Origin of the sequence: Pseudomonas sp. NBRC 111133 (genome assembly GCF_001320605.1) — a bacterium.
GTDB lineage: Bacteria > Pseudomonadota > Gammaproteobacteria > Pseudomonadales > Pseudomonadaceae > Aquipseudomonas > Aquipseudomonas monteilii.
Genome location: NZ_BCBJ01000009.1, coordinates 1 through 46,895 on the forward strand (window position 1 = coordinate 1; position 46,895 = coordinate 46,895).

Annotated in this window: 48 protein-coding genes; 12 read left to right on the forward strand and 36 right to left on the reverse strand. The window is 63.6% G+C overall.

Annotated elements, in window-relative coordinates:
• Nucleotides 1-51: 51 nt before the first annotated feature.
• The 3 genes from APH36_RS02705 to APH36_RS02715 all read right to left on the reverse strand — a co-directional run bounded on the left by APH36_RS02705 (nucleotide 52) and on the right by APH36_RS02715 (nucleotide 3,857).
• Nucleotides 52-1,158 carry an NADH:flavin oxidoreductase/NADH oxidase gene (locus APH36_RS02705; RefSeq protein ID WP_060497383.1) on the reverse strand — a complete coding sequence of 369 codons (1,107 nt, stop codon included), beginning with the start codon at nucleotides 1,156-1,158 and terminating at the stop codon, nucleotides 52-54.
• Between the two features lie 438 nt (nucleotides 1,159-1,596).
• Nucleotides 1,597-3,306 carry a single-stranded-DNA-specific exonuclease RecJ gene (gene recJ / locus APH36_RS02710; protein ID WP_060497384.1) on the reverse strand — a complete coding sequence of 570 codons (1,710 nt, stop codon included), beginning with the start codon at nucleotides 3,304-3,306 and terminating at the stop codon, nucleotides 1,597-1,599.
• An 8-nt stretch (nucleotides 3,307-3,314) separates the two neighbouring features.
• Nucleotides 3,315-3,857, reverse strand: coding sequence for a YaeQ family protein (locus tag APH36_RS02715; RefSeq protein ID WP_003252169.1), 543 nt, complete (start codon nucleotides 3,855-3,857; stop codon nucleotides 3,315-3,317).
• Between the two features lie 131 nt (nucleotides 3,858-3,988).
• Here APH36_RS02715 and APH36_RS02720 point away from each other — a divergent pair, with 131 nt between their 5' ends.
• Together APH36_RS02720 and APH36_RS02725 are read left to right on the forward strand one after the other, a co-directional pair.
• Nucleotides 3,989-5,188: a CaiB/BaiF CoA-transferase family protein gene (locus APH36_RS02720; RefSeq protein WP_060497385.1), complete on the forward strand. Its 1,200-nt coding sequence runs from the start codon at nucleotides 3,989-3,991 to the stop codon at nucleotides 5,186-5,188.
• 21 nt (nucleotides 5,189-5,209) lie between these two features.
• Entirely contained in the window at nucleotides 5,210-6,085 is an 876-nt protein-coding gene (locus APH36_RS02725) for a TIGR02285 family protein (RefSeq protein WP_060497386.1), read from the forward strand.
• 138 nt (nucleotides 6,086-6,223) lie between these two features.
• On the opposite strand, the gene APH36_RS02730 is transcribed toward APH36_RS02725, so the two are convergent.
• The 6 genes from APH36_RS02730 to xerD form a co-directional block, all read right to left on the reverse strand.
• The gene (locus APH36_RS02730) at nucleotides 6,224-6,505 is read right to left on the reverse strand and encodes a DUF3509 domain-containing protein (protein WP_060497387.1); all 282 of its coding nucleotides are present in this window, start codon (nucleotides 6,503-6,505) and stop codon (nucleotides 6,224-6,226) included.
• Between the two features lie 79 nt (nucleotides 6,506-6,584).
• Nucleotides 6,585-7,004: a response regulator gene (locus tag APH36_RS02735; RefSeq protein WP_060497388.1), complete on the reverse strand. Its 420-nt coding sequence runs from the start codon at nucleotides 7,002-7,004 to the stop codon at nucleotides 6,585-6,587.
• Nucleotides 7,005-7,224: 220 nt separating this feature from the next.
• Complete coding sequence (gene thrC, locus APH36_RS02740; protein ID WP_060497389.1) at nucleotides 7,225-8,634, reverse strand: threonine synthase; 1,410 nt, start codon at nucleotides 8,632-8,634, stop codon at nucleotides 7,225-7,227.
• Nucleotides 8,635-8,689: 55 nt separating this feature from the next.
• Nucleotides 8,690-9,994 (reverse strand): homoserine dehydrogenase, encoded by a 1,305-nt coding sequence (locus tag APH36_RS02745; protein ID WP_016712995.1) that lies wholly within the window; start codon nucleotides 9,992-9,994, stop codon nucleotides 8,690-8,692.
• Between the two features lie 83 nt (nucleotides 9,995-10,077).
• Nucleotides 10,078-10,821, reverse strand: coding sequence for a thioredoxin fold domain-containing protein (locus APH36_RS02750; RefSeq protein ID WP_060497390.1), 744 nt, complete (start codon nucleotides 10,819-10,821; stop codon nucleotides 10,078-10,080).
• A gap of 153 nt (nucleotides 10,822-10,974) precedes the next feature.
• A complete protein-coding gene (gene xerD / locus APH36_RS02755; protein ID WP_060497391.1) occupies nucleotides 10,975-11,871 on the reverse strand; it encodes a site-specific tyrosine recombinase XerD in 897 nt (298 codons plus the stop codon).
• 68 nt (nucleotides 11,872-11,939) lie between these two features.
• Here xerD and APH36_RS02760 point away from each other — a divergent pair, with 68 nt between their 5' ends.
• Nucleotides 11,940-13,745 (forward strand): sodium:proton antiporter, encoded by a 1,806-nt coding sequence (locus tag APH36_RS02760; protein ID WP_060497392.1) that lies wholly within the window; start codon nucleotides 11,940-11,942, stop codon nucleotides 13,743-13,745.
• Nucleotides 13,746-13,748: 3 nt separating this feature from the next.
• Here APH36_RS02760 and APH36_RS02765 read toward each other — a convergent pair whose 3' ends face one another.
• From APH36_RS02765 to ffh, 6 genes are all read right to left on the reverse strand, one after another.
• Nucleotides 13,749-14,156 carry an acyl-CoA thioesterase gene (locus APH36_RS02765; protein ID WP_010952562.1) on the reverse strand — a complete coding sequence of 136 codons (408 nt, stop codon included), beginning with the start codon at nucleotides 14,154-14,156 and terminating at the stop codon, nucleotides 13,749-13,751.
• A 95-nt stretch (nucleotides 14,157-14,251) separates the two neighbouring features.
• Nucleotides 14,252-14,602, reverse strand: coding sequence for a 50S ribosomal protein L19 (gene rplS, locus APH36_RS02770; protein WP_003252148.1), 351 nt, complete (start codon nucleotides 14,600-14,602; stop codon nucleotides 14,252-14,254).
• A gap of 42 nt (nucleotides 14,603-14,644) precedes the next feature.
• Entirely contained in the window at nucleotides 14,645-15,397 is a 753-nt protein-coding gene (trmD, locus tag APH36_RS02775; RefSeq protein WP_008094486.1) for a tRNA (guanosine(37)-N1)-methyltransferase TrmD, read from the reverse strand.
• Between the two features lie 3 nt (nucleotides 15,398-15,400).
• A complete protein-coding gene (gene rimM, locus APH36_RS02780; RefSeq protein ID WP_060497393.1) occupies nucleotides 15,401-15,937 on the reverse strand; it encodes a ribosome maturation factor RimM in 537 nt (178 codons plus the stop codon).
• 5 nt (nucleotides 15,938-15,942) lie between these two features.
• The gene (gene rpsP / locus APH36_RS02785; RefSeq protein ID WP_008094480.1) at nucleotides 15,943-16,194 is read right to left on the reverse strand and encodes a 30S ribosomal protein S16; all 252 of its coding nucleotides are present in this window, start codon (nucleotides 16,192-16,194) and stop codon (nucleotides 15,943-15,945) included.
• Between the two features lie 247 nt (nucleotides 16,195-16,441).
• On the reverse strand, nucleotides 16,442-17,818 hold the full coding sequence (gene ffh / locus APH36_RS02790; protein WP_060497394.1) for a signal recognition particle protein: 1,377 nt from the start codon (nucleotides 17,816-17,818) through the stop codon (nucleotides 16,442-16,444).
• A gap of 313 nt (nucleotides 17,819-18,131) precedes the next feature.
• Here ffh and APH36_RS02795 point away from each other — a divergent pair, with 313 nt between their 5' ends.
• The 3 genes from APH36_RS02795 (at nucleotide 18,132) to APH36_RS02805 (ending at nucleotide 21,733) form a co-directional block, all read left to right on the forward strand.
• A complete protein-coding gene (locus tag APH36_RS02795) occupies nucleotides 18,132-18,941 on the forward strand; it encodes an inner membrane protein YpjD (RefSeq protein WP_060497395.1) in 810 nt (269 codons plus the stop codon).
• Between the two features lie 9 nt (nucleotides 18,942-18,950).
• Nucleotides 18,951-20,156 carry a transporter associated domain-containing protein gene (locus APH36_RS02800; protein ID WP_060497396.1) on the forward strand — a complete coding sequence of 402 codons (1,206 nt, stop codon included), beginning with the start codon at nucleotides 18,951-18,953 and terminating at the stop codon, nucleotides 20,154-20,156.
• A gap of 275 nt (nucleotides 20,157-20,431) precedes the next feature.
• The gene (locus tag APH36_RS02805) at nucleotides 20,432-21,733 is read left to right on the forward strand and encodes an MFS transporter (protein WP_060497397.1); all 1,302 of its coding nucleotides are present in this window, start codon (nucleotides 20,432-20,434) and stop codon (nucleotides 21,731-21,733) included.
• Nucleotides 21,734-21,772: 39 nt separating this feature from the next.
• On the opposite strand, the gene purT is transcribed toward APH36_RS02805, so the two are convergent.
• From purT to APH36_RS02830, 5 genes are all read right to left on the reverse strand, one after another.
• Complete coding sequence (gene purT, locus APH36_RS02810; RefSeq protein WP_060497398.1) at nucleotides 21,773-22,954, reverse strand: formate-dependent phosphoribosylglycinamide formyltransferase; 1,182 nt, start codon at nucleotides 22,952-22,954, stop codon at nucleotides 21,773-21,775.
• Between the two features lie 76 nt (nucleotides 22,955-23,030).
• On the reverse strand, nucleotides 23,031-23,498 hold the full coding sequence (locus APH36_RS02815) for a VUT family protein (protein WP_060497399.1): 468 nt from the start codon (nucleotides 23,496-23,498) through the stop codon (nucleotides 23,031-23,033).
• Between the two features lie 97 nt (nucleotides 23,499-23,595).
• Nucleotides 23,596-23,793, reverse strand: coding sequence for a DUF1289 domain-containing protein (locus APH36_RS02820; protein WP_060497400.1), 198 nt, complete (start codon nucleotides 23,791-23,793; stop codon nucleotides 23,596-23,598).
• Entirely contained in the window at nucleotides 23,783-24,307 is a 525-nt protein-coding gene (locus tag APH36_RS02825) for a gamma carbonic anhydrase family protein (RefSeq protein WP_060497401.1), read from the reverse strand. Before APH36_RS02825 ends, APH36_RS02820 begins: the two co-directional genes overlap by 11 nt.
• 44 nt (nucleotides 24,308-24,351) lie before the next feature.
• On the reverse strand, nucleotides 24,352-24,951 hold the full coding sequence (locus tag APH36_RS02830; protein ID WP_060497402.1) for a CoA pyrophosphatase: 600 nt from the start codon (nucleotides 24,949-24,951) through the stop codon (nucleotides 24,352-24,354).
• Nucleotides 24,952-25,074: 123 nt separating this feature from the next.
• On the opposite strand from APH36_RS02830, the gene APH36_RS02835 reads away from it, so the two are divergent.
• Nucleotides 25,075-25,632 (forward strand): NUDIX hydrolase, encoded by a 558-nt coding sequence (locus APH36_RS02835; protein ID WP_060497403.1) that lies wholly within the window; start codon nucleotides 25,075-25,077, stop codon nucleotides 25,630-25,632.
• A gap of 24 nt (nucleotides 25,633-25,656) precedes the next feature.
• The gene (locus tag APH36_RS02840) at nucleotides 25,657-26,211 is read left to right on the forward strand and encodes a murein L,D-transpeptidase family protein (RefSeq protein WP_060497404.1); all 555 of its coding nucleotides are present in this window, start codon (nucleotides 25,657-25,659) and stop codon (nucleotides 26,209-26,211) included.
• Nucleotides 26,212-26,241: 30 nt separating this feature from the next.
• Here the strand turns inward: APH36_RS02840 and APH36_RS02845 are convergent, their stop codons facing one another.
• From APH36_RS02845 to APH36_RS02900, 12 genes are read right to left on the reverse strand one after another with little or no spacing between them, the layout of a single operon-like run.
• Nucleotides 26,242-26,901, reverse strand: coding sequence for a hypothetical protein (locus APH36_RS02845; RefSeq protein ID WP_060497405.1), 660 nt, complete (start codon nucleotides 26,899-26,901; stop codon nucleotides 26,242-26,244).
• Complete coding sequence (gene gspM / locus APH36_RS02850; protein WP_060497406.1) at nucleotides 26,898-27,284, reverse strand: type II secretion system protein GspM; 387 nt, start codon at nucleotides 27,282-27,284, stop codon at nucleotides 26,898-26,900. The genes APH36_RS02845 and gspM overlap by 4 nt, the downstream gene beginning before the upstream one ends.
• The gene (locus tag APH36_RS02855) at nucleotides 27,281-28,357 is read right to left on the reverse strand and encodes a GspL/Epsl periplasmic domain-containing protein (protein ID WP_060497418.1); all 1,077 of its coding nucleotides are present in this window, start codon (nucleotides 28,355-28,357) and stop codon (nucleotides 27,281-27,283) included. Before APH36_RS02855 ends, gspM begins: the two co-directional genes overlap by 4 nt.
• A complete protein-coding gene (locus APH36_RS02860) occupies nucleotides 28,354-28,944 on the reverse strand; it encodes a prepilin-type N-terminal cleavage/methylation domain-containing protein (protein ID WP_060497407.1) in 591 nt (196 codons plus the stop codon). Before APH36_RS02860 ends, APH36_RS02855 begins: the two co-directional genes overlap by 4 nt.
• Nucleotides 28,941-29,309, reverse strand: coding sequence for a type II secretion system protein GspI (locus APH36_RS02865; protein WP_060497408.1), 369 nt, complete (start codon nucleotides 29,307-29,309; stop codon nucleotides 28,941-28,943). The genes APH36_RS02860 and APH36_RS02865 overlap by 4 nt, the downstream gene beginning before the upstream one ends.
• Nucleotides 29,306-29,737: a type II secretion system minor pseudopilin GspH gene (gene gspH / locus APH36_RS02870; RefSeq protein WP_060497409.1), complete on the reverse strand. Its 432-nt coding sequence runs from the start codon at nucleotides 29,735-29,737 to the stop codon at nucleotides 29,306-29,308. Before gspH ends, APH36_RS02865 begins: the two co-directional genes overlap by 4 nt.
• Nucleotides 29,738-29,739: 2 nt before the next feature.
• Entirely contained in the window at nucleotides 29,740-30,174 is a 435-nt protein-coding gene (gene gspG, locus APH36_RS02875; RefSeq protein ID WP_016713017.1) for a type II secretion system major pseudopilin GspG, read from the reverse strand.
• A gap of 17 nt (nucleotides 30,175-30,191) precedes the next feature.
• Complete coding sequence (gspF, locus tag APH36_RS02880; RefSeq protein ID WP_060497410.1) at nucleotides 30,192-31,394, reverse strand: type II secretion system inner membrane protein GspF; 1,203 nt, start codon at nucleotides 31,392-31,394, stop codon at nucleotides 30,192-30,194.
• Nucleotides 31,395-31,397: 3 nt separating this feature from the next.
• On the reverse strand, nucleotides 31,398-32,846 hold the full coding sequence (locus APH36_RS02885) for a GspE/PulE family protein (RefSeq protein WP_060497411.1): 1,449 nt from the start codon (nucleotides 32,844-32,846) through the stop codon (nucleotides 31,398-31,400).
• The gene (gene gspD, locus APH36_RS02890; RefSeq protein WP_156867974.1) at nucleotides 32,846-34,600 is read right to left on the reverse strand and encodes a type II secretion system secretin GspD; all 1,755 of its coding nucleotides are present in this window, start codon (nucleotides 34,598-34,600) and stop codon (nucleotides 32,846-32,848) included. The genes APH36_RS02885 and gspD overlap by 1 nt, the downstream gene beginning before the upstream one ends.
• Nucleotides 34,601-34,603: 3 nt before the next feature.
• Nucleotides 34,604-35,029 carry a pilus assembly protein PilZ gene (locus APH36_RS02895; protein WP_016713021.1) on the reverse strand — a complete coding sequence of 142 codons (426 nt, stop codon included), beginning with the start codon at nucleotides 35,027-35,029 and terminating at the stop codon, nucleotides 34,604-34,606.
• On the reverse strand, nucleotides 35,026-36,666 hold the full coding sequence (locus APH36_RS02900) for a hypothetical protein (RefSeq protein ID WP_060497413.1): 1,641 nt from the start codon (nucleotides 36,664-36,666) through the stop codon (nucleotides 35,026-35,028). Before APH36_RS02900 ends, APH36_RS02895 begins: the two co-directional genes overlap by 4 nt.
• Before the next feature lie 224 nt (nucleotides 36,667-36,890).
• On the opposite strand from APH36_RS02900, the gene APH36_RS02905 reads away from it, so the two are divergent.
• Nucleotides 36,891-38,966 (forward strand): PhoX family phosphatase, encoded by a 2,076-nt coding sequence (locus APH36_RS02905; protein ID WP_060497414.1) that lies wholly within the window; start codon nucleotides 36,891-36,893, stop codon nucleotides 38,964-38,966.
• A gap of 219 nt (nucleotides 38,967-39,185) precedes the next feature.
• Here APH36_RS02905 and APH36_RS33095 read toward each other — a convergent pair whose 3' ends face one another.
• Nucleotides 39,186-39,968, reverse strand: coding sequence for an RHS repeat-associated core domain-containing protein (locus tag APH36_RS33095; RefSeq protein WP_374754773.1), 783 nt, complete (start codon nucleotides 39,966-39,968; stop codon nucleotides 39,186-39,188).
• A gap of 187 nt (nucleotides 39,969-40,155) precedes the next feature.
• Nucleotides 40,156-41,121, reverse strand: a complete 966-nt coding sequence (gene gspK, locus APH36_RS02910) for a type II secretion system minor pseudopilin GspK (RefSeq protein WP_060497415.1) — start codon at nucleotides 41,119-41,121, stop codon at nucleotides 40,156-40,158.
• Between the two features lie 145 nt (nucleotides 41,122-41,266).
• Between gspK and tatA the strand changes: the two genes are divergently transcribed.
• Genes tatA through tatC form a run of 3 tightly spaced genes read left to right on the forward strand, consistent with a single transcriptional unit; the run spans nucleotide 41,267 to nucleotide 42,548 of the window.
• The gene (gene tatA / locus APH36_RS02915) at nucleotides 41,267-41,500 is read left to right on the forward strand and encodes a twin-arginine translocase TatA/TatE family subunit (protein WP_025753757.1); all 234 of its coding nucleotides are present in this window, start codon (nucleotides 41,267-41,269) and stop codon (nucleotides 41,498-41,500) included.
• On the forward strand, nucleotides 41,500-41,790 hold the full coding sequence (gene tatB / locus APH36_RS02920; protein ID WP_060497416.1) for a Sec-independent protein translocase protein TatB: 291 nt from the start codon (nucleotides 41,500-41,502) through the stop codon (nucleotides 41,788-41,790). The genes tatA and tatB overlap by 1 nt, the downstream gene beginning before the upstream one ends.
• The gene (gene tatC, locus APH36_RS02925; protein WP_019098097.1) at nucleotides 41,787-42,548 is read left to right on the forward strand and encodes a twin-arginine translocase subunit TatC; all 762 of its coding nucleotides are present in this window, start codon (nucleotides 41,787-41,789) and stop codon (nucleotides 42,546-42,548) included. The genes tatB and tatC overlap by 4 nt, the downstream gene beginning before the upstream one ends.
• Before the next feature lie 41 nt (nucleotides 42,549-42,589).
• Here the strand turns inward: tatC and APH36_RS02930 are convergent, their stop codons facing one another.
• Both APH36_RS02930 and purL read right to left on the reverse strand, forming a co-directional pair.
• Entirely contained in the window at nucleotides 42,590-42,901 is a 312-nt protein-coding gene (locus APH36_RS02930; RefSeq protein WP_019098096.1) for an NIF3 1, read from the reverse strand.
• 3 nt (nucleotides 42,902-42,904) lie between these two features.
• Nucleotides 42,905-46,804 carry a phosphoribosylformylglycinamidine synthase gene (gene purL, locus APH36_RS02935; RefSeq protein WP_060497417.1) on the reverse strand — a complete coding sequence of 1,300 codons (3,900 nt, stop codon included), beginning with the start codon at nucleotides 46,802-46,804 and terminating at the stop codon, nucleotides 42,905-42,907.
• Nucleotides 46,805-46,895 lie beyond the last annotated feature (91 nt).

A 46,895-nucleotide genomic window follows, 5' to 3' on the forward strand; every position in this document is an offset into this window, starting at 1 on the left:
GATTTCAGCCCTACACAAAAATTTTTGCCAACCACCCGCAAGCCGACAATGCTAGTCGCGCAGATCCGACTCGTGAATCGGGTTGGCCCGGCTGGTCGCACGTTGGTACTGCGCGGGCCAGGTAGCTTTGTTACCGCCCAGGTCATCATCGGCATGCAGCGGCCAGTACGGGTCGCGCAGCAGTTCGCGGGCGAGGAAGATGATGTCGGCCTGGCCGGTCCGCAAAATGTGCTCGGCCTGAGCCGGTTCGGTGATCATGCCCACGGTGCCGGTGGCGATTTCCGATTCCTTGCGCACGCGTTCGGCGAAGCGGGTCTGATAGCCGGGGCCGGTAGGGATCTCGGCGTTTACCGAAGTGCCGCCGGAAGATACGTCGATCAGGTCGACACCCAAACCGCGCAGTCGGCGGGCCAGTTCGACGGTTTCATCGGGGTTCCAGCCGTCTTCGACCCAATCGGTTGCCGATACCCGCACCAACAGCGGCAATTCGGCCGGCCAGATCTTGCGCACGGCCTCGACCACTTGCAGGGTCAGGCGGATGCGGTTCTCGAAGCAGCTGCCGTACTCGTCGCGGCGCTGGTTACTCAACGGGGACAGGAACTGATGCAACAGGTAGCCATGGGCCGCATGGATTTCGACCACCTTGAAACCGGCCTTCAAGGCGCGCTCGGTCGAGGCGACGAAGGCAGCGATCACACCCTGGATCTCGTCGTGGTTCAATTCACGTGGCGGCGTGTGTTGTGGGTCGAACGCAATCTTTGATGGCCCTACTGGCTGCCAGCCACCGTCTTCGAGCTTCACACTGCCCTGCTTGCCCAGCCATGGGCGATAGGTACTGGCCTTGCGCCCGGCGTGGGCCAGCTGGATACCAGGCACGGCACCTTGTGCGGTGATGAAGCGGGTAATACGTTGCAGCGGGGCGATCTGAGCGTCGTCCCACAGGCCAAGGTCTTCGGCGGTGATGCGGCCATCCGCGGTGACCGCCACGGCTTCAGTGATAACCAGGCCTGCACCACCCACGGCGCGGCTGCCCAAATGAACAAGGTGCCAATCGTTGGCCAGGCCATCGACGGCGGAATACTGGCACATCGGTGACACAGCGATGCGGTTGGGCAGGGTCAGCTGACGCAGGGTGTAAGGCTCGAGCAGCAGGCTCATGAGGGCACCTCCCAAGGACTCCAATGGTGATCCGGCCCGGACACTCAATTGCACGCCCCTGGCCCAGGTCCGGTCATAACTTCAGACTAGACCAGAATGGGTGGGGGGTAGGTTCCATGGGATTTTGGGTGGGGTGCTGGATGGTGGTTGGCTCGAAAGTGATGTCGCCTGTGAGATCGAGCGCCGCCCGCGCGGCGCATCGCGAGCTGCGCTCGCTCCTACGTTTGTTTCGGGTCAGTCATGCCTGTGAAAAACGCGCGCGACCGCCTTGTTGGTACGACACGATATCGAGCCATGCGCAAAAGCGTTCGCGCGCAAATCCCACAGGAATTATTGGCCCGAAACAAACGTAGGAGCGAGCGCAGCTCACGATGCGCCGCGCGGGCGGCGCTCTATCTCCGTCACACCACAAAAATCAAAGCGAACCCCGCGAGACCCTCAGCGTGGCTCCATGTGGGCAATCATCAACTGCACACTTTCATTCCCACGAAACTCGTTCACATCCAGCTTGTAGGCCAGCTCGACCCAGCGCACGGTCGGGTTCGGCCACACTTCGCGGTCGATGCCGAAGGCAATACCGTCCAGCCGCACCGAACCGCACTCGCTCTTGAGCACCACCTTCAGATGCCGTTCGCCCACCACACGCTGCTCCACCAGCTGGAACACGCCATGGAACAGCGGCTCTGGGAAGTGCTGGCCCCAAGGGCCGGCGTGGCGCAAGGCTTTGGCCAGGTCGAGGTGGAACTCTTCCACGGCCAGGCTGCCATCGGACAGCAACCGGCCGGTGAGGTCTTCTTCACGCAACTGGCGCCGCACTTCTTCGTCGAATGCTTCGGCAAATGCGGGGAAATTGCCCTCGGGCAACGACAGCCCCGCTGCCATGGCGTGGCCGCCGAACTTGCTGATCAGCTCGGGGTGGCGGGCCGCTACGGCATCCAGCGCGTCACGGATGTGGAACCCCGGCACCGAACGCGCCGAACCTTTGAGCATGCCCTCGCCGGCATCGGCAAAAGCGATAGTCGGCCGGTGATAACGTTCTTTCAGGCGCGAAGCCAGAATACCGATCACGCCTTGGTGCCAATCTGCATCGAACAGGCACAGGCCATAAGGCATGGACTCGACCGGCAGGTCCTTGAGCTGGGCCAGGGCTTCGCGCTGCATGCCCTGCTCGATGGACTTGCGGTCCTGGTTCAGGTCGTCCAGCTGCTGAGCCATGTCCTGGGCCAGGGCCGCGTCTTCGCACAGCAGGCACTCGATGCCCAGGCTCATGTCGTCCAGGCGCCCGGCAGCGTTCAACCGAGGGCCAAGGATGAAACCCAGGTCGGTCGAGGTGATGCGCCGGTGGTCACGGCGGGCCACTTCCAGAATGGCTTTCAGCCCTGGCCGGGCACGGCCGGCGCGAATACGCTCGAGGCCCTGGTGCACCAGAATGCGGTTGTTGGCATCCAGCGGTACCACATCGGCGACGCTGCCCAGCGCGACCAGGTCGAGCAGTTCGCCGATGTTCGGCTGCGGTTGCGTCTCGTAGCGTCCCAAGCTGCGCAAGCGCGCGCGCAGGGCCATCAGCACATAGAAGATCACCCCGACCCCGGCCAGCGCCTTGCTCGGGAACGTACAGCCCGGCTGGTTGGGGTTGATGATGGCGTCGGCGTCAGGCAGTTGCTGACCCGGCAGATGATGGTCGGTGACCAGTACCTTGAGCCCGGCAGCCTTAGCAGCGGCCACACCCTCAACACTGGAAATGCCGTTGTCCACAGTAATCAGCAATTGCGGCTGACGCTGCAGCGCCACCTCGACGATTTCCGGGGTCAGGCCGTAGCCGTACTCGAACCGGTTGGGCACCAGGTAATCGACATGGGCCGCGCCCAGCAGGCGCAGGCCCAGCACCCCGACAGTGCTGGCGGTGGCACCATCGGCATCGAAGTCACCCACAATCAGGATACGTTGGCGCTGGTCGAGGGCCTCGACCAGCAGGTTAACACCGGCCTCGATGCCCTTGAGCTGCTGATACGGCAGCAGACGCGCCAGGCTTTTGTCCAGCTCGGCCTCGCTTTGCACGCCACGGGCGGCGTACAGGCGGGTCAGCAAGGGAGGCAGGTTACCCAGGAATGGCAGGGTCGGCGGCAGGGGGCGAGGTTCGATACGCATGGGTTGCTTCAGCCACGCTCACCGAGCAGCCACTGCAGTTGCACTTCATGCTGGCCACGGTCGTCAGTCACGAACACCGTGCCTTCGCTGATCATCACGTCCCACTTGATGCTGCGCGGCATGTCGGTGGCCAGGGTTTCCAGCACTTCCTGTGGCACGGCAGCAATGCTCAGGTTCTTCAGGTTCTTGACCGCGCTCACCACTTTGCCTTCCCACACGCGCAGGCTGCCGTAGGCCAGCAGGCTGGTGCGCTCGGTACGGCGCGAGCACCAGGTCAGGCGGTCGGCATCGGGTTGGCCGACTTCGATCCAGTGCAGCACGCGGTCGTCCAGGCTCTTTTCCCACAGCGCCGGCTCATCGACATCCGACAGGCCACGGCCAAACGACAAGTTCTCGTTGTACCAAAGCGCGTACGCCAACAAACGAACTGCCATACGCTCTTCGGTTTCCGACGGGTGACGAGCGATGGTTTGCTTGACGCTTTCGTAGACGTTGCGATCGAGGTCGGTGAGATTCAATTCGAACTTGTAGGTGGTGGACGGCTGGGCCATGGTCGAGGGGCTTCGTGCAAAAGAAAAGTGGCACAGTCTAACCCATCCGCACCGTCCATGCGCCGCAGCAGTACCCGGCGAAACCGACGTGTGATAAAACCACGGCTCTGCCCAGCTGCCACGGATGCCCCATGTCGACGCCCAGCAAACCCCTCGCCGGCCTTAAAGTTGTGGAACTCGGCACGCTGATTGCCGGGCCGTTCGCCTCACGCATCTGTGCCGAATTCGGTGCAGAAGTGATCAAGGTCGAGTCTCCGGATGGCGGCGACCCGCTGCGCAAGTGGCGCAAGCTGTATGAGGGCACTTCGCTGTGGTGGTTCGTGCAGGCGCGCAACAAGCAGTCGCTCACGCTTAACCTCAAGCACCCCGAAGGCCGCGAGGTGCTGAAAAAACTGCTGGCCCAAGCCGACATTCTGATCGAAAACTTCCGCCCGGGCGTGCTCGAAAAGCTCGGCCTGGGCTGGGATGTGCTGCATGCCCTTAACCCGCGTCTGGTCATGGTACGCCTGTCGGGCTTTGGCCAGACCGGGCCGATGAAAGACCAGCCCGGCTTCGGCGCGGTGGGCGAGTCGATGGGTGGTCTGCGCTACATTACCGGCTTCGACGACCGCCCGCCGGTGCGCACGGGCATTTCCATCGGTGACTCAATTGCTGCCCTGTGGGGGGTGATTGGCGCGTTAATGGCGCTGCGCCACCATGAGGTCAATGGCGGCCAGGGCCAGGTTGTGGACGTGGCGCTGTATGAGGCGATCTTCGCCATGATGGAAAGCATGGTGCCGGAATTCGATGTGTTCGGGTTTATCCGCGAGCGCACCGGCAACATCATGCCGGGCATCACACCCTCCTCCATCCACACCAGCGCCGACGGCAAGCATGTGCAAATTGGCGCCAACGGCGATGCCATCTTCAAACGTTTCATGCTGGCGATTGGCCGCACCGACCTGGCGGATGACCCTACCCTGGCCACCAATGATGGCCGCGACCTGCGCCGTGACGAACTCTACGGAGTGATTGACCGCTGGGCCAACAGCCTGCCGCTGGACCAACTGATGCAGGTGCTGACCACGGCAGAGGTGCCTGCCAGCCGCATCTACTCGGCCGAGGACATGTTCAATGACCCGCAATACCTGGCACGAGAGATGTTCCTGCAGGCCAAGTTGCCGGATGGCAAGCCGTTCCGCACGCCGGGCATCGTGCCCAAGCTGTCGGATACACCTGGCTCCACCGAGTGGGTCGGCCCGGCGCTGGGCGAACACACCGAGGCACTGCTCACCCGCCTGGGCTATGACGCAGCGGCCATTGCCGGCCTGCGCCAGGCCGGCGCGGTCTGAAGCCTGCCGCTGCCCTTGCCGATGCGCGCTGCCTGCTGGCTACGCCACCTGATCCTGCTGTGCGGGCTACTGCCCGCATTGCTCATGCAATCTGCCAGCGCCAAGGAGCGCATCTTCTGGCTGGTGCGCGACCTGCCACCCTTCACCATTTTCGAAGGCCCGCAAAAAGGCCAAGGGGTGATCGACCAGCTATTGCCGCTGCTGACCAGGCAGATGGCCGAGTACGACCACACCATCGTGCGGGTGAACCGTGCACGCGGCATCCAGATGCTGCAAGACCGCAACACATTCACCTGCGACCCGACCCTGCTATGGACCCCGGAACGAGCCAGATACGCGCTTTTTTCCATGCCAACGCTGGGTGTGCTCAGCGGTGGCCTGGTGCTGCGCAAAGAAAACCAGGCACTGGTAGCGCCCTACCTCGAAAGCCAGGAAGTGGACCTGCATGGCCTGCTGAGCAAGGCGCCGGTGAAACTGGGCATTGTTGCCGAACGTAGCTATGGCACGCAGATCGACGCCATTCTGCAGCAGCTACCTGATACTGCGCTTAGCCGGCACTATGGCAACGACGCCACAGCTAACTTGCTGCAAATGCAAAAACTGGGGCGCCTACGCTTGGTGCTCGGCTACTGGCACGAAGTTCGTTACTTGCTTCAGCAGCAAGGCGGCTCCCTGGCCGACTATCAGTTTCATCCTGTCCAGGGGGGGGAGCGCTATCAGTTTCTCCATGTCGCCTGTTCTGACAATCCGTCGGGCCGCAAAGCGGTAGCGCATATCAACCGGCTATTGCCTGCTTTGCGCCGGGACGTGCTGCCTGGCTTGTATGCGCACTGGCTGGACCCGTCGTTGCAGGAAGACTACCTGGAAGACAGCAAACGCTTCTTCGAAGCCCCTTGATCACCTGAAAAAAGAAACCCCGGACGCTGGGGAAGACGCCCGGGGCCAAGCGAAAGTCCTTGGGGACTTCCCGTGACAGCCTTGCCAGCGCCGGAGCAAAGCACTGGCTGGCTGCCCCTACAGTGTCTGATAAACCACTCAGGCAAAGGTTCCCTGCGGTTGTTGACGCTGCTGCAATGCCGCGATCACGCAGGGCTGCAAGCGCCCTTCGGCGATCTGCAGGTCACGGTGCAGGCCATCCACCAGATCGATCAACAGGCGTTGCTCCTTCAACTGGCGCTCGCTGACCGTGCGCCGCAGGGTGATGCCGGCGAGGCGGTCGTAAACGGTCAGTTGACGATTGCCATTGGCATCGGTGATGCCGAGGTGAGTCTGGTAGGGGGTCAGGGCGTCGTTGAGCAGGCTGCAGATTCTTTCCATCCGGATCACTCGCTGCGTGGTGGGATCTAAAGGAACTGACCAGCAGGCGCCGCAGAAAGTTCGTCAAACCGCGCCCGCTTCAGTGAGCATGCGGGGCTGAGATGACAGTTTGAATACGCTGCCTCGGGCGGGCCTGCAGTGTTTGCAGGGCATGCTGCAGGCCCGGCATCGACAGCGGCCAGGGCAGCTCGGCGAGCACCCATAGCCCTTGGTTTCTTGCCTCCTGAGCTAGGTTCTGATGCTTCGGTGGGGCTTTGCCGACGAACAGCAACGCGCGTGACCGATGCTGCCGGGCGAGCAAGGCAAGGCCTGCGCGAGTTGGCATGGCATGGTCGAGAATCAGCAGGTCGGGGCGACGCTCAGCGTTCAGGCAGGCGTCCAGGTCGGTGGCGTTCGCGCTGATGCGCACATTGAACAGGCCTTGAGCGTTGAGGGCCTGGTGCAGGAGGATCTGGTGGGATGGGCGAGCCTGGTGAATCAACACATAGGGCTGGTGCATGAGCCGCTCCTGGTGGGAGGACCGGCTAAGTTAGCGTTGCGCTTGGCATGGAAGAATGAGATTTTTCCTGCGCCGCCCAAGAAAAATCCGAGATTTTGGGGCTGCTTTGCAGCCCATCGCCGGCAAGCCAGCTCCCACATGTATTGCACATGACCTTGGATTTACGCGATCGAGGTGGGCGCTGGCTTGCCGGCGATGGGCCGCAACGCGGCCCCGGCTGTTACAGCGGTTTGCCGCGGTTGCCGTGCTGGCTGACAAAGCTCTGAACAGCTTTCAGGTCATTGGCCAGTACCGTGCAACGCTCTTCACGGCTGAACAGATCGCTGAGGTGTGCCGGCAGCTCCAGCGCCTTGCCAACACCTGCCTTCTCCACCGCTTCCGGGAACTTGACCGGGTGGGCGGTACCCAGCACCACCATCGGCGTGGCCAGGCTGCGACGGCACTCGCGCGCGGCTTTGACGCCGATTGCGGTATGCGGGTCGAGCACTTCACCCGTGGCGGCGAACACCTCGGCAATGGTCTCGCAGGTTTGCTCGTCGCTGACGGCCAGCGAGTCGAACAGCTTGCGCGCTTCGGTCCAGCGGTCTTGCTCGACGCTGAAACCACCGCCCTGCTTGAAGTTGGCCATCAGTTCGGCGATGGCGCCACCGTTGCGGCCGTGCAGGTCGAACAACAGGCGTTCGAAGTTGGACGAAACCATGATGTCCATCGACGGCGACAGGGTCGCGTGCAGGGTTTCCTTCACATACTGGTTGCCGCTCATGAAGCGGTGCAGGATGTCGTTGCGGTTGGTGGCGACGATCAGCTGGCTGACCGGCAGGCCCATGTTGCGCGCCAGGTAACCGGCGAAGATGTCGCCAAAGTTGCCGGTAGGGACCGAGAACGCGATCGAACGCGCCGGGCCACCCAACTGCAGGGCTGCATGGAAGTAGTAGACGATCTGGGCCATGATCCGCGCCCAGTTGATCGAGTTGACCGCTACCAGGCGGGTGCCCTTGAGGAACGACTGGTCAGCGAAGCTGGCCTTGACCATTTCCTGGCAGTCGTCGAAGTTACCTTCGATGGCGATGTTGTGGATGTTGTCGCCGAAGAGGGTGGTCATCTGGCGGCGCTGCACTTCCGACACGCGCTGGTGCGGGTGCAGGATGAAGATGTCGACGTTGTCGCAACGGCGGCAGCCTTCGATGGCGGCGGAACCGGTGTCACCGCTGGTGGCGCCGATGATCACCACGCGCTCGTTGCGCTTGGCCAGCACGTGGTCGAGCAGGCGGCCGAGCAGCTGCAGGGCGAAGTCCTTAAACGCCAGGGTCGGGCCGTGGAACAGCTCCAGCACCCACTCGTTGCTGTTCAGCTGACGCAGCGGGGCGACTGCGGCGTGGGCGAACTCGCCGTAGGTTTCTTCAAGAATCTTCTTGAAATCGGCGTCGGCGATGCTGCCTTCGACGAACGGACGCATCACACGGAAGGCCAGTTCGTGGTACGGCAGGCCGGCCCACGAGGCGATTTCTTCCTGGGTGAAGCGTGGCAGGTTCTCGGGTACGTACAGGCCGCCGTCACTGGCAAGGCCAGCCAGCAGCACGTCTTCGAAATTCAGGGCCGGTGCCTGGCCGCGGGTACTGATATAGCGCATGGGTGCAAACCTTCGATGCTAAGGCCCGGGCCGCGCCAGCAGCCCGAGAACACAATTAATTGAGCTGTTCGACGCGGATGCGCACGACCTTGCCGACCACGTCCTGCAGGGCTTCCAGGGCGACGATGGCATCGTTGATACGCTGCTCGACCACGCCGTGGGTCAGCAGGATCATCGGTACCAGGCCGTCCTGCTCTTCGGCTTCCTTCTGCATGATCGACTCGATGTTGATGCCACGCTCCGACAGGATACTGGCCACCTGGGCCAGTACGCCCGGGTGATCCTTGGCCTGGATGCGCAGGTAGTAGGCGCTTTCGCAGGCTTCGATCGGCAGGATCGGGTGGGCCGACAGCGCGTCTGGCTGGAAGGCCAGGTGCGGCACGCGGTTTTCCGGGTCGGAGGTCATGGCACGCACCACATCCACCAGGTCACCGACCACCGACGAAGCGGTAGGCTCCATGCCGGCGCCCGCGCCGTAGTACAGGGTGGAACCGGCGGCGTCACCGTTGACCATCACGGCGTTCATCACGCCGTTGACGTTGGCGATCAGGCGGTCAGCCGGGATCAGCGTGGGGTGTACGCGCAGCTCGATGCCTTCTGCAGTCCGACGCGCCACACCCAGGTGCTTGATGCGGTAGCCCAGGGCCTCGGCATAGTTCACGTCAGCGGTGGTCAGCTGGGTGATGCCTTCGGTGTAGGCCTTGTCGAACTGCAACGGGATGCCGAAGGCGATGGACGCCAGGATGGTCAGCTTGTGCGCGGCGTCGATACCCTCGACGTCGAAGGTCGGGTCGGCTTCGGCGTAACCCAGCGCCTGGGCTTCGGCCAGCACGTCCGGGAAGGCGCGGCCCTTCTCGCGCATTTCGGTGAGGATGAAGTTGCCGGTGCCGTTGATGATACCGGCCAGCCAGTTGATGCGGTTGGCCGACAGGCCCTCGCGGATGGCCTTGATCACCGGGATGCCGCCAGCCACGGCCGCTTCGAAGGCGACGATGACGCCCTTCTCGCGGGCCTTGGCGAAGATTTCGTTGCCGTGCACGGCAATCAGCGCCTTGTTGGCGGTGACCACGTGCTTGCCGTTTTCAATGGCCTTGAGTACCAGGTCGCGGGCGATGGTGTAGCCACCGATCAGCTCGATGACAATGTCGATCTCCGGGTTGCTCGCAACTTCGAACACGTCAGCGGTAATGGGGGTACCGGTAATCTGGCAGTTCGGGTTCTGCGAGCGCATGGCGATCTGTGCCACTTCAATACCGCGCCCGGCACGGCGGGCAATCTCCTCGGCGTTGCGCTGAAGTACATTGAAGGTTCCGCCACCGACGGTCCCCAACCCACAGATGCCTACTTTGACCGGTTTCACTGTGAACTCCCCATTGAACGGCCAGCACGTTTGCCGACCGTGAAACATGCCGTCACCCCATGACGACGGCGTACTGAATTGGATTACTTGGCCAGTGCCAGCTTGGCGACCTGCGGTGCCGGCTGGTAGCCCGGAATGACCTGGCCGCTTTCAAGCACGATGGCCGGCGTGCCGTTGACGCCGATCGACTGGCCCAGCTGGAACTGCTTGCTGACCGGGTTGGTGCACTTGGCAGCCTTGATTTCTTCGCCTTCGACCATCTTGTCCATCGCCCCACGGCGGTCGCTGGAGCACCACACCGCCTGCAACTGCTGGTCACCCGGCGAGCCGAGGCCCTGACGCGGGAAGGCGACGTAGCGCACTTCGATACCGCGACGGTTCAGCTCGGGCACTTCGGCGTGCAGCTTGTGGCAGTACGGGCAGGTGGTGTCCGTGAATACGGTAATGTGCGACTTGGTCTCACCCTTGGCAGGATAAACCACCATCTCGGCGGCTGGAATGCCGTTGATGAGCTTGGCGATGCCTTGGCGCTCGGTTTTTTCGGTGAGGTTGACCGGCTTGCCGTCCTGGATCTGGAACAGGTAGCCCTGCATCACGAACTGGCCGTCGGCGCTGGCGTACAACACGCGGCCGCCCTGCAGCTTCACTTCATAAAGGCCGTTGAGCGGGCTGCTGGCCACGCTTTCCACGGGCACTTCCAGCTCAAGGTTCTGCAACGATTTACGGATGGCCTGCTCGGCAACGGCATTGCTATCGGTTGCCGCAGCTACGGCAAACGTACTGGCCAGCGCCAACGCGGCGGCGGCGAAAAACTGGGTCACGCGCATGGGAACTCCTGAAGGCGGACAGGGACCGGAGGGCGCCACCTGCGGAAAAAACGCGGTGGCCGTGCGGCCCTTGGTGCAAACCGCCCAAGCCTACCACATCACACCGTCGGTGAAGGGCCTTGCAAGGACCAGTCGGCGGAACATGAAAAACATTCATCCACGCGGGTGGTGCTGGGCGTGCAACTGCTGCAGACGGGCCTTGGCGACGTGGGTGTAGATCTGCGTGGTGGACAGGTCGCTGTGGCCAAGCAGCATCTGCACCACGCGCAAGTCGGCGCCATGGTTGAGCAGGTGGGTGGCGAAGGCGTGACGCAGGGTATGCGGCGACAGCGGCTTGTCGATGCCGGCAACACGGGCGTGATGCTTGATGCGGTGCCAGAAGGTCTGCCGGGTCATCTGCTCGCCACGCAGGCTGGGGAACAGCACGTCGCTGGGGCGGCCATTGAGCAGTTCGGCGCGACCGTCACGTTGATAGCGCTCCAGCCACACGACCGCTTCTTCCCCCATCGGCACCAGGCGTTCCTTGCTGCCCTTGCCCATCACACGCAGTACACCCTGGCGCAGATTGACCTGATCGAGGGTCAGGCTGACCAGTTCGGTCACGCGCAGGCCGCAGGCATACAGCACTTCAAGCATGGCGCGGTCGCGCTGGCCAATGGCTTCGCCCAGGTCCGGAGCTTGCAGCAAAGCCTCGACGTCGGCTTCGGAGAGCGACTTGGGCAGCGGCTTGCCCAGCTGCGGCATCTCGACCTGCAGGGTCGGGTCGATGGCCACCAGTTTTTCCCGCAGCAGGTAGCGGAAGAAGCCGCGCAGGCCGGAAAGGAAGCGTGCCGTGGAGCGTGGTTTGTAGCCCTGGTCGAGGCGCCAGGCCAGGTGGTCGAGGATCAGGTCACGGCCGGCATCAGGCAAGGAAACCGAGTGCGCCTGCAGCCAGCCGTTGAACAGGGCCAGGTCGCTGCGGTAGGACACGCGGGTATTGTCGGACAGGCCTTTTTCGAGCCACAGGGCGTCAAGAAACTGGTCGATCAGGGGATGGTCGAGGGCGGACATGAAAACTCGGTGGCAAACGGCGGATTGATGCTTAGTCTTTCATAACAGCGCAAGCATAGGGAGCCCACATGAGCGAAGAGCAGATACTACTTAGCGTCGGCGGCATCGGCGCCGCTGCACTGGCCTGCCAGTGGCTGGCCTGGCGCCTGAAGCTACCGGCGATTCTGTTTCTGCTGCTGACCGGGATCATTGCCGGCCCGGCACTGGGCTGGCTCGACCCCGAGGCGTTGTTCGGCCGACTGCTGATGCCGCTGGTGTCGCTGGCAGTGGCGCTGATCCTGTTCGAAGGCAGCCTCACCCTGCACCTGTCGCAGTGGCGTGAAATCGGCAGCGTGGTGCATCGCCTGGTCACCGTGGGCGCGCTGGTCACCTGGCTGGTCATCGCCCTGGCGACCCACTGGCTGCTGGGGTTCGACTGGCCGCTGGCGATTCTGTTCGGCACCTTGACCCTTGTGACTGGCCCCACTGTGATCGTGCCGATGCTGCGCGTGGTGCGGCCAAAGTCGACCATCGCCAACATCCTGCGCTGGGAAGGGATCATGATCGACCCCATCGGTGCGCTGCTGGCCGTGGTGGTGTACAGCTTCATCATCGCCAGTGCAGACGGCAATGGCCTGTTCCAGAGCCTCACTACCTTTGCGGGGGTCATTTTCTGCGGTACCGCCCTGGGTGCAGCCGGGGGTTGGCTGCTGGGGCAAATCATGCGCGAGCAATGGCTGCCGGAATACCTGCACAACCTCGCATCCCTGGCGGCGGTGCTGGGTATTTTCATCGCCGCCAACCAGATCGTGCACGAGTCCGGGTTACTGGCAGTGACCGTGATGGGCATGTGGCTGGCCAACATGCGCGGGGTGGATGTGCGGCAGATCCTGCACTTCAAGGAGAACCTCAGCGTACTGCTGATTTCCGGCCTGTTCATCCTGCTGGCTGCGCGCCTTGACCTGCATGCCCTGCTGGGCCTCGGCCCGGCGGTACTGGCGTTGTTGCTGGTGATCCAGCTGCTGGCACGCCCGCTGAACGTGTGGCTGGCCACACTGGGCTCGCCGCTCAGTTGGCGGGAACGGGCGCTGCTGGCCTGGATTGCCCCACGCGGCATCGTTGCCGCCGCCGTTTCAGCGATTTTCGCCATCCGCCTTCATCAGGCCGGGCACCCGGACGCCTTGCTGCTGGTGCCGCTGACCTTCGCCGTGATCATCGGCACGGTGGTACTGCAAAGCGCCACGGCCAGGCCGCTGGCACGCCTGCTCAAGGTCGCCGAACCGGCGCCCAGTGGTTTTCTGGTGGTCGGTGCCAGCGAGCCGGCCCGGGCCATCGCCAAAGCCCTGCAGCAATTGGGCTGTCGGGTTTTGCTGACAGACTCCAGCTGGGAAAACATTCGCGCCGCGCGCATGGACGGGCTACCGACCTACTTTGGCAACCCCGCCTCGCAACATGCCGACGCGCACCTGGATCTGGTCGGCCTCGGGCACTTGCTGGGGCTGTCGCCCGCTGGCGAAATCAACGCCCTGGCCTGCGCAAGGTTCCGCCATGACTTCGGTAACGGCCGGCTGTTCGTGCTGGCCAGCGGCCTGGAGAAGCAACGCAGCGACAAGCACCAAGCTGCCGAAGAGCATCGGGGGCAGCTCCTGGGGGCCAGCCCGATGACCTATCTGCAACTGGCCACCCGCCTGCATCAGGGCGCCGAACTGTACAGTACCAACCTGACCGAAGGCTTTGACTGGGATGCCTACCAGGCTCTGCATGGCGAGCGTGCACACTTGCTGTTCGCGCGCGACGGGCAGGGCTGGGTGCATGTCGCCAGCCCCGACAACCCGCTACAGCCACAACCGGGCTGGACCCTGGTGGCGTTGATCGAGCCTGCCCCGGAGCCCTGACACTCAAGCGCCCGGGAGCACCGGCACCGGGCGCTTGTCCTCGTCAATGGCGACAAAGCTGAACACACCGTGAATGGCCCGTTCGCGGCCGTCCAGGTACATGTTCTCGACAAACACGTCCACCTGCACCTGCAAGCTGGTATTACCCACTTTGATCACCGTGCCCACCAGTTCGACGATCGAGCCCGCCGGAATCGGGTGCTTGAAGTCGATGCGATCGGTGGACACGGTCACCAGCGGCAGGCGGCAAAAGCGCGTGGCGGCGATGAACGACACTTCGTCCATCCAGGCCAGGGCGGTGCCGCCGAACAGGGTGTTGTGGTGGTTGGTGGTGTTGGGGAACACCGCCTTGGTCACGCGAGTCACCGACAGCTCGGTACGGCGCTGGATTTCCTGGTCTCGGGTAGTCATGGCATTCACATCTTTGAACGGTTCAAAACGCAAAAAAGCAGCCCGAAGGCTGCTTTTTTCTCGCTAGGCGGCCTCGGCCACCGGGCAAACTGCACTCAGGACAGTTTTTCCTTGATGCGAGCGGCTTTGCCGGACAGGTCGCGCAGGTAGTACAGCTTGGCTTTACGCACGTCACCACGACGTTTCACGGCCAGGCTGTCGATTTGCGGGCTGTAGGTCTGGAAGGTACGCTCTACGCCAACGCCGCTGGAGATCTTGCGCACGGTGAAGGCGCTGTTCAGACCGCGGTTACGCTTGGCGATAACAACGCCTTCGAACGCCTGCAGACGGGAACGCTCACCTTCCTTCACTTTAACCTGAACGACAACGGTGTCGCCTGGTGCGAAGGTCGGGATTTCCTTGCTCATCTGCTCGGCTTCGAGCTGCTGGATGATCTTGTTGGTCATGCTGTGCTCCTAAGATGGATACGCGATCCACCATCGATACGTTTAACTATCGTCCCGCTCGCGGAGGTATTCCTCGAGCAGCTTCTTCTCTTCTCCAGAAAGCGAGCGACTTTCCAGAAGATCGGCGCGTCGTTCGAAGGTCCTACCAAGGGACTGCTTCATCCTCCAACGCCGGATATGTGCATGGTTGCCACTTAGCAACACGTCGGGAACACGCTGATCCGCATACACCTCAGGTCGGGTGTAGTGCGGGCAATCCAGCAGACCGTCGGTGAAGGAATCTTCTTCCGCCGAGTCCACATGCCCTAAAGCTCCGGGCAGCAGCCGTGTAACCGCATCGATCAGTACCATGGCCGGCAGCTCGCCACCGGAAAGCACATAGTCCCCAATCGACCACTCCTCATCGACATGAGCCTCGATAAAGCGCTCGTCGATGCCTTCATAACGACCGGCGATCAGGATCAACGATTCCTGTTCGGCCAGGCCTTTGACCGCCTGCTGAGTCAGCTTGCGGCCTTGTGGCGAAAGGTAGATCACCTTTGCCGATGCTCCAGTCGCTTGCCTGGCGCTAACCAGGGCGTCTTCCAGAGGCTTGATTTTCATCACCATGCCCGGACCACCGCCAAACGGCCGATCATCTACCGTATGGTGACGATCTGTGGTGTAGTCCCGCGGGTTCCAGCAAGTCACCTGAAGCAACCCCTGTTTCACCGCGCGGCTGGTAATGCCGTACTCCGTGATGGCCGAGAACATCTCGGGGAACAACGTGATGACGTCTACGCGAAGGTTACCCATCGTTTAGAAGTCCGCGTCCCATTCAACCCGCATCACGCCTGCTTCCAGGTCGATGTTGAGCACGCATTGCGCCGTATAGGGCAACAGACGCTCGCGATCATCCAGGCTGCCTGCGCAGGGCTTGACCACCATTACATCGTTCGCACCGGTCTCCAACAGGTGATCGACCTTGCCGAACAGCTGTTCGTCCTGGTTGATGACCTTCAGGCCTTCCAACTGGTACCAGTAGTACTCGTCGGCCGCCAGGTTGGGCAAAAGGCTCCGCGAAATGCAGATTTCATAACCGCTCAGAAGACGGGCTTCATCGCGATCGTCGAGGCCTTTAAGCTTCACGACCAGGCCCTTTTGGGAGCCACGACCGTTGACCAGCTCGACCTGCTTTACCTTGCCTTCGTGCCGAAGCGTCCAGCGCGGATAATCCAACAGGTTTTCAATCGGATCGGTAAAGGAATACACCTTCACCTCGCCGCGAACGCCGTGAACCGAAAAAATCTTGCCGACGACGATGAGGTCATCAGCCTTTTCTGGCGTCGCGTTCATACTGTTCAGGCAGCGGCCTTGGCAGCGTCCTTCAGCAGCTGAGCAACGCGCTCAGACGGCTGTGCGCCCTGGCTCAGCCAGTAGGTGACGCGCTCTTGGTTGACCGACAGCTTGACTTCGGCGCCCGATGCGATCGGGTTGAAGAAGCCAACGCGCTCAACGAAACGGCCGTCACGGGCGTTACGCGAGTTGGTCACGGTCAGGTGGTAGAATGGGCGCTTTTTCGAGCCGCCACGGGCCAGACGAATGGTTACCATGTGAACATCGTTCCTATAGTCGGTGTTGCAGTTTGTACTGCAAATCTGAATGCCAAATAGGCACACGGGTGCCCAAAAGGCCGCATATTCTCGGGGAATACACGGACATTTGCAAATGACTTTTTCGGCAAGGCTTTGCCCCACCGTCCAGATTTGCCGGTTGCGCCGCGAAATTCGCGGCCGTTGCCCCGCCGAGACGGGGGTTCTGGGCGCCTGCCCGATAAACGGCAGGCGCCCGGAATAGGTGTTACAGCTTCGGCATGCCGCCGCCAGGCAGCATACCGCCCAGGCCGCGCATCATCTTGGCCATGCCGCCTTTGGCAGAGAATTTCTTCATCATCTTCTGCATCTGCTTGTGCTGTTTGATCAGCCGGCCGATGTCCTGCACCTGGGTACCGGAACCCAGGGCGATACGGCGCTTGCGCGAACCGCTGATCAGGTCAGGGTCGCGGCGCTCGGCCGGGGTCATGGAGTTGATGATCGCTTCCATCTGCTTGAACTGCTTCTCGGCGGCGCCTTGTGCGTTACCCATCTGCGACAGGTTGACCCCACCGATGCTCGGCAGCTTGTCCATCAGACCGCCAAGGCCGCCCATGTTCTTCATTTGTTGCAGCTGGTCACGGAAGTCTTCGAGGTCGAAGCCTTTGCCTTTCTTCAGCTTCTTGGCCAGCTTGTCGGCCTTGGCCTTGTCGATGGTCTGCTCGGCCTGCTCGATCAGGCTGAGCACGTCGCCCATGCCGAGGATGCGCGAAGCGACGCGGTCGGGGTGGAACGGCTCGAGGGCCTCGGTCTTCTCGCCCATACCGATGAACTTGATCGGCTTGCCGGTAATGGCGCGCACCGACAGCGCAGCACCGCCACGGGCATCACCGTCGACCTTGGTCAGCACCACGCCGGTCAGTGGCAGCGCCTCGCCAAACGCCTTGGCGGTGTTGGCGGCGTCCTGGCCGGTCATGGCGTCAACCACGAACAGGGTCTCGATCGGCTTGACCGCAGCGTGCAGCGCCTTGATCTCATTCATCATGTCGGCGTCGATGTGCAGACGGCCGGCGGTGTCGACGATGACCACGTCGATGAATTTCAGCTTGGCTTCGCGGATAGCCGCTTCGGCAATGGCCACCGGCTTCTGGCTGATGTCGGACGGGAAGAAGGTGACGCCGATGTCGTTGGCCAGGGTTTCCAGCTGCTTGATCGCCGCCGGGCGGTAAACGTCGGCGGACACCACCATCACGCTCTTTTTCTTGCGCTCTTTAAGGAAGCGCGCCAGCTTGCCGGCGGTGGTGGTCTTACCGGCGCCCTGCAGGCCGGCCATGAGCACGACGGCTGGCGGGGCGGCGTTCAGCGCGAGGTCTTCGTTGGCCGCGCCCATCAGGCTTTCCAGCTCGGCCTGGACGATCTTCACGAACGCCTGGCCCGGGGTGAGGCTGCGCGACACTTCGGTGCCGACCGCACGCTCCTTGACGCTGTTGACGAAATCCTTGACCACCGGCAGGGCAACGTCGGCCTCGAGCAGGGCCATGCGCACTTCGCGCAGCGTGTCCTTGATGTTGTCTTCGGTCAGCTTGGCCTTGCCGGTGACATGGCGCAGCGTCTGTGACAGGCGGTCGGTCAGGTTTTCGAACATGGTGATCCTTTCAGGCCCAGTAAAAGCCGAGGTTTGTCAGGCGCCCTGGGGGAAATACACACCCGCCGGGCACAGCAAGGCGGCGATTATAGCGAAGTGCGGCGGCGGCGCACACCTTGGGAGATGGTCGGTGGCAATACAGGCCTCTTCGCGGGCTCGCCCGCTCCCACAGGATCTTCACCACTTTCGGAGCCTGTGCAGGAGCTGTGGGAGCGGGCGTGCCCGCGAATGCCCTGACACAAGCCATCAGTCTTCCTAGAGCAGCGGAATCTATGCCAAACTCCGTCTCTTTAAGGCTCGCCAACCAGGACTTATGGTCTCCTCACCCAGCCTCATCCCCAACCTGATCGCCGCCGGCCTCTATATAGCCGCAGCCATCTACCAGGGCACGCACCTTGCCCAGGGCCGCAAGGCCGACAAGCGTCTGCCTGGCCTGCTGGGTGCCTTCGCGGTGCTGGCCCAGGCCGGTGCACTGTTCTTCCAGCTGATCACCCCGCTGGGCCTGAGCCTGGACTTCTTCAGTGCCGCCAGCCTGATCGCCGTAGCCGTCATTGCCCTGACCCTGCTGGCCTGCCTGCGCATCCCGGTGGAAAACCTGCTGGTGCTGCTGTTCCCGCTGGGTGCGGTAACCGCGCTGCTGGCCCAGTTCGCGCCACCCGGCACGGTGCCGCTGATCAACGAAGAACCTGGCATCCTCGCGCACATCCTGCTGTCGATCCTGGCCTACGGGCTGTTCACCATCGCAGTGTTCCAGTCGCTGCTGTTGCTGCTGCAGGACCGCCAGCTGAAGAACAAGCACCCGTCCGGGCTGATCCGCAACTTCCCGCCCCTGCAAACCATGGAAAGCCTGCTGTTCGGCTTCCTCTGGGCCGGCTGGTGCCTGTTGTCGCTGTCGCTGATCTCTGGCTGGCTGTTCCTCGACAACCTGTTCGCCCAGCACCTGGTGCACAAGACCTTGCTGGCCTGTGTCGCCTGGGTGGTGTTCAGCGTACTGCTGTGGGGCCGCACCCGCCTCGGCTGGCGTGGCCACAAGGCTATCCGCTGGACGCTGGCCGGTTTCTGCCTGCTGATGCTGGCCTACTTCGGCAGCAAGCTGGTTCGCGAATTCATCCTGCATATCTGACGGCCGCCCATGGACACCCTGCCGTACGCACCGCTATTCGGCACCCTCGCACTGGCCCTGTTGTGGTCAGCACTGTTCACTGCCGTGGATGCCGCCCGCCTGCAGCTCAATGGCTCGCTGCGCACCCACGAAGACGGCACGCTCGCCCTGCCGGCCCAGGCCCTGGTGCTGTGCGCCAGCCTCGGCAAGCTGCTGGTACTAGGCCTGGCCTGCCTGCTGGGCCAGCGTCATAGCGGCGAGCACGGCTTCTGGCTGGCGGGGTTGGCCGCTACCTTCACCTTGCTGGTTTTTGCCGAGTACCTGCCACGGCGCCTGGCCCGGCGCAACCCACAGGCGTTCGTCAGCCTGGGGGCCAGCCTGCTGAAAGTGCCCCTCGCCCTGCTGCAGCCGCTGGCCTGCATGCTGGACGGCTTCGCCAAACTGCTGCTGCGCCCGTTCCGCGTGCAACCAACCGCTGTGGCCCTGCACCCGCAGGAAGCCGATGATTTCGACGAAGACGAAGAACACGAAACACCTCGCCACGGGCTGCTCGACGGCCTGCAATCGCTGGACAAGATCACCGTCAATGACATCCTGGTGCCGCGCAATGAAGTGGACGGCATCAACCTCGACGAGCCGATCGAGCGCATCATCGAGCAGCTGATCGTCAGCCGCCACACCCGCCTGCCGGTCTACCACAACGACATCAACCAGGTTGAGGCGATCCTCAACACCAAACTGATCAGCCACCTGCTACCCAAGGCCGAACTGACCCTTGAGGCGCTGCACAGCGCCTGCTACGAACCCTATTTCGTGCCGGAAAGCACGCCGCTGCAAATGCAGCTGCTGAACTTTCACAAGCAACAGCGCCGGCTGGGCGTGGTGGTGGATGAGTACGGCGAGGTGCTGGGCATTGTCACCCTGGAAGACATCCTCGAAGAGATCGTCGGCGAGTTCGAGGACGAGCAAAGCCTGGACAACCCCCATGTACACCCGCAGCCCGATGGCACGTTCGTCATCGATGGCACCGCTTCTCTACGCGAAATCAACCGAACCCTGGGCTGGCACCTGCCCTGCGACGGTGGGCCGAAAACCCTCAACGGGCTGGTGACCGAAGCGCTGGAGAGCATCCCGGAAAGCGCCGTTTGCCTGAAGATCGGCCGCTATCGCCTGGAAATCCTCGAAACAGAGGACAATTGTGCCAGCAAGGTACTGGTGTGGACCGTGACCCGATAGCTATACTCGGGTCACGCTTACCCAGCCCCGCCGTCCCGCCTGCTACCCGCACCCGGCGCTACACGGCCAGTCCGCTCCACTGACACGCCCTGCGGTCCTGCTTCAACACCCCGAACAGAGCCCGCCACGCCCCTATCCCCCTTGGGCTATCGTCAGTCGGGCGCACACAACAACAAAACGCTCCGGCGTCCGCGCATCTATGCCTGCCCTTTTGCATTGCACATCGTCGCGGGCAAAGCCCATGGAGCCGGACCAGACTGTTAGGGACCTACTTAATGACAACCAGCAGCACCTATGCCGAAGCGCCTGCCGCGCCGGTCAACTCGCCGGCACGGGTGGCCACTGCCAGCTTTATCGGCACTGCCATCGAGTTCTACGACTTTTACGTTTACGCCACCGCCGCTGCCCTGGTGATCGGCCCGGTGTTCTTCCCGTCGGGGTCGGGCACTGCGCAGATGCTGGCGGCGTTCCTCACCTTTGGTATTGCCTTCCTTGCCCGCCCATTGGGCTCGGCGCTGTTCGGGCATTTCGGCGACCGCATCGGCCGTAAATCAACCTTGGTCGCCTCGCTGCTGCTGATGGGTGTGTCCACCACGGCCATTGGCGTGCTGCCAGGCTATGACAGCATTGGCGTGTGGGCGCCGATCATCCTCTGCCTGCTGCGCTTTGGCCAAGGCCTGGGCCTGGGCGGTGAATGGGGTGGCGCGGCGCTGCTGGCCACCGAGAACGCCCCGGCAGGCAAACGTGCCTGGTTCGGCATGTTCCCGCAACTTGGGCCGTCGATCGGCTTTTTGGCTGCCAACGGCCTGTTCCTGACCCTGGCCCTGGTGCTCAGCGACGAGCAGTTCCGTGAGTGGGGCTGGCGTGTTCCGTTCCTGCTCAGCGCTGCGCTGGTGCTGGTGGGGCTCTATGTACGTCTGAAGCTTGAAGAAAGCCCGGTATTCGCCAAGGCCGTTGCCCGCCACGAGCGGGTGAAAATGCCGGTGGTCGACCTGTTTTCCAAGTACTGGGTGCCAACCCTGCTGGGCGCTGCGGCCATGGTGGTGTGCTACGCGCTGTTTTACATCTCTACAGTGTTCTCGCTGAGCTATGGCGTGACCACACTGGGCTACAGCCGCGAGACGTTCCTTGGCCTGCTGTGCTTCGCGGTGGTGTTCATGGCCTTGGCCACACCGCTGTCGGCCTGGCTCAGCGACCGTTACGGGCGCAAGCCGGTGCTGATCGTCGGTGGCCTGCTGGCGGTGGCTTCGGGCTTTACCATGGAACCGCTGCTGACCTCGGGCTCGACCACCGGTGTGGCGCTGTTCCTGGCCATCGAGCTGTTCCTGATGGGCGTGACCTTTGCGCCGATGGGGGCACTGCTGCCTGAACTGTTCCCGACCCACGTGCGTTATACCGGCGCTTCGGCGGCGTATAACCTGGGCGGGATCGTCGGGGCTTCGGCGGCACCGTTCTTTGCCCAGAAGCTGGTGAACATGGGTGGGTTGAGCTGGGTGGGAGGGTATGTGTCGGCGGCGGCGGTGATCAGCCTGATTGCTGTGCTGTGCCTGAAAGAGACCTGTAACACCGAACTTTGAGAAAGCTGGGGCTGCTTTGCAGCCCCACACGGTCTCAGATCAGAACTCGACCTTGACCGCTTGCGATGCACGGGTCGCCTTGGCGCGCGCCAATTCAACCGATTCATCACGCGCCAGGCACACGCCCATGCGGCGGGTACCGTTGATTTCCGGCTTGCCGAACAGGCGAATGGCGGTATCCGGCTCGCTCAGCGCTGCGCCCAGGTTGGCGAAGCTGGTCTGCTGCGACTGCCCTTCCGGCAGGATGACCGCCGAGGCCGACGGGCCAAACTGGCGCACCACCGGAATCGGCAGGCCGAGAATGGCACGGGCATGCAGGGCGAACTGCGACAGGTCCTGGGAAATCAGGGTGACCAGGCCGGTGTCATGCGGGCGCGGCGACACTTCGCTGAACCACACCTGGTCGCCCTTCACGAACAGTTCCACGCCAAACAGCCCGCGACCGCCCAGGGCATCGGTGACTGACTTGGCCACGCGCTGCGACTCGGCCAGCGCTTTCGGGCTCATGGCCTGTGGCTGCCACGACTCCTGATAGTCGCCCTTCTCCTGGCGGTGGCCAACCGGCTCCAGGAAGGTGGTACCACCGACGTGGCGTACCGTCAGCAGGGTGATTTCGTATTCAAAGTCGATGAAGCCCTCGACGATCACCCGGCCCTTGCCAGCGCGGCCGCCTTCCTGGGCGTAGTCCCACGCTTTCTGCAAGTCGGCATCGCTGCGCAGCAGGCTCTGGCCCTTGCCCGACGAGCTCATTACTGGCTTGACCACGCACGGGTAGCCGACATCGGCCACGCCCTTGGCGAAGTCTTCATAGGTGTCGGCAAAGTGGTACGGCGACGTCGGCAGGTCCAGCTCTTCAGCGGCCAGGCGGCGGATGCCTTCACGGTTCATGGTCAACTGCGTAGCACGGGCAGTAGGCACCACGTTGAAACCTTCGCTTTCCAGCTCGACCAGGGTGGCGGTGGCGATGGCTTCGATTTCAGGGACGATATAGTGCGGCTTCTCTGCCTCGATCACAGCGCGCAGGGCAACACCATCGAGCATGTTGACCACATGGCTGCGGTGCGCCACCTGCATGGCCGGGGCATCGGCGTAGCGGTCGACGGCGATCACTTCGACGCCCAGGCGCTGCAGCTCGATCACCACTTCCTTGCCCAACTCGCCACAGCCGCACAGCAGTACACGGGTCGCGGTTGGCGACAAAGGGGTTCCGATACGGGTCATTTCAGGTCCTCGAAGGCGTCCGGGGCCGCGCCAGCCTGTGCGCCGCCCGCTGAAAAAGGACCACTATTCTACACCATCAGCCCGCAACGGCGGCGCGCCGGGCGCGAAATGCCATGGCCAGCCACACGGCGGTGACACCGGCAAACTTCGAGGCCATGGCGGTACCGACTATCGCAGGCGTCAGGGCGCCGATCATGCCGAAGAAGATGAAGGTATCCACCGGAATGCTCAGTGCCGAGCTCAGCCACAGGCGGTCGCGCAGCGGCCGGCGGGTGATGCTGAACACCAGCCAGTCGATCAGCTCGGAAATGAAGAACGCGGTGGCGCTGGCCAAGGCGATGGCCGGCTCCGAGGTGACGTAGGACAGCACCAGGGCCACCAGCATGGCCACCAGGGCGCCGTGGCCGAAGCGGGTCTGCACCATGTCGCGCAGGATGAACACCAGACCGCCCCAGGCGGACCAGATGATGTCCAGGTGCGGGGCGCTAGAGAAGGCGTAGTTGATCAGCACTACGCTGCTGATGTAGGCAATCAGATAGAACATGGCGAGTCGTCTGTGGGCAAGCCCTACAGATTACCGCTGGCTTCATCGTGGGTAAACCCGCGAACACCGGCAAGGCCGGTGCTACCAACGCGGTGCATCAGAGAATCAGCCCGGCCTCTACTGCCCTTTCATGGCAAAGCTTGAGCACCGCCCGCCGCTCTTCATTGTCCATCCGCCCCCAGCGGCCAATCTCAGCCACGGTACGCTGGCACCCGGTGCAGATATCCTGCTCGTCCAGCGCACAAATGCTCACGCACGGCGAGGCTACCGGCCGCTCTGCAACATCACTCATCATCAACCACCAGTTCCTGCGCATAACGCCGGGCATTATGCACATAGTGCGCGGCGCTGGCTTCGAGCATGCGCTTCTGCTGCTCGGTCAACTCACGTACCACCTTGCCCGGAGAGCCCATCACCAGCGACCCATCGGGTATTTCCTTGCCCTCGGCGATCAGTGCATTTGCGCCGATGATGCAGTGTTTGCCGATGCGCGCGCCGTTGAGGATCACCGCATTGATACCGACCAGGCTGTAGTCGCCCACCGTGCAGCCATGCAGCATGGCGTTGTGGCCAACGGTCACACCCTTGCCCAAGGTCAGCGGCGAGCCCATGTCGGTGTGCATCACCGTGCCATCCTGCACGTTGCTGCCCTCGCCAATGTCGATCAGCTCGTTATCCCCGCGCAGTACCGCGCCAAACCATACGCTGGCATCGGCCTGCAGGCGCACGCTGCCAATCAGTGTGGCGTTGGGTGCGGCCCAACTGGTGGGGTGGCTCTCGACCCGCAGGTCGCCCAGGCGGTATTTCATGCTTGCTCCTCAGGCTGGAACGCAGACGGCGGGGTTGGCCCCGCTCAGTTTTCGATGTAACGCTCAGGGGGCTGGTGCAGGCTGATGCCGGCATCGAACAACACGTTGACCAGTTCCACGATCATGATCGCCGACAACCCCCAGATCTTGTAGTCGCCATAGCGGTAGCTGGGCACATACCAGCTGCGCCCCTGGTAATCGATACGGTGGGTATGGTCGCGTGGGTCCTGGCGGAAGAATTCCAGCGGCACGGTGAATACTGCCGCGATTTCGGCGTCGTTGGCGCGGTATTCGACGAAGTCGGGAATAACCCCGACGAATGGCGTCACTTTAAGGCCATGCAGCGAAATCAGCGGGCTGAGCGGGCCGATCACTTCCACCAGCCCCGGCGGCAGACCGATTTCTTCTTCGGCTTCACGGAGCGCGGTGAACACCAGGTCGGGGTCTTCCGGGTCGCGACGGCCACCAGGAAAGGCCACTTCGCCACCATGTGTGGACAGGCCCTTGGCGCGCAAGGTAAGGACCAGTTCGGGCGCTTCGCTGCGGGTAATGGGCAAAAGAACCGCCGCTTCAGGGAACCGCCGGTCGGTTTCCAATGATGCGGGTTGGTGGTTGCTCATTCGGCGAAGTAGCTCGTCCAGCATTGCGCACACTCGTATCCAAGGCCTGCCTTGCATGATGCACCAAAGCCGCGAAGCACCCAAGCCCCTGCGCTTGCGGCGGCCTTGCCGACACGCCAAGATAGCCCCAGGCAAAAGGACCTACACATGAAATTCTGCAGCGCGTGCGGCCAGCCAGTCATACAGCGGATCCCCGAAGGCGACAGCCGCCTGCGGTATATCTGCGAGTCTTGCCAGACCATCCACTACCAGAACCCCAACATCGTTGCTGGGGTGTTGCCCACCTGGGGCAGCCAGGTGCTGCTGTGCCGGCGCGCCATCGAGCCACGTCGGAGTTACTGGACGTTGCCCGCCGGCTTCATGGAGAACGGCGAAACCCTAGACCAGGCCGCCCGTCGCGAAACGGTCGAGGAAGCCTGCGCCCGGGTCGGGTCGATGAGCCTGTACCAACTGTTTGATTTGCCGCACATCAACCAGGTGCATGTGTTCTTCCGCGCCGAGCTGGCGGACCTTGCCTTTGATGTGGGTGTCGAAAGCCTGGAAGTGCGCTTGTTCGAAGAACATGAGATACCGTGGGGCGAGCTGGCTTTCCGCACCGTCACGCGCACACTAGAATGCTACTATCGCGACCGCATCGGGCATCACTACCCCATTGGCCATGAGTACCTGCCGCCGATGAACGTCTCGACCACGACCTCTACATAGAAAAGCCTTCAGGGATACCGTTACATGCGTTGGTTGCTTGCCCTTTTCTGCCTTTGCGTTACCTCGGTGTCCCAGGCGGCCTTCACCGAGACCATCATCCGCAAGCCCGTACCGGCAGCGCAAACGCCTTCGCTTTCGCAGCAGGCCATGCAACCGCTGATCGACAAGGTGCTGGTGATCAAGTCCGAGCGCCGCCTGCAGCTGATCAGCCGTGGCGAGCCGCTGAAAACCTACCGCATTTCCCTGGGCAAGCAGCCCAAGGGCGCCAAAGAGCGCGAAGGCGACAAAAAAACCCCCGAAGGCCTGTACTGGCTGGACTGGCGCAAGCAAAGCGACCGCTTCAACCTGGCCATGCACATCAATTACCCGAACGTCAGCGACGCCGCCCGTGCCACCCGCGAAGGGGTGAGTGCCGGCAGCATGATCATGATCCACGGCACGCCGATCAACGACGAATACCCGGAATGGTACTTCCATACCCTGGACTGGACCGATGGCTGCATTGCCATGCGTAACCGTGACATGCAGGAAGTGTGGGACCTGGTGCGGGATGGGACGTTGATCGAGATTCGGCCTTAGCCCTGCAAGCAAGTACCCGCTTCGACAGGTTTACCAGCGTAACTCCCGCTGCCCTGCCAACGCCTGCGGCCCCAGCCACTGCGCCCCCCGCAACAAGGGCGTCAACGCAGCCTCCGGTTGCAACTCGAATACCAGCTGCACCCGACGCCTTGGCAGGTCAGCATCCACGGCCAACTGATGTTGCCCCTGCTGCGCCAGTTGACCACGCAGGCGCCAGCCACTGCGGCAGTCCATTTCCAGCCAGCCCTGCCCCAGGCCCAGCGACCAGGGTTCGCTCAGTGACAGATCACTCACGGTTACGCGGCCCTCGCTGGACAGGCACTGGCGCCCTACCCCGTTCAGGTGCACTGCGCCCTGCCACTGCCCAGCCAGGCGGTAATCAGCCGCCACCGTAGCCTGGGGCCCCATGGCTGCTACCTCCAGCCGCCAACGCCAAGGCCAGCCTTCGGTACGCAGCTGCCAGGCTTGCCCTTGGAACCCCAGCTGCGCAGTGGCCTGCATGTGCCAAGGCTCCACCGACCAACGCAATGGCCCGACGGGCCCCAACTGTTGTGCGTGACCTTGCCACAGGCTGCCACGGGCATCCTGCATTGGCAGGCCGAGCCCGCGTGCCACCCAGCTGGCAGGTAGCTCCACCAGCAGTGTCAGGGCGAACACGAGCAGCACCCACGCCGCAGCTTTACGGCTCATGGCTGCACCACCAGATCGAAACGTAACACCTTGCCATCCTGCTCCAGCCCCCATTGCAGCGGCTGTGCGCCTTCGGTGCGCAGGGCCTGCAACCAGTCTTGCAACGCCCGCTCATCGGCCACCTGCCCGCGCAGGTGCCAGGTTTTGCCTTGCTCATCGACCTCGGCCAGCGCCACCCGCCGCGCCTCGGCCGACTGCTTCAGACGCTCCATGCTCAAGCCAGGGCCACCCTGCAAACTGGCGGCTTGTTCAGCCAGCCCCTGCCACTGGCTGAGTTCGCGCCATTGCGCCAAGCCACCGCGCAGGGCCAGGAAGGCCAGCAACACGGCAATCAGCAACCAGGCGAACGTCAACCGATAACGCTGCATCCAGTCGCGGTTCATACGGCTGCTCCCAAGTCGAAGATCACTTCGCCACTTAGCACCTGCACGGTTGCGCCAGCAGCGTTGGCCATGTCTTGCCAAGGTGGCACGGCCCCCTCGCCCGCCAACCGCACGCGCCAGCGCTGGCCATCGAAGCGCACGGCTTGCAGGCGCCAGCCGGGGTGATCCCGCAGCCACGCCTGCAACGTAGCCTGCAGGTCTTCGAGCTGGCGTGTGCGCACTTGCTGTTGCAACCCACTTTCACGCAGGCGCTTGAGGGCCTGAGCGGCATGCCGTGGGCTGGCCCGTTCACCTGTCACGGCAATGACCTGGGCGCGCCAGAGTTGCGCCTGGCGCCATTGCTGGCTCAACCACAGGCCGCCCCATACAGCCGCCAGTACCAGGCAAGCCGCCAACAGCCGTTGCTGCGGATGCGAAACAACAGGCAATGAAGGTGCCTTGCGGCCACGCTCGAACAAGCCAGGCAGCGAATCGAGGGGCGCCAGCGCGGTTGGCCAGTCGCCACTCAGTGGCACCTTTTTCAGGTGTGCCCACGGTTGCTGCGGCATTTCTCCCAGTCCATCCGGCCACGCCAGCCAGTGCTCCTGTTCGTCTTCGCCCAACCCTGTGTACAAGGACATGCCGGGTGGGCGCTGCCAGTGCCAAGCAGTGCCTGCTTCTACCGCAGGTAGCAACTGCGGCTCTGCCCAGCAACGCTCCACTTGCAGGCCCCATGCGGCACACTGCCCGCGCCAGCCCTCCAGTTTCTGGCGTGCCACCACCAGCAGACGAAGGTGCCCGGATTCTCGGGCCAGGCAGGCACAGTCCACTTCGTCCGGCGGTTGCAGCAAGCAGTCCTCAAGCAGCAACGACCACTCTTCACGCTTGAGCCCCGGTGGAGCCGGGACGCGGAAGCCGCTGCACGCCTCGGCAGGCAGAATCAGTGCAACCCGGGCTTGCAGGTTCGCCGGTGGCTCACCCTGCCCTTGGCGCTGCACGAGGCCGCTCTCGGTCAGTGCCCAGTGCCAGACAACGCCGGGGCGCAGCAACAACCACGGCTGAGCCGGCGTTCGTCGCCGCCATTCAAATTTCATGAGCGCCCCCACGGGAGGGCGAACGTGCAGACATAGGGGGCTCCATCACGCTGCAATTGCAGGCGCACACCACGGCCGGGATGCGCGGGCTGGTCGGAAGGCCAGGTCAGCCAGCGGCCGCCCTGGTAATAAAGAACGTTCATCCCGCTGACACGGTCGAGCTGTTCGCGTTGTATCCAGCGCGGGGCGGCGGCCGCGTACAGGTCGGCCGAGCTTTCCAGCAGCAGGCGTTGATCGCGGGCCTCAAAGCGCAAGCGTTGGCGCTGCAGGCGCGAGCCGCCCTCGGCCTCTGGCAGGCCGGTGGCGGCGACCCATTGCAATTGGTGGCTTGCCGGTTGCCAGTCCAGCCAGCGGCTGGCCAAGGGCAGGCGCTGGTCATAGACCCGGCGCAGCACCGGGCTGTCGAAGCGGCGCTCCAAGGCCAGGCAGAAGTCCAGCACCGAGGTTTGTTGGCTGGTGACCTGAAGGCGTTCGCGAACCTTGAGCCAGCCGTTGACCAAAGCGACGAGCATGATGCCGAGCAAGGCTGTCAGGGCCAGGGCGACCATCAGCTCGATCAGGGTCAAGCCAGCCTGGCGGCGCTTCATGGGCGCTCCAGAAACACGGTGTACTGGCCCAGCGGCAGGCGCTGGTCACGGTCGGCGAACAGTTGCAGCTCGCCCCGGCGCAGGTCACGCACGCCGGTGCGGCTCAGGTGCAGTTGCCAATGGCACGGCTGGCCGCCCTGGCTCAGCTCGCCGTTAGCCTGATTGGCGGCAGGCCAGAACTGCTCAACGGCGAAGCGGGTTTGCAGCTCACGCGCACACAGCAGGCCAAGGCGATGCTGCTGCAGGTTGTCCTGCACGGCCAAGCGCTGACGCAGGACCTGGCTGGTGATCACCGCCAACACAGCAGCGATCGCCAAGGCTACGGTCACCTCCAGCAAGGTGAAGCCACGCTGACATTGCTTCATGGCGCCACCTGCAAGCGACCATCGCGGCCCCAGGCCCATTGCTGGCTGCCATCGGCCCAGCGCCAGATCACGCTGCCTGACTGTGCCCAGCCATGCGGCGTGAACATCAGGCGCGGCTGCGGGCTGGCGGGCCAGTCCGGGTGCAGGCCCTTGGGCCAGTCGCCCATCGAAACGGCTTCGACGACCCAGGCATTCCCCTCGCGTCGCACAAACTCCGGATGCTGGCCATTCCAGCGCAGCCCGCGCAGTTGCCCGGCATGTCGGGCCAACACGGCCTGCGCTCGGGTTTCCGCCGCCAGGCGCTGCAACGCCTGGTCGACATTGGCTTGACCGCTGCCAAGCCCGGCCACCGCCAGGCCCGTCATCAGGCCGGCGATGGCCAGCACCACCAGCAATTCGATCAGGCTGAAGCCCCGCTGACGGCGCACCTTTACAGTTCCCAGTTACCCAGGTCGGCATCCTGGCCTTCACCGCCCGGCAGGCCGTCCGCACCCAGCGAGTAAACATCCACCCGACCATGCTCACCGGGCATGCGGTACTGGTACGGAGTGCCCCACGGGTCTTCTGGCAGGCGGCGCACATAACCGTCACTTCGCCAGGCCCGTGGCAGTGGTTCCTGGCTCGGCTTTTTCACCAGGGCGGCCAGACCCTGCTCGCTGCTGGGGAAGCGCAGGTTGTCCAGCCGGTACATGTCCAGCGCCTGCTCCAAGGTGGCCAGGTCGGCCATCACTTTCTGTTTCATGGCCTTGTCCTGGTTGCCCAGCACGCTGGGCGCGACCACGGCGATGAGCAGGCCGATGATGAAGATCACCACCATGATTTCCATGAGGGTGAAACCGCGCTGGCGGTTGCGTCGATGCAGCATGGCAAAGCTCCTTGTCGTCACAGTTGCAGGCCCTGGTTGAGTTGCATGATCGGCAACAGCACCGCCAGCACGATGAACAGCACCACGGCGCCCATCACCAGGATCATCAGGGGTTCGAACAGCGCCATGGCGGTATCCACCTGGCGGGCAAAGCCGCGCTCCTGGTCGTCGGCCACGCGTTCGAGCATGTCGGCCAGGGTGCCGCTGGCCTCGCCGCTGCCGACCATGTTCACCAGTAGCGGCGGGAATTGCTGGCTGGCATCCAGCGCTCGGTGCAGGCTGGTACCGCCCTGCACTTGCTGGCGCACCTGCTCCATGGCCAGCCGGATGCGCCGGTTGCCGACGGTTTCGGTGGCCACTTGCAAGGCTTCGAGCAAGGCCACGCCACTGCCACTGAGAATCGCCAGGCTTCGCGCCAGGCGGGCGCTTTCCAGCACCTGCAGCAGGCTGCCGATGCGCGGCAGGCGCAGCAGCAACTGGTCGCGGCGCAAGCACCAATGCGGCTTGCGCAGCAACCAGCCGCCGAGCACGCCAAGCACCAACGCCCCCCCCAACAACCACGGCCCGGCGTGTACCAGCCCCTGGCTCAGGCCGATCAGCAGCGAGGTGATCAGCGGCAGGCTTTGCCCTGCGTGGGCGAATTGTTCGGTGAGTTTGGGCACGACGAAGGTCATCAGGCCGACGACCACGGCAAGTGACACGCCCATCAATACGGTGGGGTAGATCAGCGCAGTACGGGCTTTATGTTGCTGGCGCTGTACCTGCTCCAGGTGGTCGGCCAACCGTGTAAGCACCTGTGCCAGGCGCCCGGAACGCTCGCCGGCCTCGACCAGTGCGCAATACAAACCCGTGAACGGCGCCCCCTGGCGCGCCAGGCTGCGGGCCAGGCCCAGGCCTTCGGCGAGCGACCCACGCAGGGCCACCAGCACACTGTGCAGGGCCGGCTGGCGCAGTTGGCGTTCAAGGGTAGCCAGCGCGTCGACCAAGGGGATGCCAGCCCCGATAAGGGTCGCCAGCTGGCGGGTCAGTTCACAGAGCTGGGCACGGCTTAAACGCTGGCGCCTGGCTTGCCGGGCTCCGGCTTCCTGGCGCTGCAACTGGCGGGCGAACAGACCCTTCTCGCGCAACAACTGGCGTGCATGGCGCTCGCTGTCGGCTTGCAGGCTGGCCTTGTGCGCTTTGCCGGCGAGGTCGACGGCCTGGTAGCGATACGTCGGCATGCCTTAGCCCTGCACCACACGCAGCACTTCGGCCAGGCTGGTCTCGCCACGCGCCAGGCAATCACTGGCCATCGCCACCAGGCTCTGGCGGCGCTCGGCCAGGTAATCCTGCATGGCCAGTTCACTGGCGCCGTCGTAGAGCAGACCGATCAAACCGGCATCCAGCTCGATGAATTCGTACAGGCCCAGGCGCCCGACATAACCGCTGCCCTGGCACTGTTCGCAGCCCACCGCGTGGTAGCTGCTGCCCAGTGCCGCCAGTTCTGGCCACAGCTCACGCTCGGCAGGTTGCAGCGGGTACGACACGGCGCAACGGCACAAGCGCCGTACCAGGCGCTGGGCCAGCACACCACGCAGGCAGGAGGCGATCAGGAACGGCTCGATGCCCATGTCACGCAGACGGGTTACCGCCCCCACGGCGCTGTTGGTGTGCAGGGTGGACAGCACCAGATGGCCGGTAAGGCTGGCCTGTACCGCGATCTGCGCGGTTTCCTGGTCGCGGATTTCACCGAGCATGATCACGTCCGGGTCCTGGCGCAGGATGGCGCGCAGGCCACTGGCAAACGTCAGCCCGGCACGCGGGTTGATGGCTGTCTGGCCAATGCCGGCGATGGCATATTCGACGGGGTCCTCGACCGTGAGGATATTGCGGCTGCCGTCGTTGAGGCTATTGAGGCTGGCGTACAGGGTGGTGGTCTTGCCCGAGCCGGTCGGGCCAGTGGACAGCACGATGCCGTTGGGGCGCGCCAGGCAACTGCGCAGGCCCTGTAACACGGCGGGCGGCATGCCCAGGTTATCCAGCGCCAGCAGGCTGGCCTGCTTGTCGAGCACGCGCAAGACTACCCGCTCGCCATGAATGCCGGGCAAGGTCGAAACCCGCACATCCACTTCACGGCCTGCTGCACGCAAGGTGATACGGCCGTCCTGGGGCTGGCGTTTTTCGGCGATGTCCAGACGCGCCATGACCTTGATCCGTGATACCAGCATGGCCGACAGCGCTCGCGGTGGGCGCAACACTTCGCGCAGGTGCCCATCGACCCGCAGGCGCACCACCAGGCTCTGCTCGAAGGTTTCGATATGGATGTCCGAGGCGCGCAGGCGCAGGGCCTGGCCGAACAGGCCATTGATAAGGCGGATGACCGGGGCTTCGTCATCGCTTTCCAGCAGGTCTTCGATGCGCGGCATCTCGCTCATCAGGCTGTCCAGGTCGACCTGGTCACCGATGCCTTCGATCAGCGCTTCAGTGGCGGCATCACCCACCTCATACAACTGGCCCAGGCGCTCGTCGAACACGGCGGGTTCCAGATATTCCAGCGCACTGGGCTGGCCATGTACACGCAGCAGCTCCTGCAACTGGGCGCTGTCGGCATCGCGCCGTAGCCACAGCTGCCAGCCCTCCGCCGCCGGGGCCATGGCCACCCCGCTTTGCCGTGCCTGGCGATACGGCAGCATCACCAGTCACCGCCTTCCAGGCGCGCCCGGCTGGCGGGGAATACCTGCAACAAAGGGGTGCCCTCGGCCAAGTCCGGCAGTTGCAGCGGCGTGGTCTGCTGCAAGGTGCGGTACTTGTCTTCGCTAAGCCCGGCCAGGCTCGGCCCGTCCCGCAAGATGCGCGGGCGGATGAACACCATCAGGTTCTGCTTGGTGTTCTTGGTGGCGTCGGAGCGAAACAGCCGGCCCAGGTAAGGGATGTCACCAAGCAGCGGCACGCGCTGGTTGCTGGTACTCAGTTCGTCGCTGATCAGGCCGCCGAGGATCACCAGGCCGTTGTCCTCGACCATGACCTTGGTCTTGATCTCGCGCTTGTTGGTGATCACATCGCTGGCCGCGCTGGACTCGGCGATCGATGACACCTCCTGGACAATGTCCAGGCGCACGCTGTTGTCGACGTTGATCTGCGGCTTGATGCGCAGCTTTACCCCGACCTCTTTACGTTCGATGGTCTGGTACGGGTTGGCGTTGTTCTGTGTGACCGAACCGGTGACAAAGGGCACCTCCTGGCCGACCAGGATGGAGGCCTCGGCGTTGTCCAGGGTGAGCAAAGTAGGTGTAGACAGCAGGTTGAAACCACTCTTGCCCTTTAGCGCATTGACCAGCATGGCGAAGTTGAAACCGCCGCCGAAATGGCCAATGCCCGCCGTGGCGCCGGTAGTGGCGGACAACAAGTCACCAAGCGCCTCGTTGTCGCCACTGGCAGCCGCCCCGGCGATGTTGGCGATGTTCACCCCGTTGCTGCCGAAGTTGACAATGCCGGCGCCGAACTTTTCGTCGGCAAACAGCCATTGCACGCCCAGCTCCTGGGCGCTGCTATCGGACACCTCTGCGATGATCGCCTCTACCACCACCTGGGCACGGCGAATGTCCAACTGCTCGACGATGGCGCGGTAGGCAGCCAGTTCGCTGTCGGGGCCGACCATCACCACAGCGTTGGTGCCTTCTTCGTATTCAAGGCGAATGCCCGGGCCACCACTGGTAGCCACCACGGGCCTGTCCTTGCCCTCACCTTCGCCCGCACCTTCTGCCGGCACCGCACCTTCCTGGCTGAGCCCGCGCAGTACCTTGACCACTTCACCGGCATTGGCATGGCGCAGGTAGATCACCTGGGTGCTGCCATTGCTTGGCGCCTCTTGCGGGCGGTCGAGCTGGCGCAGCAGGCTACCGATGCGGTCGAGGTTGCTGCGCCAGTCGGTAACCACCAACTGGTGCGCTGCCGGGTACGGGGTGATCACCCCAACGCGTGGGTCGATCAGGGGTTTGAGGATGCCCAGCACCTGTTCGTTGGCGGCGTTGCGCACATTGAATACGCGGGTAGCCACGCTGTCGCTACCTTCGCCTTGCTGCCCGCCCGCCTCCACCGGCACCGGTTCCAGGCGCGCGGCCTGGTCGGGGACGATCTTCACGCTGCCGTTGGGCAGGTCGACGGTGGCGTAGCCCTGGGCGCGCAACTGCGCGAGGAAGATGTCGTAGATGGCATCGGCGTCGTGCAGGTCGACGGTGCGCACAGTGACTTTGCCCTTTACCCGGGGGTCGACGATGAACGTGGTACCGGTAATGCGCGACACGCTGTCGATGAACTCGCCCAGTTCGGTGTCGACGAAGTTCACCTCGTACATTGGCGTACCGTTGTCATCGAACACCGGCTCTTCGGCGCAGGCCAGGGACAGCACCAGGCTCAGCGCAGCCGCCACGCAGTATCTAACAGGCATCGTTCATCCTTGCCGCTTGAAGCCGGTCACGGCGGGGCGTGGCGGCCAGGGCAGGCGTTCGCGCCGCCCCTGGTTGTTGAAAATCAGGCCATCACTGTCGATGTCCTGCAGCACGATCCCCGGCGCCAGGCGTTGGCCACGCGCCAGCGTGCGTACTTGCTCGCCGTAGCGCAGCACCACCACGCTGGAGGCCAGTGGCTCTGCCTTCAGGCCCCCGAGGTATTGCAGTGGCAGGCGGGTAATGGCGATTGCACCGTCGTCGATGGGCGCCTGCCAGTGACCGACCATCAGGCCAGGCAACGGACCGACAGCCACCGCAGGTGCTGTCGCCGGTTGTGGCTGGCGGCTCAGTTGCAGCACGCACTGGGCGGCCAGCCAGCCTGCCAAGGTCAGGCCTGCGCCCGAGAGCAGGCGCGAAGCGAACGTCACGAAGCCAACTGCCGTGGGTGCCAGCCCGGGTGCCCCTGCACATAGCGCACGTCTGGCCATTGCAACGGCACCAGTTGCCAGCCGGGTGCCTGACGGGCGAGCCAGGCTTCAACCCGCTGCCACAGGGGCTCACCCGCCTGGCTTTCAAACTGCAGGCCAAAGGTGCGGCACAGGCCCTGCACCGGCTCCAGCCCTGTGATGCGCTTGCCTTGCGGGCTGTAGCTGACCCCCCAGGCCTGGCTCTGCCAGCGTGGCAGGTCTTGGCTGTTGTCCAGCAGTAGCGGGTCGCCGAACAGTTGCTCTGCGGCGTTTTCCAGTACTTGCTCCACCTGCCGGGCCGGCGCTTCGACCACCGGGGCCGGGTAGCCACCGGTCAGGCTGATCAGGTGTTCGCGGGTGATGGGGGCCCCCGCGGGCAGCGGGTAGTCATAGCGCAGGCCCGGCAGCAGCACGGGCATGCTGCTGTCATCGGCCAACGCTTGATGCAGCAAGCGGTCCCAGCTGCCACCACGGGTGTCGCGGCGCCACAAAGCCTGTGGCGCAAGGGCCAGCGGTTGGTCGAGCCAGGCCGCATGGCCGGCGCGTTGCTGGCGCAAGGTAGCCTGCAGTTGCCCCACCCGCAGTTGCGCGGCGGGTGACAGTTGCTGTTCGAACGCCGGGAAGAAACGCCCATCGAATTGCCATGCGCCAGCCACTCGCAGACAACGCAGGCGGAAGGCACCGCTGCCCCGGCAACCGGCGAACAGCACCGGCACGCGCCGGCCACTGGCCTGGGTGACCTCGACCGGCGCCGGCCACAGGTCCTGGCCACGGGCGCACAACAACACGTCGATTTGCGGCACCCGCTCGGCCAGCCACAAGCCAGGGCCTGTGCCTATGTCGGCCATGGCCACCACCAGGTCGGCTTCGCGCCGGGCTTGCTCGAACACGGGTTGTAATGATTGGTACCACAGTTTCAGGGAGGCTTTCTGGTCCTGGGCGTAAGGGTCGGTCACGCCGACCACGGCAATGCGGGCACCGCCGCGCTCGAAGACGTGCAAGGCCTCCAGCCCCAGTGCCTGACGTTGCGCGTCCGCCAGCCCGGCGCCCAAGGTAATGGCGCTAGCCTGGCGATACAGCCCATGGCTACGCTGCGGCCACAGCACGCGTTCATCGCTGCTGACACGCACCTCACTGCCCAGCAGCTGGCTGCCTTGAACGCCGCTCTCACCTTGAGTCAGGTAGGCTAGGCCACTGCCATTCCAGCCTTGGCCGTTTTCCAGGGTCAGGCTATTACCTGCTCCGGCCTCCGCTCGCAGTTGCTCCAGCAACGCCGCCAGCACGGCAAAACCGCCCAGGTGGGCTGCACTTGCCTGGCTGGCATCAAGCAACGGCGCCAGTTGCGGGTAGGCCAGGCTGGCGCTGCTGCCGGTCATCCAAGGCGCGCGGCCCAGGTGGCTGACCGGCCCCAGGCGAGTCGCCGGCACCACCGCCTGGCCGGGTTGGCGGGCATCGAGGGTATCGGCCACGTACAGCAGGTCGAGGTGGGCGTTACCGCCCTGTTGTGCCGGGAAAGCAGAACAGGCGCCGAGCAGCGGGGCCATGGCCCCGACACCCATCCAGCTGATCACTTCGCGCCTGTGCATGCTGCTTGCCATCGAACCCGCCATCCTTATCCATGTTCATTCAGGGCTCCGGATGTTGCGGCGTTGGCATGACAGTTTGATGGCAGAATTCCGACAGTCATTCCAAATTGATCTGTCAGCGAATGTTCTAAGAGCGGACCGTTTTAAAACCCCGTTAACATTTCTGCCAATGAATCATCATATTTGCGCACTACAGTCGCGGTTTCCTCTAACTCAGCCAACATAAGGACACCCTGATGAGTCGAGATACCGGCGACAACCTGGACCGGAACCAAAGCGGCAACCTGCCGATGGCCAACGTCATGGACGCCTACCTCAGCCGCCGCAGCGTGATGCGCGGCAGCCTGGGCGCCGCCATCGCCATGATCGCCGGTACCGGCCTGACAGGCTGCTTCGACGGTGGTGGTTCCGATCACGATGATCCGGTCACCGAGCCACCGGTGACCGAGCCGCCTGTTACCGAACCAGAGGTACCGAAACTGGCGCTGGGCTTCCAGTCCATCCCGGGCTCGCGCACCGACGCCTGCGTGGTGGCCGCCGGCTACAGCGCCTATGTGCTGGCGCCGTGGGGTACGCCCATCAACAGCAACGGCAACCCGTGGAAGTCTGACGGCAGCAACACCTCGACCGACCAGGCCAATGCCATGGGCATGCACCATGACGGCATGCACTTCTTCCCCATCAACGGCAGCTCGGAAGATGGCTTGCTGGCGATCAACTTCGAATACATCGACACCGCCGCCCTGCACCCGGCCGGCCCCACCACCGATGTGAACGGCAAGCGTCCGGTCGAAGAAGTGCGTAAGGAAATCAACGCCCACGGGGCTGGCGTGGTGCGCCTGCAGAAAGTCAGCGGACGCTGGCAGGTGGTCGACAACGACCCGCTGAACCGCCGCTTCACCACCGCCTCGCGCATGGAAATCACCGGCCCGCTGCGCGGTACCGACCACGTCAAGACCAAGTATTCCACCGCCGGCACCCATTGCCGTGGCACCAACAATAACTGCGGCAACGGCTACACCCCGTGGGGCACCTACTTGACCTGTGAAGAGAACTGGCCAGGCATTTTCGTCAACAAGGGCACCCGCCCCGAAGACCAGCGCCGCATTGGCGTGGGCACCTCCAGCGGCCAGTACAAATGGGAAACCGCAGCTGGCGACAGCACTGAGGTGGCCGACGAATTTGCCCGCTTCGACGTCACCGTCAAAGGCGCCAGCGCCACCGACGACTACCGCAACGAAGCCAGCACCTACGGCTACATCGTCGAAATCGACCCATACAACAGCAGCACCCTGGCCACCAAGCGCACCGCACTGGGCCGCTTCCGCCACGAGGGCTGCGCCCCAGGCCTGCCGGTCGCCGGCAAGCCACTGGTGTGGTACATGGGTGACGACTCGAACAACGAGTACCTGTACAAGTGGGTGTCCACCGCCGTGTGGGACGCCGCCGACGCCACCCCGGCCGACCGCCTGGCCACCGGTGCCAAGTACCTTGACCAGGGCAAGCTCTACGTGGCCCGCTTCAATGCCGACGGCACCGGCGTATGGCTGCTGCTGGATGTGAACACCGCTACCACTAACGGCAGCACCCTGGGTGCGCTGTATGGTGACTTGCCAGGCATCATCCTCAACACCCGTGGCGCCGGCGATGCCGTGGGCGCAACGCCGATGGACCGCCCGGAATGGACCACGGTCAACCCGCTGAACGGCGATGTATACCTGACCCTGACCAACAACAGCGCGCGTACCCCGGAAAAGGTCGATGCGGCCAACCCGCGCGGCCCGAACCGCCATGGCCACATCATTCGCTGGCACGACAGCGACGACCAGTTGAGCTTCACTTGGGACATCTTCGTGTTCGGCGCCAACGCAGCCGGTACTGCCGATATCAACCGTTCCGGCCTGACCGAACTGAACCAGTTCGCCAGCCCCGACGGCATGAGCTTCGATAGCCGTGGCGTGCTGTGGTTCGAGACTGACAACGGTGAAAGCACCCTCACTGATTACACCAACGACCAGCTGCTGGCAGTGATCCCCACCGACCTGGTAGACGCCAGCGGCAAGCAGGTGCCGGTGAACGCGCAGAACCAGGTGGACCTGCGCCGCTTCTTCGTTGGGCCGAATGAATGTGAGGTGACCGGGATTACCTTTACGCCGGACAACAAGACGCTGTTCGTGAACATTCAGCACCCGGGGAACTGGCCATATACCGACAAGGCGACCGACGCTACGCCGGCTGGGACTACGGTACGGCCGCGGGCTTCGACGGTGGTGATTCAGCGTATTGATGGCGGGGAGATCGGGACTGCCTGATCGACCTGTGCACGGGGGCCGCTTTGCGGCCCTTTCGCGACACAAGGCCGCTCCTACAGGGGGTACGCGATCTCTTGTAGGAGCGGCCTTGTGCCGCGAATGGGCTGCACAGCAGCCCCGGCAACCTCAAGCCCTACCAAGCCATCGGCTCGCGGCTGCGCACCCGCACCTGCTGCGCCGGCACCCGGGAAACTGCCCAATCACCGACCAACCATTTCTTCAGAAGTGGAACCAGCTGAGTGCGTCAACACCAAGTCGACTGCGGATTTGGTCTGCGTGCGCTCTGATATTGGACATGTCTCGCTCATAACTCAGACGTAGTTCGGTGCCTTCTGCCAAATATGAAAGATTCTGACTAAAGTTTTGCTCGTGCCGATTCATGTCAATAAGTTGCTGATACAGAGACTCTGCCTGAGCGAGGTCAAGTGGCTGTAGTCCCGCAGCTTCATGGCGGGGCGGAGTTCGAGCCCCGTTGGCCAATGGCAGCTGTTGAGCTGTACTACCCGCTGGTGCAAGACGGTTAGCCAGATACACTGTACCCTGCTGAGCCATAGGGTTTCTCAGTGTTTGCCTAACAGGTTGTGTTGGCATATGGGCTTGTGTTTGTTGCCGCTGTTGTAGTCTGGCACGCAGTGCCTCCACACGCTGTTCTGCAGTCTGCCGCTGAGCCCTTTGTGCCCCTGCCCTTCGTGATTGCTGCAATAGCTTTTGCGGTACTTTACGCAGACCACTTAGATCCGCGTGACCACTTGGATCCAGCCCCATGACTGGATCTCCTGAGCAGTAGCTATAAGCATTTGGCCCGCCAGCACCAAAAGGACTCCAGCCATCAGGTGAAAGAAATCGCCTCAGGGCTGGGCTGTAAGCCCGATAACCATTGCCTAGCAGGTAGGTGCCGGAGCGGCAGTCTTCTCGCTCACCATTGTAGCCAAGCATGAATGCCGAGCTAGCTTGGTTTTGGTGGTGCCCGTAAGGGCAATAGGCACGCAGAGCTACTGACACAGGGTTTTGCCTCGCAAGACGGTGAGCTGAAGTTTTGGTCTTTCCGAGGCCAGGCGCAACTAGCAAGATTATCAGTACACGCTGCTGGTTTCAGCTCACGATCACAGGTTCTGAATACCGTGCAATTCCTGAATGTGACTGGCTTGCCAGCGAATGGGCTGCACAGCAGCCCCGGCAACCTCAAGCCCTACCAAGCCATCGGCTCGCGGCTGCGCACCCGCACCTGCTGCGCCGGCACCCGGGCATGCCATTGCACCACCCCCAACGCCTCCACCTGGAATTCGCTGCGTATCGCCCGCCCCTCTTCCTCGAACGACAACTGCAACAGGAAATACCCGCTGTTCAGCAGCAACCCTTCGCTCAGCCGTTCGAACGTTTCGTCATCCACCGCTCCCAACGCCTGACGCAAGGCACCTGCATCCACATACCCCGACGCCGGCCGCCCGCTGATGATGCGGCTGAGCAACGAGCGCGAATAGCGCCCTTCGTACAACGCCTCAAGCAGCGGCAAATGCTCCAGCCCAAGCGCATTGGCGTTCAGGCGCCAGCCGGTCACCTGCGGCAAGGCGCACAGCATCGGGTAGCGGCTCTGCCGGCTGGCGTCCGGCTCCAGCAGCAGGTTCAGTTCGCTGGTGTCGAGCATCGGCTGGTTGGCCGCCAGGCGCGGTGGTTGCTGGCGCAGGTACTGGGTACTTTCGGCGCCTTGCAGACGGGTGTCGCTGTCAGCGTCGAGCCAGTCGGCCAGCGCATCGACCAGACGCTCTGCCGCCATGTCGTCGCCTAGCAAATAGCGCAACTGACGCTCGGCTCGCTCGCCATCAGCACCTAGCAACGCATTGACGTTAAAACAGGTGTGCTGATCACGCACCCGCAACTGCGCCTGCCCGGCGCCAAAGTCATAGTTCAACGGCTGCCCACGCAGGGCCTGCCAGAACAACGGGCTGAGCCGCCAGGTGGGGTCGCGCAGGGCTTGCTTGGCGTAGGCCAGGCCGGCCTGCTCCATGGCCCGCGCCTGTACCCGCTGATGCAGCAGGCGCACCTCATCCACTTGGCGCCGGCCGTCTTCCACCAGCCAGGCCATACCCGCCGCCAACATTGCCAGCACCACCATCACCATCAACAGGGCCGCCCCCTGCTGTTGCCTGCCACCCATCCGTGCGTGCCTCGCTCGCAGAATAAAGACGCCAGTCAACACGCGGCGTGTTGCAGGTAGATGGCAATGCCCGTCCGTCATGTGTACGTCATCTACACGAGGCAGGATTAGCCTTCCTTTTCATGACCTTACAGGAGTGGTCGCAATGGGTGGCATTGGAATCTGGCAACTGGTGATCGTACTGCTGATCGTATTCCTGCTGTTTGGCACCAAGCGCCTCAAGGGCCTGGGCAGCGATGTGGGTGAGGCGATCCAGGGGTTTCGCAAATCCATGGGCGGTGACAACGATGTCAATGCCGCTGGCCAGGCACAAGTACAGCAGCAGGCGCCGCTGAACGGCCAGGCCACTCAGCAGCCTCAAGCGGATCGTCAGGCCTGATGTTCGAGGTAGGCTTCAGCGAGGTGCTGTTGGTCGGCATTGTCGCGTTGCTGGTGCTGGGCCCGGAACGCCTGCCGGTAGCGGCGCGTACCCTGGGGCGCGGGCTGGGCCAGGCGCGCCGGGCCATGCACGCCTTACGCACGCAGGTAGAACGCGAAATCGACATGCCGAACCTCGACAGCGCCCCATTACAGCGCCTGGAGCAGGAGATCCGCCAAGGCATAAGCCTGAACGCGGAGCCGGCCAATGATGCAGCCACGGTCGCCCAGCCCAAGGAAAACGCCTCATGAGTATTGCCATGGACCCGGCGGCCAGCATGCCGTTGACCGAACACCTGCGCGACCTGCGCAAACGCCTGGTGCGTTGCCTGGCACTGGTGGCATTGGTGTTCGCCGGCCTGTTCCCCTTTGCGCAAACGCTGTACACGCTCATTTCCGAACCACTGCGGCGCTTTTTGCCAGAAGGCGCGAGCATGATCGCTACCAGCGTCACCTCGCCGTTTCTGACACCGTTCAAACTGACCGCGATGTGTGCGCTGTTCGTGGCCATGCCGCTGCTGCTGCACCAGGCTTGGGGCTTTCTGGCGCCGGGGCTGTACCGCCGTGAACGGCGCATTGCCCTGCCGCTGCTGGTGTCGAGCATCGTGCTGTTCTATGCCGGCATGGCCTTCGCGTTCTTCCTGGTGTTTCCGATGATGTTCGGCTTTTTTGCCAGCGTGACGCCGGACGGCGTGGCGATGATGACCGACATCAGCCAGTACCTGGACTTTATCCTGGCGCTGTTCCTGGCGTTCGGGCTGGCGTTCGAGATCCCGGTGGCGACGTTCATCGTGGTCTGGGTGGGGTTGGCCGATGTGGCCACGTTGCGGCGCAGCAGGCCCTACGTGATTGTCGGGTGCTTTGTGGTGGGGATGATATTGACGCCGCCGGATGTGTTTTCGCAGACGATGCTGGCGGTGCCGATGTGGGTGTTGTTCGAGGTGGGGTTGCTGGCTTGTGGCTGGTTGAAGCGGCCGGTGCCTGGCAAGGACATTGTGGCTGGCGTGTAGGGCCTATTCGCGGGCGTGCCCGCGAATGGCCTTGATGCGGTCTAGAACTCGGCGAGCCGCCAGGCTTCATAGGCTGGCGTCTCGTACGGGTGGCTCTGCTTGAGCGCAGCGACGACCTGAGATATCAGATCGTCAGTCACCACCAGCTCCACCTTCCACTCTTCCACCACCTCGACCTGGCCGGCTTGCCCGAGGAACGGCTGACTGCCGTCCAGCGGGCGGAACTGGCCCTGGCCGAGGGTTTGCCAAGCGCAGTGGTCATAGTCACCGATGCGCCCGCCACCGGCGGCGAACACGGCGGCCTTGACCACTTCGACATGGCTGTCGGGGACGAAAAAGGCGAGCTTGTACACGCCTTAGTTCACCCACACCCGTGCGTTGCGGAACATACGCATCAGCGCGGCATCTTCCTGCCACTCGTCCGGGCGCCACGAGTTCTGCACGGCGCGGAACATACGCTCCGGGTGCGGCATCATGATGGTCACACGGCCGTCGCGGCTGGTGAGGCCGGTGATACCACGCGGCGAGCCGTTCGGGTTGGCCGGGTAGGCTTCGGTGACCTTGCCGTGGTTGTCGACGTAGCGCAGGGCCACGCAACCGGACACGTCGGCTTCCAGCAGTGCCGCTTCGTTGGCGAACTCGGCGTGGCCTTCGCCGTGGGCGATGGCGATCGGCATGCGCGAACCGGCCATGCCCTGCAGGAAGATCGAGTTGGACTTCTGCACCTCGACCATGGCCACACGCGCTTCGAACTGCTCCGAGCGGTTACGCACGAAGTGCGGCCAGTACTCGGTGCCCGGGATCAGCTCGTGCAGGTTGGACATCATCTGGCAACCGTTGCACACGCCCAGGGCGAAGCTGTCGGTACGCTCGAAGAAGGCCTGGAAGGCGTCACGGGCACGGGCGTTGAACAGCGCCGACTTGGCCCAGCCTTCGCCGGCACCCAGTACGTCACCGTACGAGAAACCACCGCAGGCGACCAGGCCCTTGAAGGCTTCGAAGTCGACACGGCCAGCGAGGATGTCGCTCATGTGCACGTCGATCGCGGCGAAGCCGGCACGGTCGAAGGCTGCGGCCATCTCGACCTGGCCGTTGACACCCTGCTCGCGCAGGATGGCCACTTGCGGGCGCACGCCCTTCTTGATGTACGGTGCGGCGATGTCGTCGTTGACGTCGAAGCCCAGCTTCACCGACAGGCCCGGGTTGTCTTCCTCGAGCAGCAGGTCGAATTCCTGGTCCGCGCAGTCGGCGTTGTCGCGCAGGCGCTGGATCTGGTAGCTGGTTTCAGCCCACTGGCGCTGCAGCATGCGGCGGTCATCGTCGAACAGCACTTCGCCGTTCAGGCTGATGGACACTTCACCGTTGTTGACCGGCTTGCCGATCACCGCGACGCAACCTTCGCCCAGGCCAGCGGCGCTGAACTGTGCCAGTACGTCAGGGGTAGCATCCTGGCGAACCTGGATGACTGCGCCCAGCTCTTCGTTGAAGAGGATGGCTGGCACGTCGCCCTTGCTGTCGGTCAGCGGGTCGAGGTGCAGGTCGAGGCCGCAGTGGCCGGCGAAGGCCATTTCCAGCACGGTGGTGACCAGGCCGCCATCGGAACGGTCGTGGTAGGCCAGCAGGTGGCCGTCGGCGTTCAAGCCCTGGATCACGGCGAAGAAGGCCTTGAGGTCTTCAGCATCGTCGACGTCCGGTGCCTGGGCAGCGATCTTGCCGTAGGTCTGGGCCAGGATCGAGGCGCCCATGCGGTTCTTGCCACGGCCCAGGTCGATCAGGATCAGGTCGGTCTCGCCCTTGTCCATGCGCAGTTGCGGAGTCAGGGTTTTACGGATGTCGGTGACCGGGGCGAAGCCGGTGATGATCAGCGACATTGGCGAGGTAACGCTCTTCTCGCCGCCCTCATCGCTCCATTTGGTCTTCATCGACATCGAGTCTTTGCCGACCGGAATGGTGATACCCAGCTCCGGGCACAGCTCCATGCCGACAGCCTTGACGGTGTCGTACAGGCGGGCGTCTTCACCCGGGTGGCCGGCGGCGGACATCCAGTTGGCCGACAGCTTGATGTCGGACAGCTTCTCGATGCGCGAAGCGGCCAGGTTGGTCAGGGTTTCGCCGATGGCCATGCGGCCGGACGCCGGGGCATCCAGCAGCGCCAGCGGAGTACGCTCACCCATGGCCATGGCTTCACCGGTGTAGACGTCGAAGCTGGTGGCGGTAACGGCGCAGTCGGCCACCGGTACCTGCCACGGGCCGACCATCTGGTCGCGGGCAACCAGGCCGGTGATGGTGCGGTCGCCGATGGTGATCAGGAAGCTCTTGCTGGCCACGGCCGGGTGGCTAAGAACGCGCTGGACGGCGTTGTCCAGGTCCAGCTTGCTCGGGTCGAAGTCATCGCCCAGCTCGGCTTCACGGGTAACCGAACGGTGCATGCGTGGGGGCTTGCCCAGCAGCACGTCCAGCGGCATGTCCACCGGGGTGTTGCCGAAGTGGCTGTCGCTGACGGTCAGGTGTTGCTCTTCAGTCGCTTCACCCACTACGGCGAACGGGCAGCGTTCGCGCTCGCAGATGGCCTTGAAGCGCTCGAAATCGACGGCGCTGACGGCCAGCACGTAACGCTCCTGCGATTCGTTGCTCCAGATTTCGTGCGGGGCCATGCCCGGCTCGTCGTTGGGCACGTTACGCAGTTCGAAGCGGCCGCCACGGCCACCGTCGTTGACCAGCTCAGGGAAGGCGTTGGAGATACCGCCGGCGCCAACGTCGTGGATGAAGGCGATCGGGTTGGCGTCGCCCAACTGCCAGCAGCGGTCGATGACTTCCTGGCAACGGCGCTCCATTTCAGGGTTTTCGCGCTGTACCGAGGCGAAGTCCAGGTCTGCCGAGCTGGCACCGGTCGCCACCGACGAAGCGGCGCCGCCGCCCAGGCCAATCAGCATGGCCGGGCCGCCGAGCACGATCAGCTTGGCGCCGACGGTGATCTCACCCTTCTGCACGTGGTCTTCACGGATGTTGCCCATACCACCGGCGAGCATGATCGGCTTGTGGTAACCGCGCACTTCTTCGCCGTGCGGGGTGTTGATGGCCTGCTCGAAGGTACGGAAGTAACCGGTCAGGGCCGGGCGACCGAATTCGTTGTTGAACGCCGCGCCACCCAGAGGGCCTTCGATCATGATGTCGAGGGCGTCGACGATGCGCTCAGGCTTGCCGTAAGCCTGCTCCCATGGCTGCTCGAAGCCCGGAATGCGCAGATTGGACACGGTGAAGCCGGTGAGGCCAGCCTTGGGCTTGGCGCCACGGCCGGTAGCACCTTCGTCGCGGATTTCGCCGCCGGAGCCGGTGGAGGCACCAGAGAACGGGGCGATGGCGGTCGGGTGGTTGTGGGTTTCCACCTTCATCAGGATGTGCACCGGCTCCTGCACCGCGCCGTACTGGCGGGTTTCAGGGTTCGGGAAGAAACGGCCAGCCACGTTACCGACGATGACCGAGGCGTTGTCCTTGTAGGCGGACAGCACGCCTTCGTTGTGCATCTGGTAGGTGTTCTTGATCATGCCGAACAGGCTCTTTTCCTGAGCCTGGCCGTCAATGTCCCAACTGGCGTTGAAGATTTTGTGGCGGCAGTGCTCGGAGTTGGCCTGGGCGAACATCATCAGTTCGATGTCGTTCGGGTTGCGCTTGAGGCCCTGGAAGGCATTGACCAGGTAGTCGATCTCGTCTTCGGCCAGGGCCAGGCCCAGGTCGATGTTGGCCTTGGCCAGGGCGTCGCGGCCACCGGCCAGGATGTCGACCGAGGTCATCGGCTTGGGCTGGGCGTGGCTGAACATGTCGGCCGCCTGCTCCAGCTGAGCCAGCACCCGCTGGGTCATGCGGTCGTGCAGCTCGGCGGCGATCAAGGCAGCATCAGCATCGCTCAGGGTGCCGGCCACGTAGTAAGCGATGCCGCGCTCCAGGCGCTGGATCGACTGCAGGCCGCAGTTGTGGGCGATGTCGCTGGCCTTGCTGGCCCAAGGCGAAATGGTGCCCAGGCGCGGTACGACCAGGAACAGGCGACCGGTCGGCTCCTGTACCGGCACGCTCGGGCCGTACTTGAGCAGACGGCCCAGCACCTGCTGCTGGTCGGCGGTCAGCTCGCCGTCGACATCGGCGAAATGGGCAAATTCGGCATACAAACCAGTAACAGCGGGGACTTTCTGGCTCAGTTGCTCGAGTAATTTACCGTGGCGAAAGGCAGAAAGGGCAGGAGCGCCGCGCAGGATCAACATCGTCGGGACAGCCTCAGGAAGGGGTGTGCTTAGAGGCCGTGCATTCTAGCCTAATTCGATGGCTTTCGGCACCCGCTCTACGCCACGGCTG

Bases quoted from the DNA above. Each gene is read 5' to 3' on its own strand.
- APH36_RS02860 (WP_060497407.1), bottom strand. From the start codon at position 28,944: ATGAAGCGCCGCCAGGCTGGCTTGACCCTGATCGAGCTGATGGTCGCC.
- purL (WP_060497417.1), bottom strand. From the start codon at position 46,804: ATGTTGATCCTGCGCGGCGCTCCTGCCCTTTCTGCCTTTCGCCACGGT.
- gspK (WP_060497415.1), bottom strand. From the start codon at position 41,121: ATGGGTGGCAGGCAACAGCAGGGGGCGGCCCTGTTGATGGTGATGGTG.
- APH36_RS02735 (WP_060497388.1), bottom strand. From the start codon at position 7,004: ATGCACCAGCCCTATGTGTTGATTCACCAGGCTCGCCCATCCCACCAG.
- APH36_RS02820 (WP_060497400.1), bottom strand. From the start codon at position 23,793: ATGATGAGTGATGTTGCAGAGCGGCCGGTAGCCTCGCCGTGCGTGAGC.
- trmD (WP_008094486.1), bottom strand. From the start codon at position 15,397: ATGGGTAACCTTCGCGTAGACGTCATCACGTTGTTCCCCGAGATGTTC.
- APH36_RS02845 (WP_060497405.1), bottom strand. From the start codon at position 26,901: ATGAGCCGTAAAGCTGCGGCGTGGGTGCTGCTCGTGTTCGCCCTGACA.
- APH36_RS02855 (WP_060497418.1), bottom strand. From the start codon at position 28,357: ATGAAATTTGAATGGCGGCGACGAACGCCGGCTCAGCCGTGGTTGTTG.
- APH36_RS02840 (WP_060497404.1), top strand. From the start codon at position 25,657: ATGCGTTGGTTGCTTGCCCTTTTCTGCCTTTGCGTTACCTCGGTGTCC.
- gspG (WP_016713017.1), bottom strand. From the start codon at position 30,174: ATGCTGCATCGACGCAACCGCCAGCGCGGTTTCACCCTCATGGAAATC.
- rimM (WP_060497393.1), bottom strand. From the start codon at position 15,937: ATGAACGCGACGCCAGAAAAGGCTGATGACCTCATCGTCGTCGGCAAG.
- xerD (WP_060497391.1), bottom strand. From the start codon at position 11,871: ATGTCCGCCCTCGACCATCCCCTGATCGACCAGTTTCTTGACGCCCTG.
- APH36_RS02835 (WP_060497403.1), top strand. From the start codon at position 25,075: ATGAAATTCTGCAGCGCGTGCGGCCAGCCAGTCATACAGCGGATCCCC.
- APH36_RS02795 (WP_060497395.1), top strand. From the start codon at position 18,132: ATGGTCTCCTCACCCAGCCTCATCCCCAACCTGATCGCCGCCGGCCTC.
- APH36_RS02815 (WP_060497399.1), bottom strand. From the start codon at position 23,498: ATGTTCTATCTGATTGCCTACATCAGCAGCGTAGTGCTGATCAACTAC.
- APH36_RS02865 (WP_060497408.1), bottom strand. From the start codon at position 29,309: ATGAAGCAATGTCAGCGTGGCTTCACCTTGCTGGAGGTGACCGTAGCC.
- tatC (WP_019098097.1), top strand. From the start codon at position 41,787: ATGAGTATTGCCATGGACCCGGCGGCCAGCATGCCGTTGACCGAACAC.
- APH36_RS02805 (WP_060497397.1), top strand. From the start codon at position 20,432: ATGACAACCAGCAGCACCTATGCCGAAGCGCCTGCCGCGCCGGTCAAC.
- APH36_RS02730 (WP_060497387.1), bottom strand. From the start codon at position 6,505: ATGGAAAGAATCTGCAGCCTGCTCAACGACGCCCTGACCCCCTACCAG.
- APH36_RS02715 (WP_003252169.1), bottom strand. From the start codon at position 3,857: ATGGCCCAGCCGTCCACCACCTACAAGTTCGAATTGAATCTCACCGAC.
- APH36_RS02905 (WP_060497414.1), top strand. From the start codon at position 36,891: ATGAGTCGAGATACCGGCGACAACCTGGACCGGAACCAAAGCGGCAAC.
- APH36_RS02885 (WP_060497411.1), bottom strand. From the start codon at position 32,846: ATGCTGCCGTATCGCCAGGCACGGCAAAGCGGGGTGGCCATGGCCCCG.
- purT (WP_060497398.1), bottom strand. From the start codon at position 22,954: ATGACCCGTATCGGAACCCCTTTGTCGCCAACCGCGACCCGTGTACTG.
- APH36_RS02725 (WP_060497386.1), top strand. From the start codon at position 5,210: ATGCGCGCTGCCTGCTGGCTACGCCACCTGATCCTGCTGTGCGGGCTA.
- gspD (WP_156867974.1), bottom strand. From the start codon at position 34,600: ATGCCTGTTAGATACTGCGTGGCGGCTGCGCTGAGCCTGGTGCTGTCC.
- tatA (WP_025753757.1), top strand. From the start codon at position 41,267: ATGGGTGGCATTGGAATCTGGCAACTGGTGATCGTACTGCTGATCGTA.
- APH36_RS02825 (WP_060497401.1), bottom strand. From the start codon at position 24,307: ATGAAATACCGCCTGGGCGACCTGCGGGTCGAGAGCCACCCCACCAGT.
- rpsP (WP_008094480.1), bottom strand. From the start codon at position 16,194: ATGGTAACCATTCGTCTGGCCCGTGGCGGCTCGAAAAAGCGCCCATTC.
- gspF (WP_060497410.1), bottom strand. From the start codon at position 31,394: ATGCCGACGTATCGCTACCAGGCCGTCGACCTCGCCGGCAAAGCGCAC.
- tatB (WP_060497416.1), top strand. From the start codon at position 41,500: ATGTTCGAGGTAGGCTTCAGCGAGGTGCTGTTGGTCGGCATTGTCGCG.
- APH36_RS02765 (WP_010952562.1), bottom strand. From the start codon at position 14,156: ATGACTACCCGAGACCAGGAAATCCAGCGCCGTACCGAGCTGTCGGTG.
- APH36_RS02900 (WP_060497413.1), bottom strand. From the start codon at position 36,666: ATGGCAAGCAGCATGCACAGGCGCGAAGTGATCAGCTGGATGGGTGTC.
- APH36_RS02720 (WP_060497385.1), top strand. From the start codon at position 3,989: ATGTCGACGCCCAGCAAACCCCTCGCCGGCCTTAAAGTTGTGGAACTC.
- APH36_RS02760 (WP_060497392.1), top strand. From the start codon at position 11,940: ATGAGCGAAGAGCAGATACTACTTAGCGTCGGCGGCATCGGCGCCGCT.
- APH36_RS02830 (WP_060497402.1), bottom strand. From the start codon at position 24,951: ATGCTGGACGAGCTACTTCGCCGAATGAGCAACCACCAACCCGCATCA.
- thrC (WP_060497389.1), bottom strand. From the start codon at position 8,634: ATGCGCTATATCAGTACCCGCGGCCAGGCACCGGCCCTGAATTTCGAA.
- recJ (WP_060497384.1), bottom strand. From the start codon at position 3,306: ATGCGTATCGAACCTCGCCCCCTGCCGCCGACCCTGCCATTCCTGGGT.
- gspM (WP_060497406.1), bottom strand. From the start codon at position 27,284: ATGAACCGCGACTGGATGCAGCGTTATCGGTTGACGTTCGCCTGGTTG.
- rplS (WP_003252148.1), bottom strand. From the start codon at position 14,602: ATGACCAACAAGATCATCCAGCAGCTCGAAGCCGAGCAGATGAGCAAG.
- APH36_RS02800 (WP_060497396.1), top strand. From the start codon at position 18,951: ATGGACACCCTGCCGTACGCACCGCTATTCGGCACCCTCGCACTGGCC.
- APH36_RS02750 (WP_060497390.1), bottom strand. From the start codon at position 10,821: ATGCGCGTGACCCAGTTTTTCGCCGCCGCCGCGTTGGCGCTGGCCAGT.
- APH36_RS02705 (WP_060497383.1), bottom strand. From the start codon at position 1,158: ATGAGCCTGCTGCTCGAGCCTTACACCCTGCGTCAGCTGACCCTGCCC.
- ffh (WP_060497394.1), bottom strand. From the start codon at position 17,818: ATGTTCGAAAACCTGACCGACCGCCTGTCACAGACGCTGCGCCATGTC.